The organism is Deinococcus aquaedulcis (genome assembly GCF_019693445.1).
In the GTDB taxonomy this organism is placed as follows: domain Bacteria; phylum Deinococcota; class Deinococci; order Deinococcales; family Deinococcaceae; genus Deinococcus; species Deinococcus aquaedulcis.
In genome coordinates, this window is the sequence record NZ_JAHRBL010000006.1 from 1 (window position 1) to 55,859 (window position 55,859).

General features: G+C 68.3%; 52 protein-coding genes (1 of these 52 running past the window's edge). 35 read left to right on the forward strand and 17 right to left on the reverse strand.

What is annotated here, in order from left to right; genetic code table 11:
* Positions 1-303 precede the first annotated feature (303 nt).
* Genes KMW22_RS09185 through KMW22_RS09195 form a run of 3 tightly spaced genes read left to right on the forward strand, consistent with a single transcriptional unit; the run spans position 304 to position 2,473 of the window.
* On the forward strand, positions 304-705 hold the full coding sequence (locus KMW22_RS09185) for a DUF6463 family protein (RefSeq protein ID WP_221089749.1): 402 nt from the start codon (positions 304-306) through the stop codon (positions 703-705).
* Positions 702-1,346 carry a TetR/AcrR family transcriptional regulator gene (locus KMW22_RS09190; RefSeq protein WP_221089750.1) on the forward strand — a complete coding sequence of 215 codons (645 nt, stop codon included), beginning with the start codon at positions 702-704 and terminating at the stop codon, positions 1,344-1,346. The genes KMW22_RS09185 and KMW22_RS09190 overlap by 4 nt, the downstream gene beginning before the upstream one ends.
* On the forward strand, positions 1,343-2,473 hold the full coding sequence (locus tag KMW22_RS09195) for an FAD-dependent monooxygenase (RefSeq protein WP_221089751.1): 1,131 nt from the start codon (positions 1,343-1,345) through the stop codon (positions 2,471-2,473). Before KMW22_RS09190 ends, KMW22_RS09195 begins: the two co-directional genes overlap by 4 nt.
* Before the next feature lie 46 nt (positions 2,474-2,519).
* On the opposite strand, the gene pyrF is transcribed toward KMW22_RS09195, so the two are convergent.
* The gene (gene pyrF, locus KMW22_RS09200) at positions 2,520-3,320 is read right to left on the reverse strand and encodes an orotidine-5'-phosphate decarboxylase (RefSeq protein WP_221089752.1); all 801 of its coding nucleotides are present in this window, start codon (positions 3,318-3,320) and stop codon (positions 2,520-2,522) included.
* Between the two features lie 122 nt (positions 3,321-3,442).
* Here pyrF and KMW22_RS09205 point away from each other — a divergent pair, with 122 nt between their 5' ends.
* From KMW22_RS09205 to KMW22_RS09240, 8 genes are all read left to right on the forward strand, one after another.
* Complete coding sequence (locus KMW22_RS09205) at positions 3,443-5,650, forward strand: putative bifunctional diguanylate cyclase/phosphodiesterase (RefSeq protein ID WP_221089753.1); 2,208 nt, start codon at positions 3,443-3,445, stop codon at positions 5,648-5,650.
* 112 nt (positions 5,651-5,762) lie between these two features.
* A complete protein-coding gene (locus KMW22_RS09210; RefSeq protein ID WP_221089754.1) occupies positions 5,763-6,617 on the forward strand; it encodes a DUF1028 domain-containing protein in 855 nt (284 codons plus the stop codon).
* A gap of 10 nt (positions 6,618-6,627) precedes the next feature.
* Entirely contained in the window at positions 6,628-7,095 is a 468-nt protein-coding gene (locus KMW22_RS09215) for an Rrf2 family transcriptional regulator (RefSeq protein ID WP_221089755.1), read from the forward strand.
* Positions 7,096-7,149: 54 nt separating this feature from the next.
* Entirely contained in the window at positions 7,150-7,626 is a 477-nt protein-coding gene (locus tag KMW22_RS09220; protein ID WP_221089756.1) for a hypothetical protein, read from the forward strand.
* A 226-nt stretch (positions 7,627-7,852) separates the two neighbouring features.
* Positions 7,853-9,034, forward strand: coding sequence for an alanyl-tRNA editing protein (locus tag KMW22_RS09225; RefSeq protein ID WP_221089757.1), 1,182 nt, complete (start codon positions 7,853-7,855; stop codon positions 9,032-9,034).
* A 320-nt stretch (positions 9,035-9,354) separates the two neighbouring features.
* Positions 9,355-10,062, forward strand: a complete 708-nt coding sequence (deoD, locus tag KMW22_RS09230; protein WP_221089758.1) for a purine-nucleoside phosphorylase — start codon at positions 9,355-9,357, stop codon at positions 10,060-10,062.
* Between the two features lie 128 nt (positions 10,063-10,190).
* Positions 10,191-10,961, forward strand: coding sequence for a hypothetical protein (locus KMW22_RS09235; protein WP_221089759.1), 771 nt, complete (start codon positions 10,191-10,193; stop codon positions 10,959-10,961).
* Between the two features lie 136 nt (positions 10,962-11,097).
* The gene (locus tag KMW22_RS09240) at positions 11,098-12,105 is read left to right on the forward strand and encodes a hypothetical protein (protein WP_221089760.1); all 1,008 of its coding nucleotides are present in this window, start codon (positions 11,098-11,100) and stop codon (positions 12,103-12,105) included.
* On the opposite strand, the gene KMW22_RS09245 is transcribed toward KMW22_RS09240, so the two are convergent.
* Entirely contained in the window at positions 12,077-13,351 is a 1,275-nt protein-coding gene (locus tag KMW22_RS09245; RefSeq protein ID WP_221089761.1) for an RsmB/NOP family class I SAM-dependent RNA methyltransferase, read from the reverse strand. The genes KMW22_RS09240 and KMW22_RS09245 overlap by 29 nt on opposite strands.
* A gap of 423 nt (positions 13,352-13,774) precedes the next feature.
* On the opposite strand from KMW22_RS09245, the gene KMW22_RS09250 reads away from it, so the two are divergent.
* The 3 genes from KMW22_RS09250 to KMW22_RS09260 all read left to right on the forward strand — a co-directional run bounded on the left by KMW22_RS09250 (position 13,775) and on the right by KMW22_RS09260 (position 17,970).
* Positions 13,775-14,956, forward strand: a complete 1,182-nt coding sequence (locus KMW22_RS09250) for a sugar ABC transporter substrate-binding protein (RefSeq protein ID WP_221089762.1) — start codon at positions 13,775-13,777, stop codon at positions 14,954-14,956.
* Positions 14,957-15,175: 219 nt separating this feature from the next.
* Positions 15,176-16,582, forward strand: coding sequence for an ABC transporter permease subunit (locus tag KMW22_RS09255; protein ID WP_221089763.1), 1,407 nt, complete (start codon positions 15,176-15,178; stop codon positions 16,580-16,582).
* On the forward strand, positions 16,579-17,970 hold the full coding sequence (locus KMW22_RS09260) for a sugar ABC transporter permease (protein ID WP_221089764.1): 1,392 nt from the start codon (positions 16,579-16,581) through the stop codon (positions 17,968-17,970). Before KMW22_RS09255 ends, KMW22_RS09260 begins: the two co-directional genes overlap by 4 nt.
* 304 nt (positions 17,971-18,274) lie before the next feature.
* Here the strand turns inward: KMW22_RS09260 and pckA are convergent, their stop codons facing one another.
* Entirely contained in the window at positions 18,275-19,858 is a 1,584-nt protein-coding gene (gene pckA, locus KMW22_RS09265; RefSeq protein ID WP_221089765.1) for a phosphoenolpyruvate carboxykinase (ATP), read from the reverse strand.
* Between the two features lie 471 nt (positions 19,859-20,329).
* Complete coding sequence (locus tag KMW22_RS09270; RefSeq protein ID WP_221089766.1) at positions 20,330-21,478, reverse strand: alginate biosynthesis protein AlgP; 1,149 nt, start codon at positions 21,476-21,478, stop codon at positions 20,330-20,332.
* Positions 21,479-21,839: 361 nt separating this feature from the next.
* Between KMW22_RS09270 and KMW22_RS09275 the strand changes: the two genes are divergently transcribed.
* Both KMW22_RS09275 and KMW22_RS09280 read left to right on the forward strand, forming a co-directional pair.
* Positions 21,840-23,510, forward strand: coding sequence for a DNA repair protein RecN (locus tag KMW22_RS09275; RefSeq protein ID WP_328774647.1), 1,671 nt, complete (start codon positions 21,840-21,842; stop codon positions 23,508-23,510).
* Between the two features lie 75 nt (positions 23,511-23,585).
* Positions 23,586-24,653, forward strand: a complete 1,068-nt coding sequence (locus KMW22_RS09280) for a protease complex subunit PrcB family protein (RefSeq protein WP_221089768.1) — start codon at positions 23,586-23,588, stop codon at positions 24,651-24,653.
* Between the two features lie 434 nt (positions 24,654-25,087).
* On the opposite strand, the gene KMW22_RS09285 is transcribed toward KMW22_RS09280, so the two are convergent.
* Positions 25,088-26,188, reverse strand: coding sequence for a BMP family lipoprotein (locus KMW22_RS09285; RefSeq protein WP_221089769.1), 1,101 nt, complete (start codon positions 26,186-26,188; stop codon positions 25,088-25,090).
* Positions 26,189-26,541: 353 nt separating this feature from the next.
* On the opposite strand from KMW22_RS09285, the gene ligA reads away from it, so the two are divergent.
* The 5 genes from ligA to KMW22_RS09310 all read left to right on the forward strand — a co-directional run bounded on the left by ligA (position 26,542) and on the right by KMW22_RS09310 (position 30,974).
* The gene (gene ligA / locus KMW22_RS09290) at positions 26,542-28,587 is read left to right on the forward strand and encodes an NAD-dependent DNA ligase LigA (protein WP_221089770.1); all 2,046 of its coding nucleotides are present in this window, start codon (positions 26,542-26,544) and stop codon (positions 28,585-28,587) included.
* Between the two features lie 162 nt (positions 28,588-28,749).
* Positions 28,750-29,100, forward strand: a complete 351-nt coding sequence (locus tag KMW22_RS09295; RefSeq protein ID WP_221089771.1) for an Asp23/Gls24 family envelope stress response protein — start codon at positions 28,750-28,752, stop codon at positions 29,098-29,100.
* Positions 29,097-29,624, forward strand: a complete 528-nt coding sequence (gene nusB, locus KMW22_RS09300; protein ID WP_221089772.1) for a transcription antitermination factor NusB — start codon at positions 29,097-29,099, stop codon at positions 29,622-29,624. Before KMW22_RS09295 ends, nusB begins: the two co-directional genes overlap by 4 nt.
* Positions 29,621-30,529, forward strand: coding sequence for a bifunctional methylenetetrahydrofolate dehydrogenase/methenyltetrahydrofolate cyclohydrolase FolD (gene folD, locus KMW22_RS09305; RefSeq protein WP_221089773.1), 909 nt, complete (start codon positions 29,621-29,623; stop codon positions 30,527-30,529). The genes nusB and folD overlap by 4 nt, the downstream gene beginning before the upstream one ends.
* The gene (locus KMW22_RS09310; protein WP_221089774.1) at positions 30,513-30,974 is read left to right on the forward strand and encodes a divergent PAP2 family protein; all 462 of its coding nucleotides are present in this window, start codon (positions 30,513-30,515) and stop codon (positions 30,972-30,974) included. The genes folD and KMW22_RS09310 overlap by 17 nt, the downstream gene beginning before the upstream one ends.
* A gap of 72 nt (positions 30,975-31,046) precedes the next feature.
* On the opposite strand, the gene KMW22_RS09315 is transcribed toward KMW22_RS09310, so the two are convergent.
* The 4 genes from KMW22_RS09315 to KMW22_RS09330 form a co-directional block, all read right to left on the reverse strand.
* Positions 31,047-31,430 carry an NADH-quinone oxidoreductase subunit 15 gene (locus tag KMW22_RS09315; RefSeq protein ID WP_221089775.1) on the reverse strand — a complete coding sequence of 128 codons (384 nt, stop codon included), beginning with the start codon at positions 31,428-31,430 and terminating at the stop codon, positions 31,047-31,049.
* A gap of 325 nt (positions 31,431-31,755) precedes the next feature.
* Complete coding sequence (locus tag KMW22_RS09320; protein ID WP_221089776.1) at positions 31,756-32,823, reverse strand: aldose epimerase family protein; 1,068 nt, start codon at positions 32,821-32,823, stop codon at positions 31,756-31,758.
* Positions 32,824-32,926: 103 nt separating this feature from the next.
* Positions 32,927-34,741 carry a glycoside hydrolase family 2 protein gene (locus KMW22_RS09325; RefSeq protein WP_221089777.1) on the reverse strand — a complete coding sequence of 605 codons (1,815 nt, stop codon included), beginning with the start codon at positions 34,739-34,741 and terminating at the stop codon, positions 32,927-32,929.
* A gap of 780 nt (positions 34,742-35,521) precedes the next feature.
* A complete protein-coding gene (locus tag KMW22_RS09330; protein WP_221089778.1) occupies positions 35,522-36,481 on the reverse strand; it encodes an ArsR/SmtB family transcription factor in 960 nt (319 codons plus the stop codon).
* Between the two features lie 402 nt (positions 36,482-36,883).
* On the opposite strand from KMW22_RS09330, the gene KMW22_RS09335 reads away from it, so the two are divergent.
* The 5 genes from KMW22_RS09335 (at position 36,884) to KMW22_RS09355 (ending at position 42,126) form a co-directional block, all read left to right on the forward strand.
* Complete coding sequence (locus KMW22_RS09335) at positions 36,884-38,179, forward strand: ABC transporter substrate-binding protein (RefSeq protein WP_221089779.1); 1,296 nt, start codon at positions 36,884-36,886, stop codon at positions 38,177-38,179.
* A gap of 115 nt (positions 38,180-38,294) precedes the next feature.
* Positions 38,295-39,236 (forward strand): carbohydrate ABC transporter permease, encoded by a 942-nt coding sequence (locus KMW22_RS09340; RefSeq protein ID WP_221089780.1) that lies wholly within the window; start codon positions 38,295-38,297, stop codon positions 39,234-39,236.
* A complete protein-coding gene (locus tag KMW22_RS09345) occupies positions 39,233-40,111 on the forward strand; it encodes a carbohydrate ABC transporter permease (protein WP_221089781.1) in 879 nt (292 codons plus the stop codon). The genes KMW22_RS09340 and KMW22_RS09345 overlap by 4 nt, the downstream gene beginning before the upstream one ends.
* 90 nt (positions 40,112-40,201) lie before the next feature.
* The gene (locus KMW22_RS09350; protein WP_221089782.1) at positions 40,202-41,212 is read left to right on the forward strand and encodes a glycoside hydrolase family 43 protein; all 1,011 of its coding nucleotides are present in this window, start codon (positions 40,202-40,204) and stop codon (positions 41,210-41,212) included.
* Positions 41,209-42,126 (forward strand): glycoside hydrolase family 43 protein, encoded by a 918-nt coding sequence (locus tag KMW22_RS09355; RefSeq protein WP_221089783.1) that lies wholly within the window; start codon positions 41,209-41,211, stop codon positions 42,124-42,126. Before KMW22_RS09350 ends, KMW22_RS09355 begins: the two co-directional genes overlap by 4 nt.
* 237 nt (positions 42,127-42,363) lie before the next feature.
* On the opposite strand, the gene KMW22_RS09360 is transcribed toward KMW22_RS09355, so the two are convergent.
* The 3 genes from KMW22_RS09360 to KMW22_RS09370 form a co-directional block, all read right to left on the reverse strand.
* Complete coding sequence (locus KMW22_RS09360) at positions 42,364-42,666, reverse strand: barstar family protein (protein ID WP_221089784.1); 303 nt, start codon at positions 42,664-42,666, stop codon at positions 42,364-42,366.
* A 43-nt stretch (positions 42,667-42,709) separates the two neighbouring features.
* Complete coding sequence (locus KMW22_RS09365) at positions 42,710-44,533, reverse strand: alpha-amylase family glycosyl hydrolase (RefSeq protein ID WP_221089785.1); 1,824 nt, start codon at positions 44,531-44,533, stop codon at positions 42,710-42,712.
* 182 nt (positions 44,534-44,715) lie between these two features.
* Positions 44,716-45,468, reverse strand: coding sequence for an MBL fold metallo-hydrolase (locus tag KMW22_RS09370; protein WP_221089786.1), 753 nt, complete (start codon positions 45,466-45,468; stop codon positions 44,716-44,718).
* 105 nt (positions 45,469-45,573) lie between these two features.
* On the opposite strand from KMW22_RS09370, the gene KMW22_RS09375 reads away from it, so the two are divergent.
* Genes KMW22_RS09375 through KMW22_RS09390 form a run of 5 tightly spaced genes read left to right on the forward strand, consistent with a single transcriptional unit; the run spans position 45,574 to position 48,583 of the window.
* Entirely contained in the window at positions 45,574-46,167 is a 594-nt protein-coding gene (locus KMW22_RS09375; RefSeq protein WP_221089787.1) for a TetR/AcrR family transcriptional regulator, read from the forward strand.
* Positions 46,168-46,176: 9 nt separating this feature from the next.
* Positions 46,177-47,397, forward strand: coding sequence for a flavodoxin-dependent (E)-4-hydroxy-3-methylbut-2-enyl-diphosphate synthase (gene ispG / locus KMW22_RS09380; protein WP_221089788.1), 1,221 nt, complete (start codon positions 46,177-46,179; stop codon positions 47,395-47,397).
* A gap of 33 nt (positions 47,398-47,430) precedes the next feature.
* Positions 47,431-47,697 (forward strand): DUF7710 domain-containing protein, encoded by a 267-nt coding sequence (locus tag KMW22_RS19765; protein WP_456236886.1) that lies wholly within the window; start codon positions 47,431-47,433, stop codon positions 47,695-47,697.
* A 4-nt stretch (positions 47,698-47,701) separates the two neighbouring features.
* The gene (locus KMW22_RS09385) at positions 47,702-48,103 is read left to right on the forward strand and encodes a DUF4259 domain-containing protein (protein WP_221089789.1); all 402 of its coding nucleotides are present in this window, start codon (positions 47,702-47,704) and stop codon (positions 48,101-48,103) included.
* 3 nt (positions 48,104-48,106) lie between these two features.
* Positions 48,107-48,583, forward strand: coding sequence for a hypothetical protein (locus KMW22_RS09390; protein ID WP_221089790.1), 477 nt, complete (start codon positions 48,107-48,109; stop codon positions 48,581-48,583).
* Positions 48,584-48,586: 3 nt separating this feature from the next.
* Here the strand turns inward: KMW22_RS09390 and KMW22_RS09395 are convergent, their stop codons facing one another.
* The 3 genes from KMW22_RS09395 to KMW22_RS09405 all read right to left on the reverse strand — a co-directional run bounded on the left by KMW22_RS09395 (position 48,587) and on the right by KMW22_RS09405 (position 50,493).
* Positions 48,587-49,021: a GNAT family N-acetyltransferase gene (locus tag KMW22_RS09395; RefSeq protein ID WP_328774648.1), complete on the reverse strand. Its 435-nt coding sequence runs from the start codon at positions 49,019-49,021 to the stop codon at positions 48,587-48,589.
* Positions 49,022-49,104: 83 nt separating this feature from the next.
* Complete coding sequence (locus KMW22_RS09400) at positions 49,105-49,560, reverse strand: hypothetical protein (protein ID WP_235692812.1); 456 nt, start codon at positions 49,558-49,560, stop codon at positions 49,105-49,107.
* Positions 49,561-49,632: 72 nt separating this feature from the next.
* On the reverse strand, positions 49,633-50,493 hold the full coding sequence (locus KMW22_RS09405; protein WP_221089791.1) for a M55 family metallopeptidase: 861 nt from the start codon (positions 50,491-50,493) through the stop codon (positions 49,633-49,635).
* Between the two features lie 102 nt (positions 50,494-50,595).
* Here KMW22_RS09405 and map point away from each other — a divergent pair, with 102 nt between their 5' ends.
* Positions 50,596-51,357: a type I methionyl aminopeptidase gene (gene map / locus KMW22_RS09410; protein ID WP_221089792.1), complete on the forward strand. Its 762-nt coding sequence runs from the start codon at positions 50,596-50,598 to the stop codon at positions 51,355-51,357.
* Positions 51,354-52,007, forward strand: a complete 654-nt coding sequence (locus KMW22_RS09415; RefSeq protein WP_221089793.1) for a pentapeptide repeat-containing protein — start codon at positions 51,354-51,356, stop codon at positions 52,005-52,007. The genes map and KMW22_RS09415 overlap by 4 nt, the downstream gene beginning before the upstream one ends.
* A gap of 54 nt (positions 52,008-52,061) precedes the next feature.
* On the opposite strand, the gene KMW22_RS09420 is transcribed toward KMW22_RS09415, so the two are convergent.
* Both KMW22_RS09420 and KMW22_RS09425 read right to left on the reverse strand, forming a co-directional pair.
* Positions 52,062-52,979, reverse strand: coding sequence for a manganese catalase family protein (locus KMW22_RS09420; RefSeq protein WP_221089794.1), 918 nt, complete (start codon positions 52,977-52,979; stop codon positions 52,062-52,064).
* Between the two features lie 96 nt (positions 52,980-53,075).
* The gene (locus KMW22_RS09425) at positions 53,076-53,609 is read right to left on the reverse strand and encodes a hypothetical protein (protein WP_328774649.1); all 534 of its coding nucleotides are present in this window, start codon (positions 53,607-53,609) and stop codon (positions 53,076-53,078) included.
* Positions 53,610-53,833: 224 nt separating this feature from the next.
* Here KMW22_RS09425 and KMW22_RS09430 point away from each other — a divergent pair, with 224 nt between their 5' ends.
* Together KMW22_RS09430 and KMW22_RS09435 are read left to right on the forward strand one after the other, a co-directional pair.
* Positions 53,834-54,928, forward strand: coding sequence for an ABC transporter ATP-binding protein (locus KMW22_RS09430; RefSeq protein ID WP_328774650.1), 1,095 nt, complete (start codon positions 53,834-53,836; stop codon positions 54,926-54,928).
* Positions 54,929-55,043: 115 nt separating this feature from the next.
* Positions 55,044-55,859 carry the 5' portion of an ABC transporter permease gene (locus KMW22_RS09435; protein ID WP_221089796.1) on the forward strand. The gene runs 9 nt beyond the window's last position, so the window shows 816 of its 825 coding nt (coding positions 1-816); its start codon is at positions 55,044-55,046; its stop codon lies beyond the right edge, outside the window.

Here is a 55,859-nt window from a genome sequence, read left to right on the forward strand (position 1 = left end):
CAACGATCACGCTCGTCGGCGGTTGAGGCTTGGCGTTGACGACGCAGCAGTTCGTCTTCATCTAAGTGCTTCAGAGGAATGATCGCTTTGATACACTAACTATACTTCAAATTTGTATTACGCCGGAATTAGGCACTGGCGAGCTTCTCTGTCGCTCTGTTTCTCAGCAAAGTACCGGTTGAGGAGCAGGGCGCTCAAATGTCCCCTCTGCAGGCGAAGGGGACATTTTTCCTAGCCCCGACTCAACGCCCCCTTTAAAAATGAACGTGTTCATTTTTGATCATGTTCACCAAAGGAGAGGCTATGCAACGTTGGGCGGGACGGCTGTTGATTGCGGTGGCGCTGGGCCACATGGTGCTGGCCCTGGGGAGCGTGCTGCCGGGGCTGCGAACACTGGCGCCAGACGGTCTGCTGGGCATGATCGGTGCGCCGTGGGGCCCGCCGCAGCCGGAGCAGCACGCCGCGTTCTGGAGTTCGCTGGGCAGCTTTGCGGGCGTGCAGGCGCTCTGGGGCCTGTGGGTGCTGGCTGCGGCCCGCGAGGGAAGACAGCCGGTGCCCGGCAGCGGCCTGGGCCTGCTGGTGCTGACGGCCTTGCAGCTCATCCTGGCGCCCATCAGCGGCTTCTGGCTGAATCTGGTGCCGGCACTCCTGCTGATGGCCGCTGAGGCCCGGGTCCGGGTGGCACCCCCAGAGGCCGCGTCATGACCTCCCCACGCCCCGACACCCCCAGCCGCCGCGAGCGCCACAAGCAGGACAAGCGTTCACGCATCCAGGCCGCCGCCCTGACCCTGTTCACCGCGCAGGGGTACGAGGCCACCACCATCCGGCAGATTGCCGCCGAGGCAGATGTGGCGGCCGGCACTGTCTTCCGCTACGCCACCGACAAGGCCGATCTGCTGCTGATGGTTTTTCATGACGTGATTGCCCAGACCATCGAGGAGGCCCTCGCCCCGGAGCGGCTGACCGGGCCGCTGTCACAGGTGCTGCCCGGCCTGTTCGACCCCTTCTTTGCCTTTTACGAGGCGCGGCCGGCACTGGCCAGCGATTTTCTGCGCTTGGTGCTGTTTCATGACAGCCCCTGGCGCGCGCGCGAACTGGAACAGGGCCACGCCTTCGTGGCCCAGCTGGCGGGCCTGCTGCGGGCCCGCCAGCTGGCCGGCGAGGTGACCGCCGACCTGGACCCGCAGACCGCTGCCTTTGCCCTCTTTTCGCTGTATCAGGCGTGTCTGGTGGGGTGGCTGTCGGGCGGGGTCACGTTGGCGAACACCCGCGCGCAACTGGCGGCGCTGCTGGCCCTGCAGTTGCGTGCCCTGCAGGCCGGCGCGGCGGCCGGGGGCCCGGCATGACGGCCCCGGTGCTCATCGTGGGCGCAGGTATTGGCGGGCTGGCGCTGGCCCAGGCGCTGACCCGTCAAGGCGTGCCCGTCCGGGTGATCGAGAAGGCAGAGGCTCTGCGGCCCGTGGGCGCAGGCCTGATTCTGGCCGGCAACGCGCTGCGGGTGCTGGACCGGCTGGGACTGGGCGAGGCCGTGCGCGCCGCCGGGCACCCGCTCAGCGGCGCCCAGCTGACCACTGCTGCGGGGCGGCCACTACAGACCCTGTCCTACGCGGCGTCCGGCGGGGCGGTGGGGCTGCACCGCGCGGCGCTGCAGGGCATCCTCAGCCAGGGGCTGGAGGCGCAATTGCTCATGGGGACCACCCTGCGCGCGCTGCATCCGCAGCGGGCGGGCGTGGAGGTCACCCTCAGCGACGGCACGGTTCAGCGGTGCCGCGCCGTGGTCGGGGCCGACGGCCTGCACTCCTCGGTGCGGGCGCTCCTGTTCGGGGCCGTGGTGCCGCGCTACGCGGGGTACACCAGCTGGCGCTTTGTGGTGCCCCGCCCGGGCCCGGCCCAGGCCACCGAACTGTGGGGCCTGGGCTGCCGCCTGGGGCTGGTGCCGATTGGGCCGGCCCAGACCTACGGCTACCTGACCGTCAACGCCCCAGAGCAGCCCCCCCAGGGCGCGAAACCGCCTGGGACCGTGGCCGAAGTGCTGGCCCACGCGGCCCCCTTCGGTGGTCCAGTCCCTGGCGTGCTGGCGGGCCTTGGGGCCGATACCCCGGTGATCCGCACCGACATTCACGAGATTCGCCTGCGCCGCTGGAGCCAGGGCTCTGTGACGCTGCTGGGTGACGCCGCGCACGCCATGACCCCGAATCTGGGGCAGGGGGCGGCCATGGCGCTGGAAGACGCCTGGGTGCTGAGCCAGCAGATGCTGACCGCCAATGACGTGCCGGCGGCCCTGGCCCGCTACGAGGCCCTGCGGCGGCCCCGGGTGGAGGCGGTGCAGCGCCAGTCGCGGCTGGTGGGGCAGGCCGGGCAGCTGGAAGACAGCGCGCTGCGCGCCCTGCGGGATCTGGCCATGCGCCTCACTCCTGCCGCCGCCGCGCAGCGCTCCAGCCAAGGGTTGTTCAGCGTCAATCTGGACGGCTGAGCGCGGACGGGGGAGGGGCCGCCCCTCCCGCCCTGACAGCGGCCGTTCAGGCCAGGGCGCGGTTCAGCTCGTCGCGGAAGTCCTGGGCCGCCGCCACACTTGCCGCCACCTCCAGCCCCTGGGCGTACTGCACCCCCCGGCTGGCACTCGCCAGCGCCCCGGTGCCGCCGGCATCGAAGGCCGGGGCCAGCTCTGCCGCGCCTGCCCCCTGCGCCCCCAACCCGGGCAGCAGCAGCAGCGCCCGGGGCAGGCGGGCCCGGTAGGCGGCCAGATCCTGCGGATGGGTGGCCCCCACCACTGCCCCCACGCTGGCATACTCGCCGTCCTCCTGGGCATTCAGGCGCGTCACTTCATCGGCCACGCGCTCGCTGATCCCGTGGCCCTGCAGGTCGGCCTGCCCGGGGTTGCTGGTTTTCACCAGCACGAACACCGCGCCGCCGTGGGCGCGGGCGGTCTCCACAAAGGGCGTCAGTGTTTCAAAGCCCAGAAAAGGATTGACCGTCAGCGCCGAGCCCGCGTGGTCCCCAGCCAGCCAGCCCTGGGCGTAGGCCTGGGCGGTGGAGCCAATGTCGCCCCGTTTGCCGTCCAGCAGCACCGGCAGCCCCAGCGTGCGCGCAGCGGCGCAGACCTCGTGCAGCACTGTCAGCCCGGCCAGCCCCACCGCCTCGTAAAAGGCCAGCTGCGGCTTGATGCACGCGGCGTAGGGCGCGGTGGCCTCCAGCACGTCCAGCGTGTGGGCGCGCAGGTGGTCCAGATCGCGGTAGGCCTCCAGGCGGGGGTCCAGGCCCACGCACAGGCGGGTGGCAAGGCGGCGGGTGCGGTCGGTCACGGCCTGCGCGAAGGTCATCGGGCCCGAGGCTAACACGGGGGCGGACGGGGCTTCTCATTACAATGGACGGGGGGGCGCGCCTCTGTAGGGCGCCGCGCAGGCTCTGGCCCGCGCAAAGGGCCCGTCCCAGGAGGTCCAAGGTGCCGCCGCGTCGTTTTGCTCTGCTCTCATTCCTGTGGTCTGGTGGCTGGTCTGCCGTGTGGCTGGCGGCGCTGTTCACGGCGCTGTACCTGGGGTTGCAGGCCACCTCCCTGCACTTTCAGGGGGTGCCCGGGCTCTCGGCGTGGTACCTGCCCGCCGGCTTGATCCTGGCCTTCCTGACCATCTGCGGCCTGCGTTTTGCGCCGTGGGTGTTGGTGACGGTAACGCTGGGCGGCCTGCTGCTCTCGCCGCACCCGCCGGACACGGTGGCCGCGCTGATCACGGTGGGGGCCTACGTGGTGGGGGCCGCCCTGCTGCGGCGCAGCGCCGGCTGGCGCACCGGGCTGGTGGGGCTGCGCGATGTGGCCCGCTTTGCCACGGCGGCCCTTCTCGCCTCGGGGCTGGCGGCCCTGGGCACGGTGTCGTCCCTGAAGCTGGCGGGCCACTTGCCCGCCCTGCCCTGGTCCACGGCCATTCTGAACTGGTGGGTGGGCGATCTGGTGGGCATCATGGCCCTGACCCCGCCGCTGCTGTTGCTGCGCCGCGCCCGGGCCGGCGCGGGGGCGTCAGACGGGCCGATGCAGGGGGCCCGGGCCGCTGTGCTGGGGCTGCAACTGCTGGCCATTCCTGCCACGCTGCTGCTGGTGTTCGGGCTGGCAGCGGCCCACGACCTGCAGGTGCTGTACCTGTGTTTTCTGCCGCTGCTGTGGCTGGCGCTGCACCAGGGGCTGCCCCTGGCCACCTTTGGCAATCTCCTGATGAGCGTGGGCATCACCCTGATGGCCTGGGCCACCAGCGCGCCGGTGAAGCAGCGCCTGGATATGCAACTGCTGATGACCACCCTGGCCCTGACCACGCTGGTGCTGGCCACCCTCAGCACCGAGCGGCGGCGCCAGCGCCAGCGGCTGGCGCACCTCGCGCTGCACGACGCCCTGACGGGTCTGCCCAACCGCCGCGCCTTTCTGGACCGTCTAGGTGAGTGGCTGCATGCCCAGCAGACGGGCGGGGGCGCCGTGCTGGTGCTGTTTCTGGACATTGACCGCCTGAAGTGGGTGAACGACACCCTGGGGCATGCGGCGGGCGACACTTACCTGCAGGTGATGGCCGAGCGCCTGCGGGCCTGCCTGCCGCCCCAGGGGCTGGCGGCCCGCCTGGGCGGCGACGAGTTTGCCCTGGCCCTGCCGGTGCAGACCCAGGCCGAGGAAACCGAATGGGCCCAGCGCGTGCTGGCCGGCGTGCAGGGGCCCCTGCAGGTGGCCGGCTACGAGATTACGCCCGCCGTGAGTATGGGGGCCAGCAGCGCGCCGCGCGACGGCACCGAGGTCGCGGCCGTGCTGCAGCGCGCTGATGAAGCCATGTACCACGCCAAACGCACCGGGCAGGGCCTGCACCATTTCGTGTCGGCGGCGCCCGCCGGCCAGTACACGGCGCTGCAGTACGAGCACGATCTGCGCCAGGCCCTGCTGCAGGGCGGGCAGCTGGAACTGCATTACCAGCCGCAGTTCGAGTTGCCGTCCATGACCATCAGTGGGTTCGAGGCGCTGGTGCGCTGGCGGCACCCCGAACAGGGCCTGATTCCGCCGGGCGCCTTTTTGCCGGTGGCCGAGCGCACGGGCCTGATCGTTCCGCTGGGCCGCTGGGTGATGCGCGAAGCCTGCGCGCAGCTGCAGCGCTGGAGCGCGCAGTCGGGGCGGCCCCTGCGCATGGCGGTGAATGTCTCGGCCGCGCAGTTGCACCCGCCGCTGGTGGACGAGGTGCGGGCCGTCCTGGGCAGCAGTGATCTGGCGCCTGGGCAGCTGGAACTGGAACTCACCGAGAGCACCCTGCTGGTGGACCCGATTCGGGCCGCGCGCGTGCTGGCCGAGATTGGCGAGCTGGGCGTGCGCATGGCACTGGATGATTTCGGCACCGGCTATTCCAGCCTCAGCCACCTGAACGTGTTTCCGGTGAACACCCTGAAGATTGACCGCTCCTTTGTGCAGGCGCTGCAGGGCTGTCCGCCTGACCGCAGCGTCGTGCGCGGCGTGGTGGCGCTGGGGCATGCCCTGGGCATCTCGGTGCTGGCCGAGGGTGCCGAAACCCCGCAGCAGGTGGAGTGGGTTTCGGCGCTGGGTTGCGACGCGGTTCAGGGCTACGCCGTAGGCCGTCCGGTGCCGCCGGCACAGGCAGCAGCGTTCCTGAATGGGGCAGTGGGGGAGCCCCGGTAAGCGGCCAGAACAGCAGGGGGCTGTCGGTGCGAGCGGCGCGCCCTTCAATGCTCGTCCCCAGAATCGTCAAGGCCCACGTTAATCCCTTTGCCCGGCCCCCTACACTGCGCCCATGACCTTTTCCATCGTGGGGCGCGATCCGCTCACAGGTGACCTGGGCGTGGCGGTGGCCAGCAAATTCCTGGCGGTGGGGGCGCTGGTGCCCTTTGTGCAGGGCGGCGTGGGCGCGGTGGCCACCCAGAGTTACGTGAATCCCACCTTTGGCCCCGAAGGGTTGCGGCGCCTGTCGGCGGGCCTAAGCCCCCAGCAGGTGTCGGCGCAGTTTCAGGCCGAGGACCCCGGCATCGGGCAGCGGCAGTTTGGGCTGGTGTCGGCCTCGGGGCACAGCGCCACCTTCACCGGGCCAGGGTGCCACGACTGGGCTGGTGGCTTCGCCGGGCCCGATGTGGCGATCCAGGGCAACATCCTGACGGGCGAAGAGGTGGTGACGGCCATGCGCGAGGCCTGGGAAGCGGGCACCGGGCTGCCCCTGCCCCGGCGCCTGCTTGCGGCCCTGGACGCAGGAGACCGGGCGGGCGGGGACCGGCGCGGGCGGCAATCGGCGGCGCTGCTGTGTGCGGGCCCGGGGCGAGGCTACGGCGGCCTCACCGACGACTGGGTGAACCTGCGCGCCGACGACCACGAGGCGCCCTGCGCTGAGCTGGCGCGGCTGCTGGACCTGCACGACCTGTTGTTCACCCGCCCCGCGCAGACGCGCCCCTTCACGGCGGCCGAACTGGACTGGCTGCGCGCCCTGCTGCGGCGCCAGGGCTACGCCCAGGCCCTGCCGGACGGCGCCTGGGACGCGCAGACCGAGGCGGCGGCCTGGGCCCTGTACGGCACCGAGAACCTGGAAGAGCGCTGGGTGGCGGGCGGCGAGGTGGACCCGGTGGCCCTGGCGTACCTGCAGGGCCGCTACCCGGGGTAGACTGCGCCCCATGCGGCTGTCCGCCACCGATGTTTACGCCTTTCAGGCGCTGGGATTCCTGGGCGCCCAGCTCCCCGAACGCTGGGTGTCCAGCGAGGAGATCAGCGAGGCCACGGGCGTGCACCGGCCCTATCTGGTGCGCATTCTGGCGGCCCTGAGCGCCAAGGGCGTGGTGAAGAGCAAAAAGGGCATCGGCGGCGGCTACGCACTGGCGCGTAAGCCCCAGCTGATCAGCCTGTGCGAGGTCGTGCGCGCCATTGACGGCCCGGTGGCGCCGCTGTCGTGCATCAGCCTCAACTGGCACGAACCCTGTGTGGAAGAGGCCCGCTGCCACGTGCGCAACACCGTGTACACCCGCATGCGCGACGCCATGCTGGGCGTGCTGCAGGAATTCAGCGTGCAGGACCTCGTGACCGATGCCCGCCAGGGCGTGAGTTACGGCCACTGCCTGGGCCACCTGCTCAAACCCAACGCGTAAGGGGCCCCGCTGCTGCCGGGCCACCGGACGCCCCACGCCTTAGGCTGTGAGGCCATGTCCTTTTCTGCAGCGACCCACGCGGCCCTGTGGCCGGCCCTGCTCAGCCTGCCTCTGACCTGGGAGGCGCTCCCCGAAATGGGGGTGGCCGTTCCCGGAGGCCTCCACTTGGTGCGCCGGGAAGCCCCGGACGGCACCCTCTTTCTGCGCGCCGTCCTCCACACGTCCGAGGATTTTCAGGCGCTGTTGGACGGACGCGGCGACTACACCGAGGAAGAACTGGACGATCCCTACGCCGTCATTGACGACCGCTGGGCCGAAGCCAGCGAGCGGTTGCAGCCCCTGCGGGCAGAAGCCGCGCAGACACTGGGCGCACCCTCCCCGTCAGAGGAAGGCCCAGCCCACCGAACCCACTGGCTGCTGGCCGACCGCACAGTGGCGGTGGGGCTGGATCAGGCCGACCAGGACAGTCCTATCGAGGTCTGCGTGTGGCTGCTGCCCCCGGGGCGCACCTTGCGCCACCTGGACCTCTGAGAGCGGTCACCACAGGACCTGACGGTGAACCCTCCAGGTCATGTGAGGCGAGCGGGCTTGCAAAGCTGCGGAGCAGAGCGAGTGACCACGCCAGAGAGCGGTTGGAATTGAGCGGGGTGCTTTCCTCCCCTTAACGTCACGGAAGACCGCTGTGAGGGCGACCAGTGAGCGTTTGGCTGCGGGGCCGCCTGGGTCGCCAGCGGTGCAGGGCGCTACCCTGGCCTCCATGACCCGCCCCCTCTACCACGACAGCACGCTGTTCACGTTCGCGGCCCAGGTGGCGCAGGTGCAGGGATCAGAGGTGGCCCTGGACGCCACTGCCCTCTACCCCGAAGCCGGCGGGCAGGCGGCCGATACCGGCACCCTGCGCTGGCCCGGGGGCGAGGCCCGGGTGCTGGGGGGCCGCAAGGACAAGGCCACCGGGCTGATCTGGCACCCCCTGGCCGGTGACCTGCCGCCCCTCGGCGCGGCCGTGCAGGGCGAGGTGGACCAGGCCCGGCGCTGGCGGCACATGCAGCGCCACAGTGGCGAGCACCTGCTGGCCCAGGCATTCTTGCGGGTGAACCCGGCCTTTACGGTGGCGGCTGTGAACATGGCGGGCCCCGAATGCACCCTGGACCTGCACGGCGACCCAGCCGAGCGCCACATCCGCGCCGCCGAGACCCTGCTGCGCGAAACCCTGGGCCGCACCGAACTGACCCTGGAAACGCCCGTGGTGCCCGAGGGTGACCTGAACCGCTACCCCCTGCGCCGCGAGACGGCGGTGCGCGGCGAGGTGCGCCTCGTGATTTTCCGCGACGCCCAGGGCCAGCCCTTTGACGTGAGCGCCTGCGGCGGCACCCACGTGCCCCGCGCCAGCATGGCGGCCCCCGTGGCCGTGCTGCGCCACGAGCGCATCAAGGGCGGCGTGACCCGCGTGACCTTCATGGCGGGCGAAGAAGCCAGCGCCTCTCTGGGGGGCGTGTACGCCCAGGCCCGCGCGCTGGCCCAGGGCTTCAGCGTGCCGGTGGAGCGCCTGCCAGAGCGCGTGCAGGCCCTGCGCGAACAGGCGGGGGCGCTGCAGGCCGAACTGGACGCCCTGCACGCCGCCCAGGCCCGCACCCTGCGCGACGCGGCGCCAGCGGAACCCCGTGGCGACGTGACCCTTCGCGTGGTGGGCCTGCCCAGCCCGGCGGGTCTGCCAGCGGCCCTGGGCGACCTGCCCCCCGGCCACGTGGTGCTGGCGACCACCCCGGAAGGTCGCTGCGGCGTGGGCAGCGCCGCGCCTGGCGTAGACGCCTCGGCGTTGCTGCGCGCGGCGCTGGCGGTGGCCGGGGGCAAGGGCGGCGGCCGGGCCGATCTGGCGCAGGGCAGCACGCCGGACCCGGCGGCCTTTCTGGACGCGGCGCGCGCCCTCCTGCCCGGCTGACACAGGCCTCATACGACTTCTGGAAAAGTCCGCCAGAAGTGACGGAATGGTTCCGGCCAGAGAGACTCGCAGAGAGGGAACAACAGCAGAGTTCTGGAAACTGGACCTGGAAGGCTCCGCCGCAGAGGAAGATCAGGGTCTGTTGCAGAAATGAACGGCAGTTCGGATCAGATGAGCCTGAGCGGACCCGCAGAGCGAACACAAGACCAGAGGGGGCAACGGCGATGGCGAAGCATCCCTGCGCGCTCCAACGGGTTTCGGAATTTAACCCCGCCGCTGGGGGACGTCTGGGCCGCGTGACCCCTGGTAGCCTGGGGGCCATGAGTCTTCACCTGAACGCCGAACCCGGCCAGATTGCCGAAACCGTCCTGCTGCCGGGCGACCCCCTGCGCGCCAAGCACATTGCCGAAACCTTTTTCGAGAACCCTGTGCTGCACAACACCGTGCGCGGCATGCACGGTTACACCGGCACCTACAAGGGCAAGCGCGTCTCTGTGCAGGGCACGGGCATGGGCATTGCCTCCAGCATGATCTACGTGCACGAACTGATTACCGGTTACGGCTGCAAGCAGCTGATCCGCGTGGGCACGGCCGGAAGCTACCAGGAGCATGTGCATGTGCGCGACATCGTACTGGCGCAGGCGGCCTGCACCGACAGCAACATCAACAACATCCGCTTTGGGCACAAGAACTTCGCGCCCATCGCCGACTTTGAACTGCTGCTGCGCGCCTACCAGATTGCCCGCGAACGCGGCCACGCCACCCACGTGGGCAACATCATGAGCAGCGACACCTTCTACCAGGACCAGTTCGAGCAGTACCAGCAGTGGGCGCAGTTCGGTGTGCTGGCCGTGGAGATGGAAGCGGCGGGCCTGTACACCCTGGCCGCCAAGCACGGCGTGAAGGCTCTGACGGTGCTCACCATCAGCGACCACCTCGTCACCCACGAGGAAACCACCGCCGAGGAACGCCAGCTCACCTTCAACGCCATGATTGAAGTCGCGCTGGACGCCGCGCTGGGCGAGTAAACGACAGACATCAGAACAGCCGGGCCCCGCGTGCAGCTGGGGCCGGGTTTTATGCTGGGTTGCATGGGCCAGAAGGGAAGGTGGACGTTCATGTATCCCCGCCCCGCGCCCCTCTGGTTCAGGTGGTTATGGGGACGCCGATGCGCTGGCCGTGGCTGGCCCGCCTGCGCTTTGCCCTGTCGGTGCTGTGGCGCCCGCAGGTCTTTCCCGCTAACCCCCGCCAGATGAAGCGGGTGGGGGATATGCCGGCCGCGCTGTCGGGCGTGGCGTGGCCGCCTGGGGTGCAGCCGCTGGGGCTGTACCGCGCCGGGCGGGGTGGGGAAGAGGCCGTGCTGCTGGACCTGCCCGCCGACTGGGCGGCGCGCCAGGTGGCATGGCGCGCCGCGATGGCGGCCCTGGGGGCGGCCTTTGCGCCCTTGGGGCTGGGGACTGTGGCCTTCACGCCCTGCCCCCAGGCCTTCCGGGTGGGGGCAGACCGCGCCGTGATCGCGGATTCGCCTACGGCACACGGCCCGACCTCCCTGCGCTGGATGCCTTACCCAGATGCGGATGTTCCGGGCACCCTGTGGCTTTCGCCCCCGCCGGGGCAGCGCTGGTCGGGCGATCCGGGTTCCTTTTTGCTGCTCCTGGCCCCCGGCAGTGACCTGCGCGCCGCCTTTGCCCACTGGCTGGCCGAAGCCGCTGCGCAGGGCTGGGCCGCGCAGTCGCCCCTGTTCGGCGAGCGGCAGGCCATGACCACGCTGGATCAGCCCGGGCGCCGCGTCGCCCTGTGCGCCAGCCTGTTCACCCTGTCCTGGGGCGAGTCCTGGGCCGTGACCCTGGACCGGGGCTGGCTGGACACCCTGGCCGGGCAGGCGCAGGCCTCTGCCCCTCCTGAGCCCCAGTGGCAGGGGGGCTGAACGCCAGCCTGCGCCAATTTGTGGGTTAACAGGCCTTGCCCAAAATGTAGGCCCGCCTGCGGCTGACCCCGCCCGGCCACGCGTACCGTCATTGCACGGACGGTGTCTAGGTGGTTGCCCCGCACCGCCAGGGAGCGTGACTTCTATGGTGTCTGGCCTGACCTTCCACCTTCGTCCCCTCTTCGCCCGGATAGGGCAGGCTCTGGGCCGTCTGTTTCTGGGCCGCGCCGCCTCGCCGGCTGAGCCCACGCCCCATCAGGCGGCGAGCACCGCCCCAGGCCGTCCTCTGGCCACACGGGTGTTCGCGGCGCTTCACTCAAGAGGCGCGGGGGACCGGCCTGAGGGGCTTCATGCCGCAGCGGCCCGGTCACGTCGCCTCCGGCCCCGGCAGGCCCTGAACCTGCTGCTGGCCGGCGCGCAGCTGGCGGCCATCGGGGTGGCCGCTGTGCGTGGCTTCGGCGCCGAGCGCGAGGTCACCGAGCCCCCGGTGGTGCCTGCCCTGTACACCTTCAGCATCTGGTTCGTCATCTACGCTGGTTCACTGATCTATGCCGCCTATCAGGCCCGGCCCGCCCAGCAGGCAGACCCTCTGCTGCGCCGCGTGGGTGGGTGGACGGCCGCCGCGTTTCTGTTCACCACCCTCTGGGCGCTGGCGCAGACCCTGGGCTGGGCCTGGGCCACCGTCGCGTGCATGTTCGGCATGCTGTCGGCGCTGCTGGGGGCCTTCGTGGGGTATGCCCGCGCCCCTCTGTCCCGGGCCCAGGACTGGCTGGTGGCCGCGCCGCTGAGCATCTTTCTGGGTTACGTGACGGTGGCCAGCATCGCCAACCCGGCGTCGGTGCTGTATCAGAGCGGTGTGCAGTCGCTGCTGGGCCTGGGCCCCACCCCCTGGGCGGTGCTGATGCTGGCGGTGGGTGTCTTCTGTGCGGCGGCCCTGACCCGCTGGAGCCGAGGCAACGTGCCCTACGCCCTGGCCGTGATCTGGGCCCTGGTGGGCGTTACCGTGCAGAACGTGGCGGTGCAGCCCAACAGCGCGGTGGCCTGGACGGCGGCTCTGGGCGCGGCTGCGCTGGGCGGCGTGCTGGTCTGGGCACGCCGGGGCGCAGCTCGCGCCGCTACGCCTGCCGCCGCAGCCGGGCAATGAAAAAGCCGTCAATGCCCCCTTCCGGCACGGTCAGGATGCCAGGGCCGGCGGGGACATGGGGCACCTCCAGGCTCGGCACGGATTCCGCCGCAAACGCGGGCTGCGCCTCCAGAAAGCGGGCCACCACCTCTGGCCCCTCCTGCGGGGTCACGCTGCACACCGAATACACCAGCGTGCCGCCCGGCGCCACCAGGGCGGCGGCGTTGGGCAGCATCTGGCCCTGGAGGTGCGCCATCTCTTCCACGGCGTCCGGGGTCAGACGCAGTTTGATTTCCGGGTGACTGCGCAGGGTGCCGCTGCCGGTGCAGGGGGCGTCCAGCAGCACAAAGGGCGCGGGGGCCACCGCCAGCGGCTGGGTCAGGTCGTGGGTCAGAAAGTCGGCCTTCAAGCCCAGGCGGCGCAGGTTGGCGCGGGCGGCCTCATGTTTGGCCCCCACGAGGTCCACGCTGGTCACCTTCGCGCCGCGTGTTGCCAGCATGGCGGCCTTCACGCCCGCGCCCCCGGCCAGGTCCAGCACCCGCGCGCCGGACATGTCGCCCAGGGCGTCCACGCACGCCAGGCTGGCAGGGTTGATGGGCTGGGCCTGCCCCCGGCTGTAGGCGGCCGTCTGGCGCAGGGGGCGCTCCAGGCTCACCCGGTCCACGCCCTGGGGGCCACCCTCCACTACGCTGCCTTCGGTTTCCAGGGCCCGCACCCCTTCATCCGAGAGGCTCAGCCACAGGGGCTGCGGTTCCAGCAGGTCGGCCAGCACCCGCTCGGTGGCTTCACCGTAGGCGCGGCGGTACAGCTCGGCCAGCCACGTGGGCACCTCGGCCTGGGGGCCCACGGGTACGCCGTCCAGGGTCACGCGGCGCAGCACGGCGTTCACCAGCCCGGGCGGCGCCAGCCGCGCCGCGCGCGCCAGATTCACGTAGTCACTGACCACCGCGTGCGCCGGGGTGCCCAGATACAGCTTTTCAAAGGCGCCGGCCAGAAGCAGGGCGCGTGTCTTGGGGTGCGTGGGGCCGCGCAGCAGCGGCGACAGGGCCGCCTGCAGGCTGAAAATTCGCCGCAGGGTGCCGTACACGATATGGGTGGCCAGTCCTGCGTCGCGCCCCGGCAACCGGGCCTGTTGCAGCGCGGCGTCCAGCGCGGGCGCCGCAAAGGCTTCGCCGCCCAGCACCCGTACCAGCACGCGCACCGCCAATTCCCGGGCCGGATTGTAGGGGCCGGGACGATCACGAAGGGCAGGGGGCGTGTGGGTCATCCGGGCAGTGTACGCGCCCGCCCGGCTGGGCAGGTGTCCTGCAGGGGAGGCGTGGCCCGGGTCCCCTCCTACGCAGCAGGTGCCTAGGCGGCCGGTGGCAGGGGCCCAGGCCCATCCGCTACAGTAGTCTGAACCGCTTCCATACGGCCGGGCCTGCCCGGCGCCCCCTGCCCCCCACGGGCAGCCGTTCCACATTGAGTGAAGGTGATTCCTGACTGACTGACACGTGAAAAACAGGAGAGTTCAGGTCATTGTCAAGAGAAGGGACGAGGCCTATACTGTTCATGAGCAACCGGAATTCACTGTTGCCGAGGTGCTCACCTTGGCTTCCCGGGCGACCGCGCCCGACATGGAACGCCAGCGGACCCACAACCCCGAGTGGAAGCGGTTCATGTATGCGCCGCCCACCATCCAAGGAGCCTTATGAAAAAAGCCCTGACCATTCTGTCCCTTGCCCTGCTGGGCCAAGCCAGCGCCGCGACCATCACGGTCTGGACGCACTTCGGTGAGGGGGAGCTGGCGTGGCTGCGCACGCAGGCCGCCCAGTTCAAGGCCAAGACCGGCCACACGGTCAACCTCGTGTCGGTGCCCTTTGACCAGATTCCCGACAAGCTGATCCAGAGCGCCCCGAAGGGCCAGGGCCCGGACCTCGTGACCACCCTGCCCCAGGACCGCCTGGGCCAGCTGGCGGCGGCGGGCGTTATTGAGCCCATGGACAAGTACGTGACCAGCCGCACGGACTATGACCGCACTGCCCTGAACGCCATGACCTACCAGGGCAAGCTGTTCGGCATCCCCATGTTCGCCGAAGCCGTGGCCGTGATCTACAACAAGAAGCTGGTGCCCACGGCCCCCACCACCTGGGCCCAGTTCCTGGCCGCCGCCCAGAAGAACAGCGGCAGCGGCAAGTTCGGGTACCTCGCGGACCTGAGCAACGCCTACATGCAGTACGGGATCATCAGCGCCTACGGCGGTTATGTGTTCAAGAACAACGGCGGCACCCTGAACGTCAAGGACGTGGGTCTGGCCAACGCGGGCGCCGACAAGGCCAGCGCCTTCCTGAACGACCTGCGCTACAAGTACAACCTCGTGCCCGAGGGTGTGGACGGCGGCGCCGCCAAGAGCGCCTTCGTGGACGGCCGCTTGGCCATGTTCCTGACCGGGCCCTGGGACATGGGCGACATCAAGAAGGCCGGCATTGACTACGGCATCATGAACTTCCCCACCCCTCCCGGCGCCAGCGGCAAGTGGAGCCCCTTCGTGGGCGTGCAGGGCACCATGATGAACGCCTACAGCAAGCAGAAGGCGGTGGCCGCGCAGTTCGCCAAGCAGATCTCTGGCAGCGACGCGCAGGTGGCCTTTAACAAGGCGGGCGGGCGCATCCCCGTGAGCCTCTCGGCCCGCACCAAGCTGAAGGCCGACCCCGTGGTGGTGGGCTTTGGCCGCGCCATCAGCGCCGGTACCCCCATGCCCAACGTGCCCCAGATGGGCGCCGTGTGGGGCCCCTGGAGTCAGGCTGTGGCCCAGAGCGTGCAGAAGGCGAACCAGAACTACGCGCAGATCCTGGATAAGGCTGTGCAGGAAATCAACGGCAACATCAAGTAAGGGTCCGGGAAGCGTGCTCGCCAGTTGCGCACGCTTCCCCGGTCGTCCAGAAGCGGCTGCAGTTCCGCCGGTTCTGGACGATTTTCTGTGGGTGTTCCCGCCGCCTTACCGGGCAGGAATGAAGTACCGTACGGCCACCCACTGCGCTGTTGATCTTGCGGCTCTGCCTTTGATGCACCTTTCACGCCGGCCCACGTGCCAGGGAGGTCTTTACCGTTCATGACCACAACGCTGTCTGCCCGCGCGCCCCGGCGCGCCGCCCCGGCCCCGCAAGGCACGCGCGGCTTTCTTCTGGCTGTGCTGATTCTGGCGGCCCTGCTGGGCGCCAGTGCGCTGCTCGGCTGGCTGCTTTCGCTGCTGACGGCCCAGGTGGTCCCTGGCGCCCCCGCCTACCTGATTCTGGTGTGGTCGCTGCTGGCCCTGGTGGTGCTCGCGCCGCTGACCTACAACACCTTTCCCTGGATTGGCTCGTGGTTTTACCTGCTGCCGGCGCTGGTCTTCGTGCTGGCCTTTACGGTCTTCCCGGTCATTCTGACCATCAATTACGCCTTTACCAACTACAGTGGCCAGAACAGCGGCAGCCCCGACAGCGCGGCGCGCACGGCGGCCACCCTCAGTGCCGACCGCCGCGTGCTGACACTTCCGGAGCTGGGCGAGGAGACAGCCGCGCAGTTCCTGAGATGTAAGGCCCCCACCTGCGCCGGAGACACCGTTGTGCTTTACGACGAGGAAGCCTCGACCCCTGTGCGTCAGAAAGTCGCCAGTGTGGAGGGCAACCGCGTGACCCTCAGCGCCCCCGTGGCCGAGACCCTGGCCGTGACCGAGGCCACCCGCATCAACCGCTACGGGTACGTGGGGCTGGCCAACTTCCAGGAGATTTTCAGCAAGGCCAGTCGCGCCCTGTGGCCAGTGTTCCTGTGGACGGTGGTGTTCGCCTTCAGCACGGTGGTGATCAACGCGCTGGCCGGCCTGATTCTGGGCATCCTGCTGTACAACAAGAACCTCAAGGGCCGCAATATCTACCGCACGCTGCTGTTCCTGCCGTGGGCCATTCCAGCGGTGATCAGCGTGCAGATGTGGGTGGCGCTGTTCAACCAGCAGTTCGGCATTGTGAACAAGTCGCTGGGCCTCCTGGGCATCGTGGCCATTCCCTGGCTGAACGATCCGCTGTGGGCCAAGATCAGCATTCTGCTGGTGAACCTGTGGCTGGGCTTTCCCTACATGATGACTGCCACCATCAGCGCCCTGAGCACCATCAACGACGACCTGTACGAGGCCGCCAGCATTGACGGTGCCAGCCGCTGGCAGCAGATCACCGGCATCACCCTGCCGCTGCTGCGCACCTCGTTCACGCCGATTTTGCTCTCGGGCTTTGCCTTTAACTTCAACAACTTCGGCATTATTTACCTGCTCACGGCGGGCGGCCCCGCACAGGAAGGCCGCGAAAGCACCGCCCAGAGCACCGACATCCTGCTCTCGTGGGGTTACAACACCGCCTTCGTATCCAGCGGCGGCCAGAACTTCGCCCTGGCCAGCGCCATCGCCCTGATCATCTTCTTCCTGACCCTGGCGATCAGTGTGGTGAACTTCAAGGCCGCTGGGGTGTTCGAGGAGGCCCGCAAATGACCTCTGTGCCTGGTCCCTCTTCTTCAGGCCCGTCCTCGCTGCCGCCGGGCGGTTACGTGCACCGCGAGCCGGGGCCCCTGCGCCGCGCGCTGCCCTGGCTGGTGCTGGCCGCCATCCTGCTGGGCCTGGGGTACCTGGGCTCTGTTCTGGTCGAGAGCCTGCAGGACAAGCAAAAAAGCTTCTCCATTTACTTCGTGGAGCGCGGGTGGGTGCGTTTCCTGCTGTTCCTGCTGGCGGCCACTGGTCTGCTGGCCCTGACCAGTTTTATTGGGCAACGCCTGGGCATGGCGCGCACCGGGCGCCGCATTAGCTACTGGGGCGTGCTGGGCACGCAGCTGACCCACCTCTTCCTGATGCTGGTGGTGCTGGTGGCCATCTACCCCCTGGTGTACGTGTTAATCGCCGCCTTCGATCCGCGCAACAGCCTCTTTGCCTTCCCGGACTTCGAAAACCCCAACATCCTGTACCGCTCGGGCCTGCTGCCCAACCTGCAGGTGCTGAGCTACGAGAACTTCCGCAAGCTGTTTGAAGGCTTCACCGTGCCGCTGTGGCAACTGGTGCTGGCCGTGCTGGGCGGGGCGGCCGGCGCCGCGCTGCTGCTGATGAAAGGCGTAAGCAAGCTGTCCGGCCGCCCCGAGGGCCTGCGCACGCCTATGCGCTGGGCCGGCTGGCTGCTGCTGGGCGCCCTGGCCCTGATCGTGGTGTTCATGACCCCGGCGCAGTTCACCGGTGAGACCAACGAGAGCAAGTTCGTGCTCTCGGTGCGCAACACGCTGCTGGTGTCGGGGATTACGGGCCTCATGGCGATCATCCTGTCCACCACGGCGGGCTACGCCATGGCCCGGCTGCGCTTCGCCGGCCGCTTTCAGACGCTGCTGTTTTTCATCTTCATCCAGATGTTCCCGGTGTTCTTGGCGCTGGTGGCGGTGTACAAGATGCTCACCGACCTGGGACTGGCGAACACCTTCACAGGCCTGATCCTGGCGTATTCCGGCGGTGCCATTGCCTTTAACACCTGGATTTTCAAAGGCTACGTGGAGAGCCTGCCCGAATCGCTGGAGGAAGCCGCGATGGTGGACGGCGCCACCCGCTGGCAGACCTTCCTGCGCGTGGTGCTGCCGCTCTCGGGCGGAATGATGGTGTTCATCTTCCTGAACCAGTTCATTGGCACCTACGCCGAGTTCATCCTGGCGAACGTGCTGCTCACTGGCGTGGAGCAGTGGACGGTGGGCGTGATGCTGCGCTCGTTCACCACCGGGCAATTCAGCACCAAGTGGGGCGTGTTCGCGGCTGCCGCCACGCTGGGCGCCCTGCCGATCATTGCGCTGTTCTACGCCTTCCAGAACTTCTTCGTGGGCGGCGCTGTGGCAGGCGGTGTGAAAGAGTAAGGCACAACTCGACGGCGCGCGTTGGCACAGGCCAGCGCGCGCTTTTTATTGGAGGTTCGCGAAAGGCTCCTCTCTCTGTAGATCGTCACTCCAGCACCGCTCTCTGGGACGTCCAGAGGTCGAAAGCCGGGCTCTGTCTTCTCTTGACTCCCCGCTGGAGCGCTTGCCAGGAGCAAGGCGAAGGCAGCTGCACGAGGAGGTGCTATCGGTCAGGTTGGGCACCCTGCATAGCTTCCCACCACCGAGGTTTCTGGACAACCGAAGGCGCCCGCATCAGCTGTGCGGGCGCCTTTTTTTCTTCTCCTTACGCGTCGGGGTTGGGCATGCTGGCGGTCACCGCCGGGTTCACGCCATCTTCAAAGCGCCCAAAGTTCTCGCGGAACATGCGTGCCAGCTTGCAGGCGGTCTCGTCGTAGGCCGCCTGATCGCTCCAGGCCTCGCGGGGATTCAGCACGGCGGCGGGCACGCCCGGCACCTCGGTAGGAATCTCCAGACCGAAGAAAGGCTCTTTCTCAAAGGCCACGTGGTCCAGTGCCCCGGACAGCGCCGCACTCAGCATGGCGCGGGTGTGGGCAATGCTCATGCGCTTGCCGGTGCCGTACTTGCCGCCGGTCCAGCCGGTGTTCACCAGCCACACGCGGGCGCCGCTCTCCTGCACCTTCTGGGCCAGCAGACGGGCGTACTCGCCGGGGTGGCGGGGCATGAAGGGCGCGCCGAAGCAGGTGCTGAAGGTGGGGCTGGGCTCGGTCACGCCGTCTTCGGTGCCGGGAATCTTGGCAGTAAAGCCGCTGATGAACTGGTACATCGTCTGTTCCGGGCTCAGGCGCGAGATGGGCGGCAGCACCCCGTAGGCGTCGGCGGTCAGGAACACGATGTTCTTGGGGTGGCCGGCAATGCTGCCGGGTTGCACGTTGGCAATCTGGTCAATGGGGTAGGCGCTGCGGGTGTTCTCGGTCAGGCTGCCGTCGTTCAGGTCGGGCAGGCCGCTGCCGTCCAGCACCACGTTTTCCAGCACCGTGCCGTAGGTGCGCGTGGTCTGGTAGATGGCCGGCTCGGCCTCGGCGTTCAGGTTAATGACTTTGGCGTAGCAGCCGCCCTCAAAGTTGAAGATGCCGGTGTCGGTCCAGCCGTGCTCGTCGTCGCCAATCAGCTTGCGGCTGGGGTCGGCCGAGAGGGTGGTCTTGCCGGTGCCGCTGAGGCCGAAAAACAGCGCCACATCGCCGTCTGCCCCCACATTGGCCGAGCAGTGCATGGGCATCACGCCCTGGGCCGGCAGCAGGTAGTTCAGCACGCCGAAAATGCCCTTCTTGTTCTCGCCCGCGTACTGGGTGCCGCCCGCAATGATCATCTTGCGCGTGAAATTCACGATGATGAAGGTGTTGCTGCGGGTGCCGTCGGTGGCCGGGTCAGCCTTGAACGACGGGATATTCAGCACCGTCCAGTCCTCGTGGAAGTTCGCCCGCTCTGCCTCGCTGGGCCGCACGAACATGTTGCGGATAAACAGCGAGTGGTAGGCCATCTCGGTGACCATACGGCAGCCGATACGGTAGCGGGGGTCAGTCCCCGCGTACACCTGCTGCACAAACAGTTCCTTATCGGCCGCGTAGCGGGTCATCTTCTCCAGCAGGCGGTCAAACACGTCTGCGCCAATGGGAGTGTTAAAGCCGCCCCACCACACCGTGTCCCGCGTTTGCTCGTCTTCCACGATGAAACGGTCCTTGGGGCTGCGGCCCGTTTTGTTCGTGCGCACGGTCAGCGGCCCGCAGGCGGCCTGCACGCCTTCGCCCAGACGAATGGCGTGGGCATACAGCTCGTCCACGCCAGGATTCAGATGCACCGTTGTTTTGATGCCGAGATCGGCCAGGGGATTGGGGGCGGTCAGGCTCATGGAAACCTCCGGGAGTGGGGACACTGCAGCCCTGCAGTGGAAATGACGAACAGAGTTCGTGTACGGAATGACCCTGGAATTGTCGCCTGTGAAGCGGTTCCATGCCAACTTTAGTGGTGTCACGCCTGGGGAAACAACAGTTAGAAAAAATGGATTTGGCCGCCAACTTGGCGGGTGAACAGCACCTTAGAATCCATCCAGCTGTTTGGTAAGCCAAACGGGCGTTCGTTTGCCACACGCCAAACGACCGGCCATTTATGCTGGACGCATCGTTCTGGCCGGTCTGTTGTGTCTGTCGCCCTTTCAACGCTGCGAAGAAGGGGAACAGTCAAATCAGGTCGCTGAGCGGGAAGAGTGCCGAGGACAACGTTCGGTTTGGAGTTCGCCAGCTCACTCCTGATAAGGCCGCACGCCAAAAAAGTGTGAGGGCCCTCACCGGCCCCCACACTTCTGGCAAATATCCCGCTGGGTTCAGTTGGTCGCGCCCGCCGACTTGCCACCCTTGGTATCCGCCTTCGGAGCGTCGCTCTTGGCCTTGGCGGCTTCCGCGTTCGGGTCGGTGACCTTGGCCTCGGTCTTTTCCGTTTCGGCGGCCGTCTTGGCGGCAGCGGGCGAGTCCGGGGCCACGGCGCCGCCCCAGGTGGCGCCCGTGGTGGCCGCCTGGGTGGGGCGCGCCGCACCGGGGGCCGGGGTGGCCTTTTCTTCCTCAATGCGTTCCAACCACATGGTGCCAATCAGGTTGCGGGCGTTGCGGCCGGCCTGGCGCAGCGACTGCGCGGCTTCGGGGCTGTAGCCCTCCACCGCGTTCAGAATGCCCTGGCGGGCAGCCGGGACGCGGGCCAGCACCACGGCACCCGTGCCCAGCAACACCAGGGCCGTCACGCCGCCGCCCAGCCCCGAGCCGCGCTTGTCGTCGCGGCGGGCGCGCTGGCGCTGTTTCTCCAGCAGGCGCAGCTCGCGCGTCAGCTGTTTTTCCAGCGGGGCCAGGCGCTTGGCCACGGCTTTTTCCAGCTGGTGGGCCTTCAGGGCCTTCTTGCCGCCTTGCAGGTCGCGCATGGCCTCGCGGCGGGCCTGGCGCAGCGTGCGCTCGGCGCGGCGTTTGCGGGCCTCGTGGCCGTCGGCGGCCTCGTGCAGCACATGGCCCACGCGGTCGTGCACGCTGGCCAACAGTTCGCGCCCGGCACCCTGGGCATCGGCCACGGTATGGCCCACGCCGGCCTGCGCCACATGCAGCACCTGCTTGGCACGCTCGCCGCCGCGCGCAGCGACATGGGCGGTGGCCTGCCCGGCCTCGCCCGCAAGGTGCAGGGCGCGCTCCTGGGCCTGCCCCACCAGCTCACCCGCCACGTGCGCCACCTGGCTCAGCAGGGCGCCCGCCTTGGGCACGCCTTCCTCGCGCAGCGTGGACGCCGTGTGCACCGCCACTTCCTTGGCCGAGTGCGCCGCGCCCAGCAGGGCGGGGGCCAGGGTATCCGTCACCGTGCCCTGGGTGCCACTCCAGGCCGAGCGGCTGCCGTGCACCAGTGCGCGGCGGGTGTCCTTGTTCAGGGCCAGGGCGGCCAGGCCCCCCAGCAGCAGCAGGCTGCGCTTGCTCACGCCGCCCGTGGATTCATTGGTCATGGCTGACTCTCCTTTGTTCACTGGTGGCGCCTGCTTCCGGCCCGCGCCTGTCTGGCCCAGGGGAACGCCACCCACGGCCGTCATTGTGGCCGTCCCAGGCCCTGCAGAACGTGGGGAGACTGTAACGGCAATTTCATGTTTGAAGACGGGTGGGAAAACGCCGGCATAGGGGGCGGATGTGTGGCCCACGAGAGGACGCCCAGAGCGGGGAAGAAGAGGCGGCAACAGAGGGGGCTCCCCAAGAAAGCAAGGAACATTCGGTGCCTGTCGGGAAATGACTGCTGCTCCACTCGTCTCACCGGGCGCCGGGTGGAAACCGCGTCGCATTCGGGGCATCTGTGTTGGGGGTAGACTCGGGGGCGTGACCCGAAAGGCCCGCGCGCGCGCAGCAGATTCATCGGCCGTGGCCCCAGCGCCCCAGGCGCCGGCCCCGGCTGGCCCGCCCCCCCTCACCCGCCTGGAGGTGCGGCACCTCGCCACTATTGAGGCGCTGAGCCTGGATTTCGGCGCCGGCCTCAGTGTCTTTACTGGCGAAACAGGTGCGGGCAAGAGCATCATCGTGGACGCCCTGGGTCTGTTGCTGGGGTCGCGCGCCAACACCGACCTGATCCGCAGCGGCGAAACCGACCTGCTGGTCACGGGCTTCTGGGCCGACGACGTGGCCAGCCGCCGCGTGACCACCCAGGGCCGCAGCACCGCGCGGCTGGACGGCGAGGTGGTCAGCCTGCGCGAACTGCAGGACTGGGCCGCCCGGCGCCTCACCATTCACTGGCAGCACAGCGCGGTGAGCCTGCTGACCCCCGCCAACCAGCGCGCCCTGCTGGACCGGCAACTGCCGAAAGAGACCGCCGCCTACGCCAGCGCCTACCGCGCCTGGACGGAAGCCCGCGAGCGCCTGGACGCCCTGCGCACCAGCGAGCGCGAGCGCGCCCGGCAGCTGGACCTGCTGGGTTTTCAGGCCAAAGAGATTGCCGACCTGGGCCCCCAGCCCGGCGAGGAAGAGCCCCTGCAGGCCGACCTGACCCGGCTGGCCAACCTGGACACCATTGCCCAGAGTGCCGCCGCCGCCCTGAACCTGCTGAGCGACGGCGACGAGAACGCGCTGGGCTTTCTGAACGAGGCCGCGCGCGCCCTGAACGCCAGTGCCCGCTACGACGACACCAGTGCCCAGTTGCAGCGCGAACTGAAAGAAGCCTTGGACAGCATTCAGGCCGTGGTGGGCGAACTGCGCGGCGTGGCCGAGGATCAGGCCCCCGACCCCGAGGAACTGGCCCGGGTGGAAGCCCGCTTAGGCGCACTGGGCAAGCTGCGCGCCAAGTACGGCCCCACCCTGGATGACGTGGTGGCCTTTCACGCCCAGGTGGAAGAGGAACTGGCCGCCCTGCAGCGCGACGAGCAGGACGCCGGCACCCTGGACGCCGAGGTGGAGCGCCTGTTCAGCGAAGTGCGCCGCGCCGGACAGGCCCTGGACGACGCCCGCGCCGAGCATGCCCTCCCGCTGGCCGAGGCCCTGCTGGCCGTGATCCGGCAACTGGGGATGCCGCACGCCCGGCTGGCCTTTCACCTCGCGCCGCTGCCCGAGCCAGCCGGGTATGGCCTGAGCGACGTGGCCCTGCACTTCACCGCCAACCCCGGCGAGGAACTGGCCCCCCTGGCCGACGTGGCCTCGGGCGGCGAACTCTCGCGCGTGATGCTGGCCATCAGCACGGTCCTGGGGGCCGACACGCCCGCTGTGGTGTTCGACGAGGTGGACGCCGGGATTGGCGGCAGCGCCGCGCACGCAGTGGCTGCGCAGTTGCGGACGCTGGCGGCGTCGCGGCAGGTGCTGGTGGTGACCCACCTGGCCCAGATTGCCGCGCAGGCCCACCACCATTACAAGGTGGAAAAGAGCGTGGAAGGTGGACGCACCGTCAGCCGTGTGCGCCTGCTGGACGAGGCCGAACGCCTGGAAGAAATTGCGCGGATGCTCAGTGGCAACACCAGCGAAGCGGCCCTGCAGCATGCCCGCGAACTGCTGAGCGCCCCGGCCTGAGCGGCGCGCGTTCCTCTGCATTGGGTCAAGGCCCCCTTCAGTCCCCGGTCAGACGGGCTCCATAAGCTGGGCGGCATGAAGCGAATTCTCCCCGTCGTCCTGCCCCTGACCGCAGGACTTCTGAGCGCCTGCACCATGACTGGCCCCGGCAACCTGCGGGTGCACGAAGCGCTGCTGTACGGCGGCACCCAGGAGCGCGTGGTGTGGGTGTACGGCACCGCCCAGGGCGGCCAGAGCAGCGTCAAGATTGGCAATACCCCGGTGGATCTGCGTGCCCAGGGGAGCGGGAACCTGGCCCTTAGCGGCACCCTCAGCGTGAATGGCGGCGCCACCTACCGCCTGCCCACCACGCCTATGGCCCAGAAACTGAGTGTGACGCGCGCGGCCAGCGGCCTCTTTATGGTCAGCCCGCAGCCCGGCGCGGCCCTCAGCGCCGTGTATTACACCGATGGCCGCACCTGGACCAAGCTGGCCGGTGTGCAGGGCACCGTGGCCGGCACCCCCGTGGATGGCCTGGCCGGCGCCGGGCGCCTGACCGCCGACGAGGCCCGCGCCCTGGGCCGCGAACTGCTGAATCAGGGCCCGCTGGCCGTGGCCGTGCTGGACGAGCGTAGCCTCCCCGACGCCCCCCTGACCATTGAGCCTGCGCCCAGCGAATACCTGCGCACCGGGCTGTACATTCTGCCGAATGTGCCCCAGGCCAGCACCCCCACCTCGCCCACCCCAGGCACCCCCACAGGAGGCGCGCGCGTGACCTTTACCGAAGTCGCCAGTGGCACCAACGCGACCGCCACCGCCTTCAGTGCCCAGCTGGCGACCACCAGCGCAGCGGCCCTGAATCTGTACGCCCAGGCCTACGGCCGCCAGACCGGCGCGCCCACCCCACCCAGCATCAGCGGCAATACCCTGGTGGGCGTGTTCCTGGGCCAGCGTCCCACAGGCGGCTACACCGTGAAGGTGACGGGCGTGGCGGCCAGTGGCGGCACCCTCACCGTGACCGTGCGGGTGACGGCCCCCAGCGGTTTTGCCACCCAGGCCATTACCAGCCCCTGGACGATTGTGCGCGTGCCGGGCACGTATAGCCGCGTGACCGTGGTAGATGAGCAGGGTCAGCCGCTCCAGGGCGGTGGCGAGAGCCGCTAAAAGGCATAAACGAAAGCGCCGGACCCTCTCGTCCGGCGCTTTCGTTTGCGGCAGGGGGCAAATGGTGGCCACGGTAGAGCGTGGGTGATCCACGGCTCAGGAAGGAAACGGGCTCTGCTTGGTTGGGGATGGGAGTGGCCATCCCCCTGCTCCGGCCTCCTTGGCGCACGGGTACAGGAAGAGCGAGGCCGAGCTCACATGACGCAGCCAAGGCGGGTGGATTGGCGCCCAGCCCAAAGCGAAAGAGCGGCGGCACCAGGAAAAGCAGCCTTGTTGTGGGCAGCTTGATCAAGTCCTTGCGAACGCAAGCTCGCCTTTGCCCATCTGTCCCTCCCTGCTGCATCTACGAAGGCCAGACCAACAGCAACCCCTTCTCTCCCTCCCCAACGCAAACAGCGCGCCCACATGGAGCGCGCTGCACAGAGAGGTGAGATTTAGCGGGTGGTGGGAACCTTGATGGCGCCGCTGATGATCTTGGCCTTCACGGCTTCCACGCGGGCCACCTGGGCGCTGGTGATCAGCACGCGGTTGTACTGGTCCACGGCGTAACCCACGCCGCCTTCGCGCAGGCCGAAGCGGCGCTCGCCACCCTTGAACTTGCCTTCCTTCACGTCGCGGATCAGGGCGTACACGGCGTTGTCCACACGCTTGAGCATGCTGGTCAGGCCGTGGTTCATGGTGGCGGGGTTGTTGTCGTAGTCGCCCTGGGGGTTCTGGTTCTTGTCCACGCCGATGAAGAACATGGGGCGGGTGTTGCCAGCGCAGGCGCGGGTGTAGCTGGCGCTCTTCTTGATGTTGGCGAAGTTGTTGGTGTTGAACTTCACGCCAGCAGGCAGCTGGCTGGCCTTGAGGCACTGGGTCTGCTTGATGTAGTCAATGACGCCGTTGCCCGAGCCACCGGCCGCCGCGAAGATGATGTCCACGCCCTTGGCGCGCATGCTGCCGGCGATTTCCTTGGCCTTGGCGGGGTTGTTCCAGGCTTCGGGGGTGGTGCCCACGTACTGCGCAATGACGCGGGCCTTGGGGTTGGCGGCCCGGACGCCTGCCTTGAAGCCGGCTTCAAACTTGTGGATCAGGGGGATGTCCATGCCGCCCACGAAGCCCACCACGCCCGTGGAGGAGTTCATGCCGGCGATGTAGCCCACGAGGTAGCTGCCCTGCTCTTCAGCGAAGATCAGGCTGGCGACGTTCTTCTGCTGCGAAACGTCGTCCACCAGACCGAAGTACAGGTCGGGGTTTTCCTTGGCCACCTGCGAGATGCTGGCGTTGTTGGCAAAGCCCACGCCGATGGTCAGGTCAAAGCCCTGGTTGGCGAACTCGCGGATGCCCTGCACGGTCTGGCTGGGGTCGCTGGGCTCGAAGTCCTTGGTCTGGATGCCAAAGGCCTTGACGGCGCGCTGGCTGCCTTCGTAGGCGCTCTGGTTAAAGCTCTTGTCGAATTTGCCGCCGGCGTCGTAGGCGAGGCCAACGCGCACGGTCTGGGCAGAGGCGACCGAGACGGTCAGGGCAAGGGCGATGGTCAGCATTTTTTTCATTGAGCTTCCTCCGAAGAGTGGGATGTGGGATGTGGATGCTTGAACAGAGTATACGGAAATCCCAAGGTGTCTAGACCCTGTGGGGGGTCACATTGACCTGACGGAGATGAGGGATTGGGTATGAGCACTGTTCAGGGCATCTTCACGCTTGGATTCTCACCGGAGTCTGACAGGGCGCAGGGTTGAGGGCGGGGGGGCAGGTAGCTCCACCCCAGGAGAACCGGGCGGTGGCCAACAGCGAGGGAGTACAGAGGCCAGCGGTCAGCCGTTCCTGCCGCCATCCCTCGACTTCTCGACCCCTTGACTCCTCGACCTTCCCCGCCCCCGCCTGCACGCGCCGTATCCTGGCCCCCATGAGCCAGGCCGCGTTCGACCACTACCTCGCCCTGAGCGCCGAGGTCGCCCGTCACAACCGCGCGTACCACGAACTGGACGCCCCGCTGATCCCCGACGCCGAATACGACGCCCTGGTGCGCGAGCTGCGGACCCTGGAAGCCGAGCACCCCGACTGGGCCGAGCAGGCGGCGGCCCTGGGCGGTGGGGTCAGCCCGGCGCAGGCGGTGGGCGGCGCGCCCAGCAGCGCCTTTGTGCCAGTGAACCACCCCACGCCCATGACCAGCCTGGACAACGTGTTCAGCGACGAGGAACTGAACGACTGGCGCGAGAAGCTGGCCCGCGCCCTGAACCTGCCCCCCGAGCACGACGACTTCAGCTTTACCGGCGAGCTGAAAATTGACGGCCTGAGCGTGAACCTGTACTACGTGGACGGCGAACTGCAGTGGGCCGCCACGCGCGGCAACGGCGTGACCGGCGAAATCGTGACCGCTCAGGTGCAGACCGTGTCTGGCATCCCGGCGCGTCTGGAAGGGCTGCGCGGTGAACTGGAGGTGCGCGGCGAGGTGTACATGAGCCGCGCCGACTTTGCCGCCTTCAATGCCCAGGCCGAAGAACTGGGCACCCCACTGCTGAAAAACCCCCGCAACGGCGCGGCCGGCGCCCTGCGGCAGAAGGACCCGGAGGTGACGCGCACCCGTAACCTCAAGGCCATCTTCTACGCCCTGGGCAAGCGCGACGGCGTGCCCGCCACCACCCAGGGCGAGGTGCTGGACTGGCTGGCCGCCCAGGGCTTTCCGGTCAGCCGTCATACGGAGCGCCTGCAGGGCCTCCAGGCGGCGGCCGACTACCACGCCCGCATGATCGCCGGGCGCCAGGACTTTGAATTCGACGCCGACGGCACCGTGATCAAACTGGATCCCCTGCGGCTGCAGGAGGAAGCGGGCTTTACCAGCCGCGCGCCGCGCTGGGCCATTGCTTACAAGTTCCCGGTGGAAGAGGTGGAAACGGTGCTGGAGAGCATCACCGTGAACGTGGGGCGCACCGGCAAACTGGCGCCGCTGGCCCACCTGCAGCCCCGGCTGATTGAGGGCAGTACCGTCAGCAAGGCCACGCTGCACAACGAGGATTACATTCGGGGGCTGGACCTGCGCATTGGCGACACCGTGGTGGTGCGCAAATCTGGCGGCGTGATTCCGCAGATCATGCGCGTGGTGCTGGACAAGCGCCCCCAGGGGGCTGTGCCCTTTGAATTCCCCATCCACTGCCCAGAGTGCGGCCACCCCGCCGTGCGCCACGAGGACGACGCCAACACCTACTGCGAGAACCCTGCCTGCCCGGCGCAGCAGTACCGGATGATTCAGTATTTCGTCTCGCGCGGGGCGATGGATATTCAGGGCATTGGCGAGAAACTGATTGCCCAGCTGCTGGAAACCGGGCTGGTGAAGGACGCTGCCGACCTGTACAGCCTCAAGGCTGAGCAGCTGGCGGGCCTGGAACGCGGCGGCGAGAAAAAGGCGCAGAACATCCTGGGCCAGCTGGAGGCCAGCAAGACGCAGCCGCTGTGGCGCCTGATCAACGCGCTGGGCCTGCCGCATGTGGGCGAGCGCAACGCGCAGGTACTGGCCCGTCATTTCGGCAGTCTGGACGCCCTGATGAACGCTACCCCCGAGCAGATTGAGGCGGTGCCGGGCCTGGGCAAGGTGATTGGCGCGGCGGTGGCCGTCACCCTGAAAGAAGAGGGCACCGTGCGCCTGCTGACCAAGCTGCGCGCGGCGGGCATCAATCCCCAGGGCGAAACAGAGGCGCGCGGCGAGCAATTGCGAGGGTTGAACTTTGTGATCACTGGCACCCTGGGCCGCCCCCGCGACGCCATCAAGGCCCAGCTGGAAGCCGCTGGGGGCCGCGTGACCGGCTCGGTGACGGGCAAGACGAACTACCTGATTGCCGGCGAGGAGGCGGGCAGCAAGCTGGCGCGCGCCCAGGAACTGGGCGTCACCGTGCTGGACGAAGCCGGGCTGGCCGCGCTGCTGGCCGAGAAGGGGGTCACGCCGGCGCAGGGGTAAGCGCGCCAGAACGTGCGCCAGGGGCCGGGCACCGCCCAGCAGCGCCCGCTGGGGTCCGGGTCGCCCGCCCTGCCCATGTGCGCAGACGGGATACACTGAAGCCTATTGGCGCGCGCCCAGGCCCGGTGCCAAGACGGGCGCGCGTGTGGAGGCAAGAGCAGCATGGCAACACCAGAAATCGAGATCAGCAAGAATGTCCTGATGGACATTGCCGTGACCACCCTGGACGGCATTGAGGGCACCGAAGTGGCCTCGGCGCCCCTGAAGATGGGCGAGGTGCTGCGCAACCAGACCCCCGGCCGCCGCCCCCGCGCCCTGCGCGTGACCCGCGAAGGACAGGACGTGACGGTGGACGTGGGCCTGAACATTGAGTTCGGCCGCAACCTCGTGGCCCTCTCCGAGCAGGTGCAGCAGGCGGTGCGGGAGAACATTGAACTGATGACGGGCCTGAAAGTGCGCGCCGTGAATGTGAGCGTGCACAACGTCTGCCTGCCCAAAGGCAGCCCCGCGTGACCCGCCGCCGCGAGAAAGCTGCCGCTCCTGTTGGCACCCGCCGCGCCGCCCGCGAATTCGCCTTCCGGGTGCTGTTCGAGGCCGACCGGGGCGACCTGCCGCTGCAGAGCGTGTTCAACCGTGCCGAGGGCGCCATGCGCGCCGGCGACGATACCTTTGCGCCGCTCAACGAGGAGGCCCTGGCCTTTGCACGCGAACTGGTGACGGGCCTGGGCACCCACCGCCCGGACATTGACGCCACGCTGCGCCGCACCATTCGCGGCTGGAGCTTTGACCAGATGGCCCAGACCGACCTGAACGTGCTGCGCCTGGCCACCTACGAGCTGCTGCACACCACTGAGCCGCACCCGCCGGTCATTGAGAGCGCGGTGCGTATTGCCCGCAAGTTCGGCGGCGACGATTCCGGGCGCTTTGTGAACGGCGTGCTGGGCGGCCTGAGCCGCAGCCTGCAGGAGCCGCGCGGCGGGGATCGCCCTGCAGTCCAGACCTCCAGCCCAGACCCCGCGCCGGAGCCGCAGGAGTGACCGCCGGCCCCGCCCGGCCCCTGCCCGGCGCGCCCGCTGCCCAGGCCCTGCTGGCCGAGGCTGCCCGGCGCGCCGCCGCCCTGGGCACCCCCCCGGGGCTGGCGCTGGTGCGGGTGGGCGACGACCCCGCCAGCGTGGCCTACGTGCGCGGCAAGGCCAAAAAAGCCGCCGAGGTGGGCCTGCGCAGCACGGTCCACGCCCTGCCCGAAGCCACCCCTCAGGCCGAGTTGCTGGCCCTAATTGCGCAGCTGAACGCCGACCCGGCCGTGCACGGCGTGCTGGTGCAGCTGCCCCTGCCTGTTCATCTGGACCCCCAGCCGGTCCTGGACGCGGTGCTGCCGGCCAAGGATGTGGACGGCCTGCACCCGGTCAGCACCGGGCACCTGTGGGCCGGGCAGCCGGGCCTGCGCCCCTGCACGCCCGCCGGGGTGATGGCGCTGCTGGCCTTTTACGGTCTGCCGGTGGCGGGGCAGCGCGCAGTGATCGTGGGCCGCAGCGCCCTGGTGGGCCGCCCGCTGGCCGCGCTGCTGCTGAACGCCAACGCCACCGTCACCCTGGCCCACAGCCGCACCCCCGACCTGGGCGCGGTGACCCGCGAGGCCGACCTGCTGATCGTGGCCGCTGGCCGCGCGCACCTGATCACCCCCGAGATGGTGCGCCCCGGCGCCACGGTGATTGACGTGGGCATTAACCGCGTACCCGATGAGGCCGGCCAGGGCCGCCTGACCGGCGACGTGCACCCCGACGTGGCGGGCGTGGCCGGGGCCCTGACCCCGGTGCCCGGCGGCGTGGGCCCCATGACGGTGGCGCAGCTGCTGATGAACACCGTGCTGGCGGCTGAAGCCCAGCAGGCCCAGAGCCCCCAGATCCAGATACCCGAGGTCAGCGGTGGACTCCTTCGCTGACCTGTTCGGCAACCGCTGGCTGTGGGTGGCGGTGCTGTCCAGCACGGGTGCCCAGGTACTGAAGGTGCTCCTGATTCTGCTAATAGAACGCCGCTGGCGCCCCGCCGCCTTCATGGAAACGGGCGGCATGCCCAGCAGCCACAGCGCCATGGTGGCGGCCCTAACCACCGGCGTGGGCATCACCGAAGGGGTGGGCAGCCCCCTGTTCGCGGCCTGCGCGGTGTTCGCCCTGATCGTCATGTACGACGCGACCGGGGTGCGCCACAGCAGCGGCCAGCAGGCCCGGCTGCTGAACGAACTGGTGGAAGAACTGCGTGCCGTGGTGCGCGAGGGCTTTGCGCCGCTGCCCCTGCGGGTGCTGCTGGGCCACACCTACCTGGAGGTGCTGGTGGGCACCCTGATTGGCGTGGGCGCCGGCTTCATCGCCTTTGCTGGGGCGGAGTAGGGCTTCAAGCATAGAAAGCGGCGGCGATCCGAGGTGTGGATCGCCGCTTGCGGTCGGTGCTCTGTATGAAAACTAGACGGCCCGCACGCCCTGCAGGGCGCCGTCCAGCAGGGTGGCCAGTCGCTCGCGGGTAAAGGAACGCTTGCCTTCCAGCAGCCCTGCGCTGCCGGCGTGCAGGTGCCAGTGCTTGCTGCCCCCCATCAGGCGCAGCGAGACGCCCTTCAGGTCGGCGTGGCGGGGGCTGACAGCCGCGATCATCAGGGGCTGGCCACCTGCGGTCACGCGCACACTCATGACGGTGGTGGGCAGATCGTACGGACGCTCCATGCGGTAGATGTAGTCCGGGAAATCCGCCACCTTCTCGAACCCCAGGCCGCGTGAAGCCGCCTCGGCCTCCAGCCAGCCGAGCAAGTCCACCCACTGCGCGTACAACGCCGAGTCGTGTGCATGTGCCATGTGGCACAAGTGTAGCGCAGCGGGGTGGAGCGTGGGGCGTCGAGCGTGGGGCGTTGAGCGTGGGCAAGACAGGACGGTGAGGAGGCTGGGCAGGGGTGAGGTGAGGCTTGGAGTGCCCACAAATTGAGGGCCCAAGGGTCACTGTCATGCCCAATGGGAACGCCCAGCTCCTCTCAAATCCCTTCTGTCTACGATTGAAGCGGCGTCGTTTTCGAGGCTTATGGGTTTACTCTGCCGCAAGGCTGGCCTGGGCGCGCCATGTGATACGAGCAAGAGTCGCGTCGCCACGTCATCTACGAACTCTGTCCGGTGGCTGGCCCTTCTCTCAATCCTGCACCGAGAAGCGGTAGACCGTCTGGCTTTCAAAGGGCTCGCCAGGGTCCAGGCGAGTGCTGGGAAAATGGGGCTGGTTGGGGCTGTCGGGGAAATGCTGGGTTTCCAGGCACACCGCCCAGCGGTGCCCGTAGCGCTGGCCGCCGCGCCCAGTGATTGTGCCGTCCAGAAAGTTGCCGCTGTACACCTGCAGGCCTGGCTGGGTGGTCTGCACCTCCAGGCGGCGGCCACTGTGCGGGTCGTGCAGGGTGGCGACGGCCTGCCCGGTGCCAGGCTGGTCCAACACGAAGTTGTGGTCCAGCCCGCCCGCAAAGGTCAGCTGCTCGTGGGGGTGCGCCAGCACGTCGCCCAGGCGCTGGGGCTGGCGCAGGTCGAAGGGTGTGCCGGCCACGGGCTGCACCTCGCCGGTGGGAATCAGGGTGGGGCCAGTCGGCGTAAAGTGGCTGGCCTGCACCTGCAGGCGGTGGTCCAGCACGTCGCGCCCGCCGCCAGCCAGATTCCAGTAGGTGTGGTTGGTGAGGTTCAGGACGGTGGGGCGGTCGGTCTGCGCGCGGTACTGGAGCCGAAGTTCGGCCGCGCTCAGCGTGTACGTGACCTCCACCTGCACCGTGCCGGGGTAGCCTTCCTCGCCCTCTGGACTGGTGCGGCGCAGGTGCAGGCTCACGAAATCGGCCCCGGTCTCTGGGGTGGCCTGCCAGAGCTGCTGGTCGAAGCCCCCCGGGCCGCCGTGCAGGGCATTGGGACCGTTGTTGCGCGCCAGGGTCACCGGCTGCCCATCCAGCACGAAGCGTCCCTCAGCAATGCGGTTGCCATACCGGCCAATCAGCGCCCCGAAGTACGGCGAGGTCTCGCGGCTCAGGTAGGGGGCCAACTCGTCGTGGCCCAGGGTCACGTCGGCCAGCGTGCCGGTCCGGTCCGGGGCCTGCAGCCCCACCAGCACGCCGCCGTAGGTCATGATCTGCGCGCGCAGGGGGGCGGCCTGCAGGGTGTACAGCGTCACGGCGGCGCCTGCTGGGGTCACGCCCCAGGGCTGGGCTTCAATGGAGGGGGTCGGCGTCATAGGGTCATCCTTCATGGAAAAAAGACGCAGGCCCTGGGGGCTGCGCCTTGGCGGACGAAGCGGGCAGGGGAGGGGGCCGTGGTGACGCCCCCCGGTCCCCAGCTTACGAGCCGAAGCTGTGCATCAGCTGCTTGGCCTGCCACTCCGGGCTGTAGCCGAAGGGATCGGGCACCTCGGCGGCGTTCACCGTGCGCGGGTCGCGCCGTCCAGCGGTGGCCCGCAGCATACGGGTGGGGTCGCCCTTGAAGCGGCGGTACTCGTCCAGCAGGCCGTTTTTCTCCTGGAAGGTGTCGGTCAGCTGGGTGTAGCAAAAGCCCGCCAGCCCCTGGCTTTCGTGCACCGCGTTCAGCAGCGATTCGTAGTGGGCGGTAAAGCTGTCGCTGTCCTGCGCGTGGCTGTAGCCCCAGCCGCCCTGATGATCCGGCATGTAGGCGATGCCGCCAAATTCGGTGAGCATCACAGGCAGGCCCCGGTCGGCCAGCGCAGGGTCCAGCAGCAGGTTGCGGCCCCCGGGCCGGGCGTGCAGCAGGGTTTCGCGGGTCTGTTCGCGGGTGCCGTAGCGCTCACGCAGTACCTCGGCCGCCGGGGTGTAGTCGTGAATGGTGAGGATGTCGGTGGTGTCGTTTTCCCAGCCGTCGTTGCCAATCACCGGGCGGGTGGGGTCCAGCGAACGGGTCAGTTCGTACAGGGCGCGCACCAGCGAGCGCGAGCGCCCGCGCCGGGTCAGGTCCGGCACGCCCCAGGACTCGTTGAAGGGCACCCAGGCCACCACGCAGGGGTGCCCCCGGTCGCGCATCACGGCTTCCATCCACTCGGCGGTCACCGACTGAATGCTGCGGTCACTCAGGCGGTAGGCGCTGGGCATTTCGGCCCACACCAGCAGGCCCAGGCGGTCGGCCCAGTACAGGTACTGCGGGTCTTCCAGCTTCTGGTGCTTGCGCACGCCGTTAAAGCCCAGGCGTTTGGTGAGTTCCACATCCGCGCGGTACTGGTCGCTGGTGGCGGTCATCAGCGATTCGGGCCAGTAGCCCTGGTCCAGCACCAGCCGCAGCGGATAGGGCGAGCCGTTCAGCAGGAAGCGGCCCTGCTCAATGGTCACCGAGCGCAGGGCGGTGTAGCCCACCACGCGGTCCAGCACCTCACCGCTGGCGCTGTCCAGCACCTCCACCAGCGCGTCAATCAGCTGGGGGTGCTCGGGGCTCCAGAGCAGGTGGCTGCGGTGGCTGTCAATGCCGCCGTCCAGCAGCGGCACCACGCGGTGCAGTTCTGTGCCCGTCAGGGTATACACGTCGTCGGCCAGCGTTTCACCGGGCACGCTGAGCAGCACGCGCACTTTCAGCCCCGGGCGGTACCCCTGCACGTTCACGCGCACATGCACGCCCCAGGTGTCCAGGTCCGGCTGGAATTCCAGGCGGTCCACAGCCGTGCCCGGCACCCGTTCCACCCACACCGTCTGCCAGATGCCCGTGGTGCGCGGATACCAGATGGAATGGGGCTCGGGCAGCCAGTCCTGCTTGCCACGCGGCTGGTCCAGCGCCAGGGGATCGTCCTCGGCGCGCACGGCCACTTCAAAGGGCTCATCGGCCACATCGGTCACGTCCACGCAGAAGGGCGTGTGACCGCCCCGGTGCTCGGCCACCTTGCGCCCGTTCACCCACACGGTCGCGTGGTAGTCCACGGCCCCAAAGTGCAGCAGGGTGCGCCCGGCCGTCCACTCGTGGGGGCAGCTGACGGTGCGGCGGTACCACACCGCGCGGCCATGGGCCTGCTGGTGAAGGCCGCTGGCCCGACTTTCGGGCGGGTAAGGCACCTCAATCTGCTGGTTGAAATCCACGCCAGCCGGGTGCCCGTGCACGGCGTGCGGGTCAAAGGCGAAGTCCCAGGCGCCGTCCAGAGACGACCACAGAGGACGCTGCATAAGCGGACGGGGGTGAACGTTTCGCATCGGGTCTCCTGAAGGGCGCCGGGGAGGCACCCGGGTAAAGCTTCGGTAAAGCCTAAGAGCAGACTTGGTATGTGTCAAGTTCCTTCACGATAAATCTAAAACCCCCAGCAGACGGTGGGTAGAAGTACGGTAAAGGGCCGCTTCTTGCTGAATTCTGTCAGCGCCCGGGTGGTCTTCCTGAGGTATTGTCATTAAAAAACTTGTGACTTACTGGCGGCTGATGGGCGCACGTTGCTGGATGAATACCTTCTCATACGGTGAAAATTCGTTTTTCCGCTCCTGGTAAGCCGAGAAGGCCAACGGTAGCGCGGGGCGCTCCGTCCTTGAGTCCCTTCCCCAAAAAGAGTGAAGATGTCTTCATCTGGTTTCATGGTTGCCAAGGTGGCAGCGTGGTAAACGCTGCATTCATCGGCAAGAAGCGGGCTCAGCCTCGCTGGCTGTCCTCATGTTGAGCCTTGGGGAAGGGTCTTGAACCCTGAAATGTCAGAAGCTTGTCAGCGGGGTTTGGGTGTTTGGTGCAGAGAACTGTGGGGTTTGTATGCGTGTCCCAGTCGGCACTTGCTGGATTGAGACCCCCAGAGCAGTGACCCAGGCGCGTCGGTAGGACCAAAGGGTCAGCCCCAAAGCTCGGGCCTCTGCTCAGGACAGCCAGGCAGCCCAGGTGTGCGCGGCTACCACCACACCTGGGTCAACTTTTTTAGAAGTGTGATGTCCCGTCCCGCTGAGCGAAGACCAGACTTTGCAACTCTAGCCTCAGGGCACGCGGGGGGCTTCGCCGGGGAACACGTAGCTGGTGCGCATCACAATGTCCTGCTCGTAATTGCCGAACTTGCGGCCAAACAGGGTCATGCCGCCGCAGTTGCGCGCCTCGGCCCGCACCTCTAAGCGCACCTTGATCTGGTTGGCGCCCTGCAGGTTCAGGTCCCCAATGGTGAGATCAGACAGCCGCTCGCCGTCAATGTAGGCCCCCTGCGCGGTCACAATCCAGTGCTTGAGCAGGCCGTGGGTGGTCTGGTCCTCGTTCCACCAGCGCGGTGTGAGGTGGGTGCGCGCGCCGCCAAAGTCGCCGGGGCTGGTGTAGGTGCCGACCTCGTGGCCGTTGATGAACAGGGTGATGTCTGAGGGCCATTCGGGGTCGTACTGCGGCGCCTCGGAGCACAGTTCCATGCTCAGGTCCAGGGTGTCGGGCAGGGCGCCGTAGGGCAGGTTGTTGGGAAAGGTGTATTCCACGAAGCCCGCGCGGCCAAACCACAGAATCTGCGCGTACACATGGTCGGGTTCGTACATGGACCGGGGGTTGTCCAGCATGCCGATGATCTTGGTTTCCGAGGCGAGGCCACAGGTGGGCTGCGCCTCGATGTGGGTGTAGTTGCCAATGGGCATGGAGACACTGACCTGATGCGGGTTGGATTCCACATCCACGCCGGGCAGCTTGTACACGATCTCGTCGTAGCGCTTGGAGCAGAGCTTCTGCGAGCCGCGCGTGCCGGGCTCGTACTCAAACGAGATCAGCCCGGCGGCGTGCAGGTGGTTCAGATTGAAGTTCACTGTGGAATGCGGCAGGTTCAGGGCGTCGGCCAGCTCAGAGACGTTCATGACGTTCTGCGACAGCTGGCTCAGCAGCAGCAGCCGGGTCTCATTTGCCAGCGCCTTGAGCACCACCAGCGCCTCCTGGCCTTCCACTCTGAGGACGCGATGTCTGGACACGGGCATAGAACCTCCTTCCGGACGACAGCCGCGCCTGGGGCGCTGACCCTGCCGGAACAGTCTCGAATATAACAAGTTTTAGGTATAGGTTGTGATGACCAGACACGGAGGTTGGGCGAGCCTCTCAGGTCAGGTATGCGTGCAGGACGCCACCTATTCCAGCTCATGCAGCAGTACTTCTCTAAAAAATCCTCATTTTTTGTTGACTTATAACAACTTGCTCCGTTACTATCGTTCCACCAGATTGACATGAGAGCTGTGCAGCGCGTGCTGCAGGTTGGTCCGGGTTTCGTGCCAGGGGTGTGCCCTGGCCAGGGGGCCCGAGCGGCCTGAGTGCCCAGCGCGCACCCGTCTCCTGCTCTGGCGCTGTTGACGATCCGGCCGTCTTGTCCTTCCCAGGAGGCACCTATGAACCGTTTGGCCCGTTCCCTGAGTCTGGCCCTGCTGCTTGCGGGCACCGCGACCGCCCAGAAAGTCAGCCTCACCTACCTACACGGCTTTACTGGCCCGGACCGCCCGGTGATGGAAGCCCTGATCAAGAAATTCAACGACACCCACCCCAACATTGAGGTGCGGGGGCAAGCGCAGCCCTGGGGCACCACGTGGCAGCAGCTGCCCGCCCTCGTGGCGTCTGGCCGCGCGCCGGACGTGGTGGTGATCAACGAAGACCAGATCACCGGCTTTATTGCGCGCGGCGCCCTGACGCCGCTGACCGCCCCCGAGATGAAAACGGCGGGCCTGGACAAGAACAAGTTCTTTGGACCTCTGTTCAAAACGGCCGACTACAAGGGCCAGTCCTACGGCGTGCCCATTTCCAGCGTGGCGTACGTGATGTTCTACAACAAGGACCTGATGAGAAAAGTTGGGCTGGACCCCAACAAGCCGCCCCGCACCCGCGCCGAGTTTCTGCGTGCGGCGCAGCTGTGCACAGTGGACAAGAGTGGCAAGAACGCCACGCAGGCCGGCTTTGATCCCAAGAACCTCGACACCTGGGGGGTAAGCCTGTACAACAACTGGGTGGGGGCCCGGGCTGCCTACGCCGCTATTCTGCAGAACGGCGGCGCCATGACTGACCGCAACCAGAACGCCGCGTTTAACTCGCCCCAGGCAGTCAGCGCCGTGCAGTTCCTGGTGGATCTGGTGCAGAAGCACGGCGTGGCGCGCCCCAACGCCACCGAGGAAGCCGAACTGGCCGCCTTCTCGCAGGGCAAGGTGTGCATGTTCCCCAGCGGGCAGTGGTACCTGGACCGCTTTGAGAGCCAGAAGATGAACTTTGGCGTGACCTTTATGCCGCGCGTTGGTGGTTCGGTGCGCGACGCGGCCTGGGGTGGGTCGAGCCACCTGACGCTGCCGCGCCAGCCCGCCAGCTACAGCGCCGCCAAACGCCGCGCCGCGCTGGAATTCATGGCCTGGATGGCCCAGCCCGAGCAGAACCTCGCCTGGACCGCCACCGGCAGCCTGCCCACCCAGGCGGCCGTGGCTGGCAACCCCCGCTTCGAAACGGCTGCCATCAGCGGGATTTTTGACCGCCTGAACAATGTGTACGCCACCAGTGGCTTCCCCTGGGTGGGGCAGGTCATGGGGCCCTTTGACGCCGCGTGGGAAGCCGCTTACCTGGGCAAGAAGCCGGTGGCCAAGGCCCTGAACGACGGTGTGGCCGAGGCCAACAAGCAGATTGAGCAGGCCCGCAAGAACTTCCGCTAAAGCCGGGGCGTGGGGTGGGGGCAGCGGCGCCGGCCCGGCAGGGGTAGGCCCCGCCACCCCCACCGCCCGTTTTATCCCCGGCCGCCTGCCCTTCTCCCTTTTTCAGAGGTGAACCGTGACCACCACCCAGGCGCCCGCCACGCACGCGCCGCCCGGCACCCGCCGCCGGGGCTCGCTGGAGCCGTACCTGTACCTGCTGCCCCACGCGGCGCTGTTTTTCATGTTCACCGTCTATCCCATCGGGTACGGGCTGTACATTAGCCTGCACCGCTGGGACCTGCTGAACAACACCCAGACCTTCGTGGGCACCGAGTTCTTCCGCAACCTGTTCACCAGCGGCACCCCGCAGTTCGAGTTCTTCTGGCGCACCCTGTGGAACACCACCTTCTTCACCCTGGTCAGCGTGCCGCTGCTGGTGGCCGCTGCGTTGGGGCTGGCCGCGCTGCTGCACCGGCCCATTTTTGGGCGCACCTTTTTCCGGGCGGTGTTTTTCATGCCGGGCATCCTGACTGTTTCCGTGATGGGCATTCTGTGGCGCTGGATGTTCGACAACCAGATTGGGCTGGTGAACGCCGCGCGCGACCTGATGACCGGCGCGCCGCCTATCGCGTGGCTGTCCACCGAGGGGCTGGCCTGGGTGCCTATCGTGGTGGGCACGATCTGGTGGACGGTGGGCTTCAACATGACCCTGTATCTGGCGGCCATGAGCAACATTCCCCACAGCCTGTATGAAGCGGCGGCGCTGGACGGCGCCACGGGCACGCAGCAGTTCCGCTTTATCACGTGGCCCATGCTCACGCCCATCACGCTGTTCGTGGTGATCACCACGGCGCTGGCGTCCTTTCAGCTGTTCGGGCAGTCGCTGGTGATCACCAACGGCGGCCCCACGCGCTCCACCCAGAGCGTGATTCAGTACATCACCGAAGAGGGCTTTACCAACTCGCAGATTTCCAGCGCGGCGGCCATGGGCTTTGTGTTTGGCCTGATGATGCTGGTGCTCACGGCCGCGCAGTTCCGGTTGATGGCGCGCGACGTTCAGAGCGCGGAGGAGAAATGACCACGGTGCCGCCCGAAGGAGCGCCTGTCCGGGCCCAGCCCCCCCGACGCCGCCGCTTACCGCGCGAGTGGCCCCGTTTTCTGGTGCTGTGTCTGCTGTCGCTGCTGTTTCTGGCGCCCGTGTACTGGATGATCAGCACGTCGTTTAAAACCGAGGCCGACGCCATCGCGTCGCCGGTGCAGTGGTGGCCCGCGCACCCCACCCTGGAGAACTACCGCGCGGTGCTGACCTCGCCGGACGGCAACATTCTGCGCTGGACCTGGAATTCGCTGTTCGTGGCGCTGACCTTTACCGTGCTGCACGTGGCCCTGTGTGCCCTGACCGCCTACCCGCTGGCCCGCATGCGCTTTCCGGGCCGCAACGCGTGGTTCTGGTTCATCCTGTCCAGCCTGATGATTCCGGGGATCGTGACCCTGGTGCCCACCTACATCATGATGCTGAACTTCGGGTGGATCAATTCGTTCCACGCGCTGATCTGGCCGGGCATCAGCGGGGTGTTCGGGGTGTTCTTGCTGAGGCAGTTTTTCGTGGGGATTCCCCGCGAACTGGAAGAAGCCGCCCGGCTGGACGGCGCGGGCAATTTTCAGATTCTGTGGCGCATCATCCTGCCGCTCAGCGTGCCCTCGCTGGTGACGCTGGCGGTGTTCGCCTTTATGGGGTCGTGGAACAACTACCTGTGGCCGCTGTACACGGTGACCGACGTGGACAAGATGACGCTGCCGGTGGGGATCACCACCTTTTCCCAGCGCTACACCACCGAATACGGCAAGTTGATGGCCGCCACCACCCTGGCCGCCGTGCCCGCCCTGGTGGCCTACCTGATTGCCCAGCGCTTTCTGGAAGCAGGGCTGTCCACCACCGGCCTGAAAGAGTAGGCCCGGTTTGCCGGAACCAGAGAGCCCCGTGTTCCCACGCCCTTTCCCCCCTGGGCGCCCCGCACCTGACGGGGCCCCGCTGGAGACTTCATGCTCAAACCCCTGTTTCTGGCCCTTGGCCTGCTGGTGGGCTCCTGGGCCCAAGCGGGGGGCGCCGCAAGCCCCCCGCCCACCGCGACAGCCACCACCTTCAGCAACCCGGTGCTGGACGCCAATTTCCCGGATCCCTTCGTTCTGCGGGCCGGCACGCAGTACCACGCCTACGCCACCAACGGCAGCGGCGGCAACGTGCCGCACGCGGTCAGCCGCGATCTGGTGCACTGGGAGCGGGTGGGCGACGCCATGCCCGTGCTGCCTGCCTGGGTGCAGCCGGGCCTGACCTGGGCGCCCGAAGTGGTGCAACTGGCCGGGCGCTACGTGCTGTACTTCACCGCCCGGGACCTGAAGAGTGGCCGCCAGTGCATTGGCGTGGCCACCGCTGCGCAGCCCGCTGGGCCGTTCAAGGGCCAGGGCAGCGGGCCGCTGGTCTGTCAGGTGGAGGAAGGCGGCAGCATTGACGCCAGCCCCTTCGTGGACACGGACGGCCGCGCCTACCTGCTGTGGAAAAACGACGGCAACTGCTGCAACCTCAGCACCCGCATCTACCTGCAGCCGCTGGCCAAGGATGGCCTGAGCCTGACCGGCAAAGCCACCGACCTGATCCAGAATTTCCAGCTGTGGGAGGGTGCCGTCATTGAAGCGCCCACCCTGTACAAGGCGGGCGGCACATATTACCTGCTGTATTCGGCTGGGCCCTTTGACAGCGACCTGTACGCGGTGGGCTACGCCACCGCCAGCAAGGTGACCGGCCCCTACAGCAAGTCTGCCGACAACCCGGTGCTGACCAGCCGGGGCGCGGTGGCGGGCCCCGGCCACCAGTCGGTGGTGACCGACGGCGCGGGGCAGACGTGGCTGGTGTACCACGCCTGGACCGCCGGCCAGATTGGCGATCAGGTGGGCTACCGCAGCATGCGCCTGGACCGTGTGACCTTCAGCGGGGGCCGGCTGAAGCTCAGTGGGCCCACCCTCACGCCGCAGCCCGCCCCTCGCCCCGCCCGATGACCGGCCCCCGCTTTCCCGGCTACTTTGCCGACCCCTTCGTGCTGGCGTGGCAGGGGACCTATTACGCCTACGGCACCGGCCTGCACGGCCATGAAGAGGGCGGCAACGGGCGGGCCTTTGAGGTGCTGTCCTCGCCCGATCTGCAGCACTGGACCTCGCACGGAGGCGCCCTGACCCCGGTGCTGGCCGAGCGGCGCGACTACTGGGCGCCCGAGGTGGCCGAGCAGAACGGCGTGTTCTACCTGTACTACTCGGTGGGGCAGGGCGACCAGGGCCACCACCTGCGGGTGGCGACGGCCACCCATCCCCTGGGGCCCTTCACCGACCAGGGGCTGAACCTGACCCCAGATGAGCCTTTCGCCATTGACCCCCACCCGTTCCGCGCCCAGAACGGGCAGTGGTACCTGTATTTTGCCCGCGATGAACTGGGCGGCGAGCGCGTGGGCACCATGCTGGCGGTGATGCCCCTTCGCGACCTCCTGACCCCGGCCGGGCCGCCCCAGACGGTGCTGCGGCCCTCGGCCGATTGGCAGCTGTACAGCCGGCAGCGGCCCATGTACGGGCAGGTGTACGACTGGCACACCCTCGAAGGGCCGTTTGTGGTGTTCCGCTTCGGCCAGTACCACTGCTTTTATTCCGGCGGGGCCTGGACCAGCGCCACCTACGGCGTGGGGCACGCGGTGGCCGACCATCCGCTGGGGCCGTGGCACGAACCGGCTGGGGCGGCCACCGTCCTGCGCAGTGGGCTGAACGGCTGGATTGGGCCGGGCCACAACTCGCTGGTGGTCGGGCCAGACGGGCAGGACCACATTGTCTTTCATGCCTGGAACGCTGGGCACACGCACCGCCAGTTGCACGTGGCCCGGCTGGACTGGACCGGCGGCGTGCCCCGGGTGCAGGAGGAAGAAGACTGAGCAGGGGAGGAGGGGGGCATGGAAGGGCCGCCTTTCGTCCTTGCCCTGCTGCGGTGCGCCCAGGACCGCACGCCCTGACGTGATCGCCTGAACAGCATCAAGCGCGCCCAGCCAAAAGAGGTCTGGGCGCGCTTGGTGCTTCAGATGGAGTCGGGAGACGGCGCCGTGCTCTGCGGCGCTGCTCCTCACCCTGCAGGCAGAGCAGGACCAACCCTGAGCAAGCCCCCAGAACCAGAGCTACTCGAAGACAAGCCGGACTGAATCTGTTCCTTGTGCCATCTCCCTGAGCATGTCGATGAATTGCCCGTCACGAAAAGTTGCAAGTGACGAAGTATGGATGAAGCGAAGCTCGTCGGCATCAGGCCAGCCTGGACCACCCCAGAGGGCATCCCGAAAGGCATCGAAATTTCGACCAAAGTCTGGGCTTTCCGGCTTCACATCGTGCACGTACGCCGCCCAGAAGTCCTGTTCAGAACGCACGCCAGAGCAATCGACAATTTTGGTTCGAGTGTCCATCACACCATTGTCTGCTCGGGTCACGGTGGGCTGTTCAGTAGGCTCAGCCTACCGTGGCCTCCGCACCTCAACCCTGCAGCAGAATCCGGCCGCCAGCAGCCTGCACCGTCACCTGACCGCCACTTAGGGTCTCGCCGCTTAGAGCGTCGCGCCACTCGCCGCCGGGCAGGGCCAGCGCGACCTCGTGGGCCTGGGGGCGGCGGCTGATAATCACCGCCGCGCGCACGACGCGGCCGTCCTCATGGGTGTATTCGCGCAGGAACGCCACCGCGTCGTCCTCGGCGTGCAGAAAGCGCAGGTTGCCGCGCTGCAGGGCCAGCTGCTCGCGGCGCACCGCGATCAGGGCCTTCACCCGGGCGCGCAGGGGCTGGTCCCACGCGGCCTCGTCCCAGGGCATGGCCTCGCGGCACCAGGGCATGGCGCCGTCGCGCGACTGGCTCAGGCCCACCTCTGAGCCGTAGTAGGTGCAGGGCACTCCGGCGTAGGTCATCAGGAAGGTCAGGGCGGCCTGGAACAGCGTGCGGTCATTGCCCAGGCGGTACAGGGCACGCGGCACGTCGTGCGATTCCAGCACGTTAAACATGCTCAGGGCCACCTGCGGCGACAGGGCGTGGTAGGCGTCCCAGAGCAGCTCGGCCAGTTCCTCGCCGCCCAGGTTGCTGGGTTCAAAGGTGAGGTTGCCCCGCGCCAGCCACTGCATCACCGGCAGGCCAAAGCCGTGGTAATTCATGGAGCCGTCCTCGCCCTGGCCGTCCAGCGCGTGCTCGGGGTCGTAAAAGCGCTCGCCGAACACGTAGGCGTCGCCGCGTTCCTCACGCGCGGCGCGTTTGAGGGTGCGGTGCAGCGGCAGGTTGTCTTCGTCGGTGCCGCCCGTGCCGATCATGTGGGCCACGTCCAGGCGCCAGCCTGCCGCGCCCCGGCGCAGCCAGTGGCGCACCACGGACTCCTCGCCGCTGAAGAATTCATCAATCGCTGCCGGGTTGCGGTAGTCAATCTTGGGCAGCGTGGGCACATCGAAAAAGGCGTGGTACGGCGGCTTGCCGGGCTCGTCGCGCCAGGTGAACAGTTCGCGCTCGGGGGCCGCGTGGTCGTCCAGCGCCGCCTGAAACAGCGCGTGCTCATTGCCCACATGGTTGAACACGCCGTCCAGCACCAGCCGGATGCCCGCCCGCTGGGCCGCGCCCACCAGTTCGTCCCAGGCCGCGTCGCCGCCCAGGTGGGGGTCCACATGGCGGTAATCGGTGATGTCGTAGCGGTGGTTGCTGGGCGACACGAAAATGGGGGTCAGCCACAGCCCGGTGATGCCCAGATCCTGCAGGTAGGGCAGCGCCTGGGTGATGCCGTTCAGGTCGCCGCCGTAATGCCCGTGGATATCGCCCCAGGCGTCGATGGGGGTGTTCCACGCCACGTGCTCCACGGCCCGGCCGCTGTACACGTATTCACCGGTCTGCACGTCGTTGCTGGGGTCGCCGTTGCGGAAACGGTCGGGGAAGATCTGGTAAAAGACGCTCTCCCAGGCCCATTCGGGAGCCGTGTGGCCGGCAAGGTACGTGAACCACGAGCGAAAGCCACGCCGGGTGCGGTGCAGGCCCAGCGCCGTGAGGTGCAGGTGGTCGTTGCCAAAGTTCAGCTGCCACGCGTAGCGCACGCGGCCTTCGTGCACGGGCAGATCGGCCTCGAACCAGCGGCCGGGCAGGTCGCCGGCCACCTCCACTTCCCGCGCGGGGTGCGCTTCAATTTCACCCACGCGCACCAGCTTGAACTTCACCTCCGTTACCGGCAGGGTGGTGCGCAGGCGCACGCGGACGGTCTCGCCCAGGGGCGCGCCCAGGCGCCCGGTGTAGGCAGGGGTGTGGTCGTGTTGGGTGGACAGCAGGGGAAAAATGGACATGCGGCGCTAACCTCCGGCACGGCAGCGCAGCGGGCACGACCTCTTGCGTGAATGCAAAGAAAGGTCGTGCCCGCTGCGGACAAGCGTTGCCTGTGAACTGTTTGCCCCAGTGTGGGGGCGTCGCCGCCCTGCGGTCAAGAGGAAAGGCAGGGGGTGGACTGCACAGGCCCGCAGGCCCTGCTCTAGCCGCCCCTCCCGGCCAGCCCGGCCTTGGCGGCCACCGCGCCCCCGGTGGTCATGCCGGTCAGGCGCCCCACGAAGGCGGCCACCTGCGCGGTCAGGCGACTGGGTGCGCGGCCCTCTTCGGCCTGGGCCACGGCGCGCCTCATGGCGGGTCCCGGGTCTCGCACCACGGGGCCGTGCCCAGTGGCCAGAAAGCGGGCAGGCACGGCCAGCAGCGCGCGGGCGCTTGCGGTGGTCCCGGCCGGGTCATGGGTGCCCAGGGTGGGCAGGGGGAACACAGCGCTCAGCACGCTGGCCACGTGAAGCCCTGGCACGTTCACGAAGGTGTCGCCGCTGTACAGGGTGCCGTCGCGCTCATCCAGGTACGCCACGTGGCCCGGCGAGTGGCCCGGGGTGTCCAGCACGACCAGGGAGCGCACGCGGTCCCCGGCGCGCAGCAGGCGGGTGGGAGCGCTCTGCACCCCCAGCGCCGCCAGCCCCGGGGCGTCGTGTTCGCCCAGCAGCACCTCCAGCCCCGGGTGCGCGGCCACCAGGGCGTCCAGGCTGCCCACATGGTCCGCGTGCGCGTGGGTGATGGCCACCCGGCGCAGCGGCCGGCCCAGGCGGGCAATCAGCGGGGGCAGGCGCCGTTCCAGGCCGGGCAGGCCCGCGTCAATCAGGGTCAGGCCATCGGATTCGGGGACGAGGTAGGTGTTGACCAGCCCAAACTGGGCCAGCCGGATGGGCGGGTGGGCGCTGTGGCGTGCCGACATAGGAAACCTCCGGATGGCCGGGCGGCCAGCAAAGCGAACGGCGTTCGTCTTGTGTATTTACCGTACACCTGCGCCGGGGTGGCGTCAAGGCGTACACTGTTCGCCATGCCTTATCCCGCCAAACTCACGCCCGAGGCCATTCAGGCGGCGGCCTGGGCCCTGCTGGAACAGGGCGGGCCGGCGGCCCTGGGCATGCGCCCCCTGGCCGAGGCACTGGGCGTGCGCCCCAGCAGCCTGTACCGCCATGTGGGTAGCCGCGAAGCCCTGCTGAGCACCCTGGCCGAACAGGCCGCCAGCGCTCTGCGCGCCGAACTGGCAGCGGCGGCCGGGCTGCCCCCCCGCGCGGCGTTGGCGACAGTGGCGCAGGCCTACTGGCACTTTGCCCGCACGCGGCCCCATGCCTACGACCTGCTGCTGACCCCTGTGGCGCCCCAGGCACCGGGCTTAAGGACCCCGGCTGGCAAGGCGCTGTGGGGCGCGCTGCTGGAGCGGGTGGGCGCGCTGACTGGCCACCCCGACGATACCGGGCACGCGGTGGCCTACTGGACCTTTCTGCACGGCGCAGCGGCGCTGGAGCGGGCGGGACTGTACGGCCAGAGTGGGCCACAGGGCGGCGTGGAGATCGGCCTGGGGGCGCTGCTGGACCGGATGGAGGCGGCCGGGCACCTGTCCTCGCGGCCAGCGGGGGCGCCCGCGTAGACTGGGGGCATGACCCGCCGCCAGACCGTCAGCGTGAACGTGGGAGGCGTGTTCGTGGGCAGCGCGCACCCCATCGTCGTGCAGAGCATGACGAACACCGACACCGCCAACGCCGAGGCCACGGCCATTCAGATTGCCCAGCTGGCCCGCGCCGGCAGCGAGATCGTGCGCGTGACCGTGAACACCCGCGAAGCCGCCGCCGCCATCCCCGAGATCGTGGCCCGCCTGCACGAGGTAGGCCTGAATGTGCCCATCGTGGGCGACTTTCACTACAACGGCCACATCCTGCTGCGTGAATTCCCGGACACGGCCCGCCTACTCGCCAAATACCGCATCAACCCCGGCAATGTGGGCGCGGGGCAGCACCACGACGCCAACTTCGCCACCATGATCGAGGTGGCCAAGGAGTTCGACAAGCCCGTGCGCGTGGGTGTGAACTGGGGCAGCCTGGACCAGCAGGTGCTGGCCAAGCTGATGGACGAGAACACCCGCGCGGGCAGCCCCAAGAGCGGCACCGACGTGATGATTGACGCGATGGTGGTCTCCGCCCTGGACAGCGCCCGCTACGCCGAGGAACTGGGGTTGCCCCACGATAAGATCCTGATTTCGGTGAAGGTGAGCAGCGCGCCGGAACTGTGGAAGGTCTACCGCCAGCTGGCCCCGCTGTGCGACTACCCCCTGCACCTGGGCCTGACCGAAGCGGGCATGGGCATGAAAGGCATCGTGGCGAGCAGCGCGGCCCTGGCGCCCCTCCTGATAGACGGCATCGGCGACACCATCCGCGTTTCCCTGACCCCCGAACCCGGCGCCAGCCGCAAGCTGGAAGTGGAGGTGGCCCAGCAGATTCTGCAGAGCCTGGGGCTGCGTCAGTTTCTGCCGCAGGTCACCTCCTGCCCCGGGTGCGGGCGCACCACCAGCACCTTTTTCCAGGAGCTGGCCCAGAAGATTCAGGATTACATCCGCGACACGATGCCCGAGTGGAAGGCGAAATACCCCGGCGTGGAAGAGATGCAGGTGGCGGTCATGGGCTGCATCGTGAACGGCCCCGGCGAAAGCAAGCACGCCAACATCGGCATCTCGCTGCCCGGCACCGGCGAAGACCCGCGCGCCCCCGTGTACCAGGACGGCAAACTGCTGACCACCCTGAGGGGCCCCCGCATTGCCGAGGACTTTCAGGACTTGCTGGAGCAGTACGTGGAGCGCCGCTACGGGCAAGGGGTGGGTGTTTAAGCCATAGAGGGTCTACCGGGGGTATGGGTCTTTATGGGTGTCCGGGCCAAGCAGCCGGCTGCCATATTCTCAACTCTGGAACTGGGGAAGGCTTGGATTCACCAGCATGGTCTGGAGGGCACGCTGACGTGGTACCCACTGGACATGAGCGCTTACGCCTGGGTGGTCGCCCAGGGGAGATTCAAGCCGAAGCCTGAAGCGCCAACACCACAATTCCTGGCTGGATTCTCTTCGGCGTACCAGCCTCATCATCACTACGGCCCTGCGGACCCTCCTGAATCCCCAGGTCTGGCACAATGAAGCCATGACCGTCTGGGGGACTGGCAGCCTGGAGAACGAGCACGCCGCCGCCTTTGTGGCCGAGGTGGTGCAGGACGGCGCCTACGCCCTGGCCGAGGCCTTTGATGTGGCCCTGGACCCCGACAACGACCTGCTGGACGCCGAGGAAGGCCACCGCGCCCTGGCCGCCGCCGAGATTCTGGCAGCGGTCCTGACGGGTGACACGGCCAGCCTGACTGACGCCGGGCTGCGCGCGTGGGTGCAGGGCGTGAACCCGGCCGAGCTGGCCCACCTGCGCCCCACAGCCCTGGAAGCCCTGGACCGGGTGCTGGGCCCGGCCAGCGAACTGCCCGACCTATGGGAGGAGAGCGACGACGCCGAGGCGTGGCGCGAGGACGTGCAGCGCCTGCGCGCCGAACTGGGGTAGGGCATGGCCGCGCCGCTGCAGTGGCTGCGGGCCGAGCTGGACGACGCCGACCCTGCGGCTGCTCCGCGCTGGACGGCCGACCTGCACGCCTGCGCCCAGGCCACGGGCTGGACACTTTCGCCCTGGGCGGCCACCTCCTTCATGACCGAGTTGCGGGTGCGTGAACTGGTGGCGCCGTATGGGGCGCAGCGGGTGGAGATGCGCGCCCACGGTTGGTTGCCCCTGCTGGCTTTTGTGGCCGCGCCAGAGCACCGGCCGGCCGGCCTCCCCGGCGAGCCTTGGGAACCCACCCACCACCCCTACATCAACCCGCCAGCGCTGGCTGCGTGGTGGCAGACCCGAGGCTGGGTGGTGCCGGACGCCGCGTGGCTGAACGGTCGGCCCACGGCAGAGGAGCTGGCCCAGCTCAGCCCCCGGGAGGGCGGGTACTTGAAGCGGCTGGGCTGGAACCGGGGCGACGCCCTGCTGCTGTACTGGTAGGCGTTAAGGCGTCGCTGGTCGTCCCTGCTGCCGGGCGTAGTTGCGCCGGAACATCAGGTTGGCCCGCCGTAAGCCCAGACCCTCGTAGAAGGGCACCAGATCGTCGTCGCAGGCGAGGTCCACGGCGTAAAAGTCGGCCAGTTCCGCCAGCAGCCGCTCCATCAGCGCGCGGCCAATGCCCCGTCCCTGATGCTCGGGCCGCACTTCCAGCAGCGGAACAAAAGCGGTCAGCACGCCGTCGCTGACCGCCTGCACAAACCCGATCACCTGCCCGCGTTGCACCGCCAGCACGAAGCGGTACGACCCGGCCAGCAGGCGGTAAAACGTTTCTGGGCTGGGCGGGTTGGGCCACCCCACGAAAAACCCCGTGAGCTGCGCGGGCGAGATGCCCTCCAGCGTGGTCTGCAGGATGTAGCCAGAAGAACCTTGATCGGTCACGGCATCAGGCTAAAGAACGCCCGCCTCAGGGCGCATCCGCCACCTGCCCTACCGCGCTCCGCTTCCCGCCACCTGCATCCCCTTCAAAACCTCAGTTCCAGCCCCACCCCTGCCCCCAGTTGCCCGGCGCTGCTGGCGCGCACAAAGGCCCGCCAGCCGGCCGGGCCCAGCACGGGGCCGCGCAGGCCAGCCTCGCCGTACAGGGCAAAGCGGCTCTCGCTGCTGCCGCCGGGGACGGGGGTGGGCACGGTCAGCTGTCCGCCCACGGTGGCAAAGGCGTCCACGCGGCTTAAGGGCAGGTTCAGGTCGCGCAGGGTTAGCCCGGCGGCGTAGCGGCTGGCGGTGCCCGCGCCCGTTTGCCAGGGGCGCTCGGCGCTGGCTTCCAACCCCAGGGTGCCCAGCAGCGGCACCGGCAGCAGCGCGGTGCCCGCATGTACGCCGTAGCCGGCCGTGGTGGCATTCACCCCCGCCCACACGGTCGCCGCAGAGGCAGAAGAACAGAGCATCAGGGCCGCGACAACAGGCAACAGGGCACGCATGGCACCGAGCTTAGCGGGCAGCCATGAGTGTTGCTTTTCCCACTTCCCACAACCCACGGTTCACACCCCTCCTTACCCGTCCAGCCGCACCTCGGCCACTTTGGCCAGCATGCGGAAGGTCTGGAACAGGTGGTAGGCGTTGTCGCTCTCCCACCCCACGGTGACGGCGTCCACCCGGGTCACACCGGGTACCCGTTCGGCGGCGTCGGCGCGGGCCTGGTGGTTAAAGCTCAGCTGGGCCTGGGCCGGCCAGCGGGTGGTGGAGGGACGGGCCTGGGCGGCCTGTTCCACGGCGCGGCGGGCCCCGTCCCGAATGCGCTCCAGGGCCGTGTGGGGGTGCAGGTGGACGGCGGCAAAGGCGCTGAGGCCCTCCTTGACCGCCACCGTGACCACCTCCTCGCCCAGTTCCGCCTGGATCTCGGTCATGGCCACATCGTCGCCGCTGGCAAAGAGGACCGGCACGCCGTAGTGACCGGCCAGCAGGGCGTTCAGGCCGTATTCGCCCGTAGAGACCCCATTGATCCGCACGTCGCGGAGAAAGCCGTTCCAGGTGTGGGCCAGCGGGCCGCGCACGCTGCCCGCCCGGGCGTGGTAGCCCACGAACAGCAGGCCCACCACGCCGGCCTCCTGCACGCCCTGCACCATGCTCAGCGGCTTGTCGTGGCCGGTGGTAAAGCGCACGGCCGGGGGCAGCAGTTCGGGCAGCAGGTTGCGCATGGTGTCGTGGCTGTCGTTCACCAGCACGTCGGTGGCCCCGGCGTCCAGGGCGCCCTGGGCCGCTGCCGCCGCTTCCAGGGTCATCTGGCGGCGGGCGCGCTCGTACTCGGCGGCGTTCACCAGCCCGCCAAATTCCGGCGGGCTCACCTGTACCCAGCTTGAGACCCCGCAGACGCCTTCCATATCCACGCTGATGACCACCCGGCGTTCACTCATAGGGGCGAGGGTAGCGCGCGTGGGCCGGCAAGAGGGGGCGGCCGGCGGTTCGTGACCCTGGGCGTTCACCGCTCTGGGTGCCCCGTGTTAGCCTGCTCTGTTATGAGCCGCGTTGCCCTGAAATCCGCCCGCGAAATCGAGATCATGCGCCGTGCGGGGGCGCTGGTGGCCGAAACCTTCCGGGTGCTGGAACCCCACGTGAAGCCCGGCGTGACCCTCAAGGAACTGGACCGCCTGGCCGAGGAACATATTCGCAAGGCGGGCGCCACCCCCGCCTACCTGGGCTACGGACCGCGCACCAACCCCTTTCCCGGCACCATCTGCGCCAGCGTGAACGAGGTGATCTGCCACGGCATTCCCGACAGCCGCCAGCTGCAGGAGGGCGACATTATTGGCGTGGACATCGGCGTGCTGCTGAACGGCTACTACGGCGACGCCTGCTACACCTACACGGTGGGGCCGGTGCGCCCGGAGGTGCAGGGCCTCGTGGACGCCACCCGCGCCAGCCTGAACGCCGCGCTGGATCTGGTGAAACCCGGCGCCCGCCTGGGCGATATTGGGCACGCCATTCAGTCGCTGGCCGAGGGCCGGGGCTACAGCGTGGTGCGCGAGTACACCGGCCACGGCATTGGCAAGCGCCTGCACGAGGAACCCACCGTGCTGCACCACGGCGCGCGCTACACCGGCCTGAAGCTGCAGCCCGGTATGGTGTTCACCATTGAACCCATGATCAACCTGGGCCGCCCCGAAACCCGCCTGCTGGGCGACGGCTGGACCGTGATCACCGCCGACAAGAGCCCCAGCGCGCAGTTTGAACACACGGTCGCCGTGACCCAGAAGGGCTGTGAGGTCCTGACGCTGTGACGCGGCCCGCCCTCGCGGCGGCCCCCAAACCCCCGAAGTTGGGTAACCTGCGCCCCCTGCCTGGGCCACTGGAGGATGAAGCGGTCTACCGGGGGGTGGCGTTCGGGGGCGACCTGCCCGGCGGGCAGACACTGCGCAGCGTGACTTTTGAAAAGTGTGTGTTCCGGAGCGTGACGCTGCGCGGCGTGAACTGGCAGCGGGTGCGGCTTCAGGACGTGCGCTTTGAACACTGTGACTTGAGCAGCGCCGTGTGGGACGACGTGTCCCTGGAACGCGTGGAGGCGTCTGATTGCCGGCTGCTGGGGCTGCAGGCCCCGGGCGCGCGCCTGCGCCATGTTCGCCTGGACCGCACTGTGCTGGCCCTGTCGGTCTGGCTCAAGGCCGACGCCGCGCACCTGCGGCTGGACGCCTGCGACCTGAGTGAAGCGGTATTTATGGGCGCGAAGCTGCCCGGAGCGGTGCTGCGCGGCTGCCAGCTGGCCCGCACAGACCTGCGTGGGGCCCTGCTGGACGGCGCCGATCTGCGCGGCTGCGACCTGCGGGGCGTCCGCCTGGGGCCTGCCGAACTGCAGGGCGTGACCGTCGAGCCCACGCAACTGCTGGACCTCGCCCACCTGCTGGGCGTCAAGGTTGAGACCCTGGAGGGCTGACCAGCAGCAAGGGAGGCGGGGGGCAGAATCGGCCCCCCGCCCCCCTTGCCCGACCTACCGCAACCGGGCCTTGTCGTGCAGCTTCTTGGCGATTTCCATGATCTCGCCCATGTCCCACTCGGGCGAGAAGGCCGCCGAGTCGTGGCCGCCGTCCACTGTGGGGCCGCCCTGAATCTCGGTGTATTCGCCCACGCGGACCTCGCTGCCGTCTTCGGGGTGGGTGCCGTTCCAGATGGCGCTCAGCTGGGTAAAGTCCGTGTCGCTGAAGCGGTAGAGAATCTGGTGCACGCCCTGGTCCATCACGCGCTTGGCTTCGGGAATGAGGGAAGTGGGAATGTTGGGCATGGGCAGCAGCTTTTCCATGTTCACGCCGCTTAAGGTTTCCAGGGCCTTGGCGTAGGCAATCTGGTGCACCCCGCCGCGCACCAGCAGGTAGCCCACCAGGGCCTTGGCAGTGGGGTCGTCCACCATCTCGTACACGCGCAGCTTGTTGTGGCGCGCCGCGCCTTCCAGGAAGAAGTTGTGGGTCAGGTCCAGCATCAAATTGCCGCTGGAATACACGTAGTCGCCGCTCCAGGCCTTGCCGTGCGAATCCGCGATCATGGTGCCGGGCCCGGCCGCAATGAAGTGCTTGGCGTAGCGCACGTCCTGCGCGAACGAGAAGGGGTGGGTACTGGGGTCCACCGGCTCTTCCTGGGCCTTGGGCTCGGGGCCGGCCAGCAGCGCGTTGATGGTGGCCGAGACCAGTTCGATGTGGCCCAGCTCCTCGGCGCCAATGTTGGCAATCAGCTCGTAGTACGGCCGCAGCGTGTCCTTGCCCCGGAAGTTGAACGACTGGGTCATGTAGTTCATCAGGGTGGACATCTCGCCAAAACGGCCGCCCATCAGTTCCTGGACGGCCGCCGCCCCGTTGGGGTTGGCTTCTTTGGGCAGGGGGAGGTCAAACTGCAGTTTGTCAATGCGTAAGAACATGGTGGGGCCTCCTTGGCGCGCGGCGCGCGAACCTTGGGCAGCACACCCCAGGGCCCGCGCGCACAAGGTCAGCGCCCCCACCTTGTGAGGCCGGTCCTAACGCGCGCCCCCCATCTCTGAGGCTGCGGTGAGTTCGGCCGGGCGCTGGGCGCGGTCCAGCAGAAAGCGGCCCTGGGTCAGCAGGCGGTCGGCGGCGGCGTGGTCGTGGGCCAGGGCCTCGGTCACGGCGCCGTTAATCAGCGCCAGTTGCTCGCCCAGCAGCGCCTCGGGGCTGTGGCCCTGCGCGGCCAGTTGCGCCCGCCCCGCCGGGGTCAGGTGCAGGTAAGCGCGCAGGGTTTCGGGCAGATAGGTGTCGCGCGCCTGCCGCAGCACAAACAGCGTGCGGCCCTGGGCGGCCTGCGGGGCATCTTCCAGGCGGCACAGCAGGGCCAGGGCATACAGGCGGTGCGGTTCGGGCAGGCGCAGGGCCAGGGCCGGGGCGTCGTCCGGCACGGCGCCGGCGCTCAGGGCCAGGGGCGCGCCGGGGCGGCCTTCCCGCTCCAGGCGCTCCATCTGGTGGCGGTGAATCATCTGGCGGCGCAGCAGGGGAAAGCCGAACACACTGGCGAAAAAAAACAGGGGAACCAGCACTTCTTCCACGGTGAACCTCTGGGGGGGCAGGGGACGGGGGGGCACGCGGGCGAGGGGCTCACGGTAGCTCCGGGGGGTGGGCTGGGGCGTCCGCCTTAAGGGGGAAGCGGGTGGTGGGGGGCGCGCCTGCCCGGCCGGCCCCGTACAATTCCGGTCATGACGAGCAGGGCAAAGCAGGGGGCGCGGCCATCAGCGGCGTAAGTACCAGGGGGCGGCGGGAACGGGTGATCGGCACCGAGACGGCGGTGGCGGCGCGCGACCTGCGCAAGAGTTTCCGGGGCGCGGCCCAGCCGGTGCTGGACGGCGTGACATTGGACATCCGCCAGGGCGAGTTTTTCAGCCTGCTGGGACCGTCCGGGTGTGGCAAGACCACGCTGCTGCGCCTGCTGGCGGGGTTTGAACAGCCCGACGGCGGTAGCGTGATGATCGGCGGCCGGGACATGACCGGCGTGCCGGCCCACCGCCGCCCGGTGAACACCGTGTTCCAGAACTACGCGCTGTTTCCGCATCTGAACGTGCGTGAGAACGTGGAGTTTGGCCTGCGCATGGCTGGGGTGCCGGCCGGCGCACGCCGCGAGCGGGCCGGGCGCGCCCTGGAGCAGGTGCAGATTGGCGACCTCGCCGCCCGGCGCCCCGATCAGCTGTCGGGGGGGCAACGGCAGCGGGTGGCGCTGGCGCGCGCCATCGTGAACGAGCCGCAGGTGCTGCTGCTGGACGAACCCCTCAGCGCCCTGGACCTGAAGCTGCGCAAGGAACTGCAGGTCGAACTGGCGCACCTGCAGCAGACCCTGGGCATGACCTTTGTGTTCGTGACCCACGATCAGGAAGAGGCGCTGGTCATGAGTGACCGGATTGCCGTGATGAACCGGGGCCGCATTGAGCAGCTGGGTCAGGCCGAAGCCCTGTATGAGCGCCCCCGCACCGCCTTTGTGGCGACCTTTCTGGGCAGCAGCAACCTCATTGAAGGCACGGTGCAGGCGGTGGACGGGCCCCACGCGACCGTGCAGACCGTGCACGGCCCCCTGCGCACCGCCCTGGGGGCGGGCCTGCGCCCGGGGCAGCACGTGACCCTCTCGGTGCGCCCCGAGAAACTGCGCATGGAGCGCGACGACGAAACCGAGGGCAACGAGATCCGCGCCCGCGTGGACGACATCGTGTATACGGGCGCCGAGAACCAGTACGTGCTGGAAGCGAGCGGCCAGCGCCTGCACGTCTTTCAGCTGAACGCCGACATTGGCGCCGACGAGGACTTTGATTACGGCGAACAGGTGGCCCTGTACCTGCCGCCCGAGAACCTTGTGGTGCTGGAGGAAGGGTGAGACCTCGCTGCGCTCGGTGTCGAAGGGTCAAAGGGTCTAAGGGTCTAAGGAGATGGGGCCCTCATTCCCTTAGACCCTTAGACCTCTCGACCCTTCGACCGCGCCGGAGGCGCGCATGACCCCCCGCCGCTTTCTCGCCACGCTGGGGCCCGGGGTGCTGTGGCTGATGGCTTTTCTGGTGGTGCCGGCGCTGATCATGCTGGGGTATTCGTTCCTCACGCGCACGGATCTGGCGCAGGTGGGTTCGCCGTGGACGCTGGAAAGCTGGGGGCGGGTCATTGGCTACGACGCGCTGTTTCAGGAATGGACTGGCGACAACCTGAGGGTGCTGTGGCGCAGCGTGTGGGTGGCGGGGCTCAGCACGCTGCTGTGCGTGCTGCTGGGCTACCCGCTGGCCTTTTACATTGCCCGGCAGGACGCGCGGCGCCGCCAGCTGCTGCTGCTGCTGCTCATCATTCCCTTCTGGACCAATTTTCTGATCCGGGTGTACGCCTGGATCATCCTGCTGCGGCCCTTCGATCTGGTGCCTAGCCTCACGGCCACCCTGCTGGGCATGGTCTACGCCTTCCTGCCCTTTTTTGTGTTGCCGGTGTACGCCAGCGTGGAAAAGGTGAACTGGTCGCTGGCCGAGGCGGCGCAGGACCTGGGCGCGCCCCCCGCGCGGGCCTTCTGGAGCGCCGTGGTGCCCCAGACGTGGCCGGGGTTGGTGGCGGGTATTCTGCTCACCTTTATTCCGGCCCTGGGCACCTTTGTGGTCAGTGACCTGCTGGGCGGCGCCAAGACGGCGCTGGTGGGCAACCTCGTGCAGAACCAGTTCGGGCAGGCGGGCGACTGGCCGTATGGCAGCGCGCTGAGCTTCCTGCTGATGGGTTTGGTGCTGCTGGGCCTGTGGGCCTACGCCCGGGTGGCGGGCCGCCGGGGTCTGGAGGAA

Excerpts from the sequence above, each read along its gene's own strand:
- KMW22_RS09185 (WP_221089749.1), top strand. The coding sequence starts at position 304 with ATGCAACGTTGGGCGGGACGGCTGTTGATTGCGGTGGCGCTGGGCCAC.
- KMW22_RS09190 (WP_221089750.1), top strand. The coding sequence starts at position 702 with ATGACCTCCCCACGCCCCGACACCCCCAGCCGCCGCGAGCGCCACAAG.
- KMW22_RS09195 (WP_221089751.1), top strand. The coding sequence starts at position 1,343 with ATGACGGCCCCGGTGCTCATCGTGGGCGCAGGTATTGGCGGGCTGGCG.
- pyrF (WP_221089752.1), bottom strand. The coding sequence starts at position 3,320 with ATGACCTTCGCGCAGGCCGTGACCGACCGCACCCGCCGCCTTGCCACC.
- KMW22_RS09210 (WP_221089754.1), top strand. The coding sequence starts at position 5,763 with ATGACCTTTTCCATCGTGGGGCGCGATCCGCTCACAGGTGACCTGGGC.
- KMW22_RS09215 (WP_221089755.1), top strand. The coding sequence starts at position 6,628 with ATGCGGCTGTCCGCCACCGATGTTTACGCCTTTCAGGCGCTGGGATTC.
- KMW22_RS09220 (WP_221089756.1), top strand. The coding sequence starts at position 7,150 with ATGTCCTTTTCTGCAGCGACCCACGCGGCCCTGTGGCCGGCCCTGCTC.
- KMW22_RS09225 (WP_221089757.1), top strand. The coding sequence starts at position 7,853 with ATGACCCGCCCCCTCTACCACGACAGCACGCTGTTCACGTTCGCGGCC.
- deoD (WP_221089758.1), top strand. The coding sequence starts at position 9,355 with ATGAGTCTTCACCTGAACGCCGAACCCGGCCAGATTGCCGAAACCGTC.
- KMW22_RS09235 (WP_221089759.1), top strand. The coding sequence starts at position 10,191 with ATGGGGACGCCGATGCGCTGGCCGTGGCTGGCCCGCCTGCGCTTTGCC.
- KMW22_RS09245 (WP_221089761.1), bottom strand. The coding sequence starts at position 13,351 with ATGACCCACACGCCCCCTGCCCTTCGTGATCGTCCCGGCCCCTACAAT.
- KMW22_RS09250 (WP_221089762.1), top strand. The coding sequence starts at position 13,775 with ATGAAAAAAGCCCTGACCATTCTGTCCCTTGCCCTGCTGGGCCAAGCC.
- KMW22_RS09255 (WP_221089763.1), top strand. The coding sequence starts at position 15,176 with ATGACCACAACGCTGTCTGCCCGCGCGCCCCGGCGCGCCGCCCCGGCC.
- KMW22_RS09260 (WP_221089764.1), top strand. The coding sequence starts at position 16,579 with ATGACCTCTGTGCCTGGTCCCTCTTCTTCAGGCCCGTCCTCGCTGCCG.
- pckA (WP_221089765.1), bottom strand. The coding sequence starts at position 19,858 with ATGAGCCTGACCGCCCCCAATCCCCTGGCCGATCTCGGCATCAAAACA.
- KMW22_RS09270 (WP_221089766.1), bottom strand. The coding sequence starts at position 21,478 with ATGACCAATGAATCCACGGGCGGCGTGAGCAAGCGCAGCCTGCTGCTG.
- KMW22_RS09280 (WP_221089768.1), top strand. The coding sequence starts at position 23,586 with ATGAAGCGAATTCTCCCCGTCGTCCTGCCCCTGACCGCAGGACTTCTG.
- KMW22_RS09285 (WP_221089769.1), bottom strand. The coding sequence starts at position 26,188 with ATGAAAAAAATGCTGACCATCGCCCTTGCCCTGACCGTCTCGGTCGCC.
- ligA (WP_221089770.1), top strand. The coding sequence starts at position 26,542 with ATGAGCCAGGCCGCGTTCGACCACTACCTCGCCCTGAGCGCCGAGGTC.
- KMW22_RS09295 (WP_221089771.1), top strand. The coding sequence starts at position 28,750 with ATGGCAACACCAGAAATCGAGATCAGCAAGAATGTCCTGATGGACATT.
- KMW22_RS09315 (WP_221089775.1), bottom strand. The coding sequence starts at position 31,430 with ATGGCACATGCACACGACTCGGCGTTGTACGCGCAGTGGGTGGACTTG.
- KMW22_RS09320 (WP_221089776.1), bottom strand. The coding sequence starts at position 32,823 with ATGACGCCGACCCCCTCCATTGAAGCCCAGCCCTGGGGCGTGACCCCA.
- KMW22_RS09325 (WP_221089777.1), bottom strand. The coding sequence starts at position 34,741 with ATGCAGCGTCCTCTGTGGTCGTCTCTGGACGGCGCCTGGGACTTCGCC.
- KMW22_RS09330 (WP_221089778.1), bottom strand. The coding sequence starts at position 36,481 with ATGCCCGTGTCCAGACATCGCGTCCTCAGAGTGGAAGGCCAGGAGGCG.
- KMW22_RS09335 (WP_221089779.1), top strand. The coding sequence starts at position 36,884 with ATGAACCGTTTGGCCCGTTCCCTGAGTCTGGCCCTGCTGCTTGCGGGC.
- KMW22_RS09345 (WP_221089781.1), top strand. The coding sequence starts at position 39,233 with ATGACCACGGTGCCGCCCGAAGGAGCGCCTGTCCGGGCCCAGCCCCCC.
- KMW22_RS09350 (WP_221089782.1), top strand. The coding sequence starts at position 40,202 with ATGCTCAAACCCCTGTTTCTGGCCCTTGGCCTGCTGGTGGGCTCCTGG.
- KMW22_RS09355 (WP_221089783.1), top strand. The coding sequence starts at position 41,209 with ATGACCGGCCCCCGCTTTCCCGGCTACTTTGCCGACCCCTTCGTGCTG.
- KMW22_RS09365 (WP_221089785.1), bottom strand. The coding sequence starts at position 44,533 with ATGTCCATTTTTCCCCTGCTGTCCACCCAACACGACCACACCCCTGCC.
- KMW22_RS09370 (WP_221089786.1), bottom strand. The coding sequence starts at position 45,468 with ATGTCGGCACGCCACAGCGCCCACCCGCCCATCCGGCTGGCCCAGTTT.
- KMW22_RS09375 (WP_221089787.1), top strand. The coding sequence starts at position 45,574 with ATGCCTTATCCCGCCAAACTCACGCCCGAGGCCATTCAGGCGGCGGCC.
- ispG (WP_221089788.1), top strand. The coding sequence starts at position 46,177 with ATGACCCGCCGCCAGACCGTCAGCGTGAACGTGGGAGGCGTGTTCGTG.
- KMW22_RS19765 (WP_456236886.1), top strand. The coding sequence starts at position 47,431 with ATGGGTGTCCGGGCCAAGCAGCCGGCTGCCATATTCTCAACTCTGGAA.
- KMW22_RS09385 (WP_221089789.1), top strand. The coding sequence starts at position 47,702 with ATGACCGTCTGGGGGACTGGCAGCCTGGAGAACGAGCACGCCGCCGCC.
- KMW22_RS09390 (WP_221089790.1), top strand. The coding sequence starts at position 48,107 with ATGGCCGCGCCGCTGCAGTGGCTGCGGGCCGAGCTGGACGACGCCGAC.
- KMW22_RS09400 (WP_235692812.1), bottom strand. The coding sequence starts at position 49,560 with ATGCGTGCCCTGTTGCCTGTTGTCGCGGCCCTGATGCTCTGTTCTTCT.
- KMW22_RS09405 (WP_221089791.1), bottom strand. The coding sequence starts at position 50,493 with ATGAGTGAACGCCGGGTGGTCATCAGCGTGGATATGGAAGGCGTCTGC.
- map (WP_221089792.1), top strand. The coding sequence starts at position 50,596 with ATGAGCCGCGTTGCCCTGAAATCCGCCCGCGAAATCGAGATCATGCGC.
- KMW22_RS09420 (WP_221089794.1), bottom strand. The coding sequence starts at position 52,979 with ATGTTCTTACGCATTGACAAACTGCAGTTTGACCTCCCCCTGCCCAAA.